Origin of the sequence: Streptomyces sp. IBSBF 3136 (assembly GCF_036815105.1) — a bacterium.
Taxonomy (GTDB): domain Bacteria; phylum Actinomycetota; class Actinomycetes; order Streptomycetales; family Streptomycetaceae; genus Streptomyces.
In genome coordinates this window covers 1-56,181 of record NZ_JAJSZC010000010.1, presented here as the reverse complement: position 1 = coordinate 56,181, position 56,181 = coordinate 1, and the positions used below count along the sequence as shown (strand labels likewise).

The 56,181-nt window shown below is 73.6% G+C and carries 49 protein-coding genes and 4 pseudogenes (1 of these 53 only partly in view); 30 read left to right on the top strand and 23 right to left on the bottom strand.

Annotation, left to right across the window (positions count from 1 at the left end; genetic code table 11):
* Positions 1-512, bottom strand: the 5' portion of a protein-coding gene (locus V7E45_RS03965; RefSeq protein ID WP_333772647.1) for an SDR family oxidoreductase. Its footprint begins 244 nt before the window's first position; only the first 512 of its 756 coding nucleotides appear in the window; the start codon lies at positions 510-512; its stop codon lies beyond the left edge, outside the window.
* A 38-nt stretch (positions 513-550) separates the two neighbouring features.
* Positions 551-1,948 (bottom strand): DUF6421 family protein, encoded by a 1,398-nt coding sequence (locus V7E45_RS03960; RefSeq protein WP_333772646.1) that lies wholly within the window; start codon positions 1,946-1,948, stop codon positions 551-553.
* A 404-nt stretch (positions 1,949-2,352) separates the two neighbouring features.
* Here V7E45_RS03960 and V7E45_RS03955 point away from each other — a divergent pair, with 404 nt between their 5' ends.
* Positions 2,353-3,036 carry a glycerophosphodiester phosphodiesterase gene (locus tag V7E45_RS03955; RefSeq protein WP_333772645.1) on the top strand — a complete coding sequence of 228 codons (684 nt, stop codon included), beginning with the start codon at positions 2,353-2,355 and terminating at the stop codon, positions 3,034-3,036.
* 36 nt (positions 3,037-3,072) lie between these two features.
* On the opposite strand, the gene V7E45_RS03950 is transcribed toward V7E45_RS03955, so the two are convergent.
* Positions 3,073-3,609, bottom strand: a complete 537-nt coding sequence (locus tag V7E45_RS03950) for a GNAT family N-acetyltransferase (protein WP_333772644.1) — start codon at positions 3,607-3,609, stop codon at positions 3,073-3,075.
* Positions 3,610-3,680: 71 nt separating this feature from the next.
* Between V7E45_RS03950 and V7E45_RS03945 the strand changes: the two genes are divergently transcribed.
* Positions 3,681-4,073, top strand: coding sequence for a VOC family protein (locus tag V7E45_RS03945; RefSeq protein ID WP_333772643.1), 393 nt, complete (start codon positions 3,681-3,683; stop codon positions 4,071-4,073).
* A 131-nt stretch (positions 4,074-4,204) separates the two neighbouring features.
* Positions 4,205-4,969: a VOC family protein gene (locus V7E45_RS03940; protein ID WP_333772642.1), complete on the top strand. Its 765-nt coding sequence runs from the start codon at positions 4,205-4,207 to the stop codon at positions 4,967-4,969.
* A gap of 278 nt (positions 4,970-5,247) precedes the next feature.
* Here the strand turns inward: V7E45_RS03940 and V7E45_RS03935 are convergent, their stop codons facing one another.
* A complete protein-coding gene (locus V7E45_RS03935; protein WP_333772641.1) occupies positions 5,248-5,850 on the bottom strand; it encodes a MarR family winged helix-turn-helix transcriptional regulator in 603 nt (200 codons plus the stop codon).
* On the bottom strand, positions 5,847-7,511 hold the full coding sequence (locus V7E45_RS03930) for an FUSC family protein (protein ID WP_333772640.1): 1,665 nt from the start codon (positions 7,509-7,511) through the stop codon (positions 5,847-5,849). The genes V7E45_RS03935 and V7E45_RS03930 overlap by 4 nt, the downstream gene beginning before the upstream one ends.
* 162 nt (positions 7,512-7,673) lie before the next feature.
* Between V7E45_RS03930 and V7E45_RS03925 the strand changes: the two genes are divergently transcribed.
* The 3 genes from V7E45_RS03925 (at position 7,674) to V7E45_RS03915 (ending at position 10,246) form a co-directional block, all read left to right on the top strand.
* The gene (locus V7E45_RS03925) at positions 7,674-8,276 is read left to right on the top strand and encodes a DUF5134 domain-containing protein (protein ID WP_333772639.1); all 603 of its coding nucleotides are present in this window, start codon (positions 7,674-7,676) and stop codon (positions 8,274-8,276) included.
* 127 nt (positions 8,277-8,403) lie between these two features.
* Complete coding sequence (locus tag V7E45_RS03920; RefSeq protein ID WP_333772638.1) at positions 8,404-9,339, top strand: M56 family metallopeptidase; 936 nt, start codon at positions 8,404-8,406, stop codon at positions 9,337-9,339.
* 217 nt (positions 9,340-9,556) lie between these two features.
* Complete coding sequence (locus tag V7E45_RS03915) at positions 9,557-10,246, top strand: HAD family hydrolase (RefSeq protein ID WP_333772637.1); 690 nt, start codon at positions 9,557-9,559, stop codon at positions 10,244-10,246.
* Positions 10,247-10,334: 88 nt separating this feature from the next.
* On the opposite strand, the pseudogene V7E45_RS03910 reads toward V7E45_RS03915, so the two are convergent.
* Positions 10,335-10,526, bottom strand: a pseudogene (locus tag V7E45_RS03910) (DUF2630 family protein); the annotation flags it as partial.
* 185 nt (positions 10,527-10,711) lie between these two features.
* Between V7E45_RS03910 and V7E45_RS03905 the strand changes: the two are divergent.
* Together V7E45_RS03905 and V7E45_RS03900 are read left to right on the top strand one after the other, a co-directional pair.
* Positions 10,712-11,377, top strand: a complete 666-nt coding sequence (locus tag V7E45_RS03905) for a TetR/AcrR family transcriptional regulator (RefSeq protein ID WP_333772635.1) — start codon at positions 10,712-10,714, stop codon at positions 11,375-11,377.
* A 212-nt stretch (positions 11,378-11,589) separates the two neighbouring features.
* Positions 11,590-12,930: an FAD-dependent oxidoreductase gene (locus tag V7E45_RS03900; RefSeq protein WP_333772634.1), complete on the top strand. Its 1,341-nt coding sequence runs from the start codon at positions 11,590-11,592 to the stop codon at positions 12,928-12,930.
* 231 nt (positions 12,931-13,161) lie between these two features.
* Here the strand turns inward: V7E45_RS03900 and V7E45_RS03895 are convergent, their stop codons facing one another.
* Positions 13,162-13,920 (bottom strand): PaaX family transcriptional regulator C-terminal domain-containing protein, encoded by a 759-nt coding sequence (locus V7E45_RS03895; protein ID WP_333772633.1) that lies wholly within the window; start codon positions 13,918-13,920, stop codon positions 13,162-13,164.
* A 99-nt stretch (positions 13,921-14,019) separates the two neighbouring features.
* Here V7E45_RS03895 and V7E45_RS03890 point away from each other — a divergent pair, with 99 nt between their 5' ends.
* Complete coding sequence (locus V7E45_RS03890; RefSeq protein ID WP_333772632.1) at positions 14,020-15,687, top strand: acyl-CoA dehydrogenase family protein; 1,668 nt, start codon at positions 14,020-14,022, stop codon at positions 15,685-15,687.
* A gap of 145 nt (positions 15,688-15,832) precedes the next feature.
* The gene (locus V7E45_RS03885) at positions 15,833-17,806 is read left to right on the top strand and encodes a HEAT repeat domain-containing protein (RefSeq protein WP_333772631.1); all 1,974 of its coding nucleotides are present in this window, start codon (positions 15,833-15,835) and stop codon (positions 17,804-17,806) included.
* A 24-nt stretch (positions 17,807-17,830) separates the two neighbouring features.
* On the opposite strand, the gene V7E45_RS03880 is transcribed toward V7E45_RS03885, so the two are convergent.
* Positions 17,831-18,418, bottom strand: coding sequence for an Rv1733c family protein (locus tag V7E45_RS03880; RefSeq protein ID WP_333772630.1), 588 nt, complete (start codon positions 18,416-18,418; stop codon positions 17,831-17,833).
* A 272-nt stretch (positions 18,419-18,690) separates the two neighbouring features.
* On the opposite strand from V7E45_RS03880, the gene V7E45_RS03875 reads away from it, so the two are divergent.
* The 4 genes from V7E45_RS03875 to V7E45_RS03860 all read left to right on the top strand — a co-directional run bounded on the left by V7E45_RS03875 (position 18,691) and on the right by V7E45_RS03860 (position 22,561).
* Positions 18,691-19,776, top strand: a complete 1,086-nt coding sequence (locus V7E45_RS03875; protein ID WP_333772629.1) for a WD40/YVTN/BNR-like repeat-containing protein — start codon at positions 18,691-18,693, stop codon at positions 19,774-19,776.
* A 73-nt stretch (positions 19,777-19,849) separates the two neighbouring features.
* Positions 19,850-20,527 carry a uracil-DNA glycosylase gene (locus tag V7E45_RS03870; protein WP_333772627.1) on the top strand — a complete coding sequence of 226 codons (678 nt, stop codon included), beginning with the start codon at positions 19,850-19,852 and terminating at the stop codon, positions 20,525-20,527.
* Positions 20,524-21,498 carry an N-acetylglucosamine kinase gene (locus V7E45_RS03865; RefSeq protein WP_333772626.1) on the top strand — a complete coding sequence of 325 codons (975 nt, stop codon included), beginning with the start codon at positions 20,524-20,526 and terminating at the stop codon, positions 21,496-21,498. The genes V7E45_RS03870 and V7E45_RS03865 overlap by 4 nt, the downstream gene beginning before the upstream one ends.
* Positions 21,499-21,640: 142 nt before the next feature.
* Entirely contained in the window at positions 21,641-22,561 is a 921-nt protein-coding gene (locus V7E45_RS03860) for a sirohydrochlorin chelatase (protein WP_333772625.1), read from the top strand.
* A gap of 120 nt (positions 22,562-22,681) precedes the next feature.
* Here the strand turns inward: V7E45_RS03860 and V7E45_RS03855 are convergent, their stop codons facing one another.
* Together V7E45_RS03855 and V7E45_RS03850 are read right to left on the bottom strand one after the other, a co-directional pair.
* Complete coding sequence (locus V7E45_RS03855; RefSeq protein WP_333772624.1) at positions 22,682-23,713, bottom strand: lactonase family protein; 1,032 nt, start codon at positions 23,711-23,713, stop codon at positions 22,682-22,684.
* Positions 23,714-23,805: 92 nt separating this feature from the next.
* Positions 23,806-25,296, bottom strand: coding sequence for an FUSC family protein (locus tag V7E45_RS03850; protein ID WP_333772623.1), 1,491 nt, complete (start codon positions 25,294-25,296; stop codon positions 23,806-23,808).
* A 232-nt stretch (positions 25,297-25,528) separates the two neighbouring features.
* Between V7E45_RS03850 and V7E45_RS03845 the strand changes: the two genes are divergently transcribed.
* A complete protein-coding gene (locus tag V7E45_RS03845) occupies positions 25,529-26,005 on the top strand; it encodes an Lrp/AsnC family transcriptional regulator (protein ID WP_333772622.1) in 477 nt (158 codons plus the stop codon).
* Positions 26,006-26,057: 52 nt separating this feature from the next.
* Entirely contained in the window at positions 26,058-27,560 is a 1,503-nt protein-coding gene (locus V7E45_RS03840; RefSeq protein ID WP_333772621.1) for an MFS transporter, read from the top strand.
* Between the two features lie 94 nt (positions 27,561-27,654).
* Here the strand turns inward: V7E45_RS03840 and V7E45_RS03835 are convergent, their stop codons facing one another.
* Positions 27,655-28,458 carry a LysR family substrate-binding domain-containing protein gene (locus V7E45_RS03835; RefSeq protein WP_333772620.1) on the bottom strand — a complete coding sequence of 268 codons (804 nt, stop codon included), beginning with the start codon at positions 28,456-28,458 and terminating at the stop codon, positions 27,655-27,657.
* A gap of 58 nt (positions 28,459-28,516) precedes the next feature.
* On the opposite strand from V7E45_RS03835, the gene V7E45_RS03830 reads away from it, so the two are divergent.
* From V7E45_RS03830 to V7E45_RS03810, 5 genes and pseudogenes are all read left to right on the top strand, one after another.
* On the top strand, positions 28,517-28,900 hold the full coding sequence (locus V7E45_RS03830) for a DUF5997 family protein (RefSeq protein WP_333772619.1): 384 nt from the start codon (positions 28,517-28,519) through the stop codon (positions 28,898-28,900).
* Between the two features lie 179 nt (positions 28,901-29,079).
* Positions 29,080-29,334, top strand: a pseudogene (locus tag V7E45_RS03825) (DUF4132 domain-containing protein); the annotation flags it as partial.
* 1 nt (position 29,335) lies between these two features.
* Positions 29,336-29,767: pseudogene (locus V7E45_RS03820) on the top strand (VWA domain-containing protein); the annotation flags it as partial.
* Positions 29,764-31,746 (top strand): annotated as a pseudogene (locus V7E45_RS03815) (hypothetical protein). The pseudogenes V7E45_RS03820 and V7E45_RS03815, both read left to right, overlap by 4 nt.
* 186 nt (positions 31,747-31,932) lie before the next feature.
* A complete protein-coding gene (locus tag V7E45_RS03810; protein ID WP_333772618.1) occupies positions 31,933-32,748 on the top strand; it encodes a helix-turn-helix transcriptional regulator in 816 nt (271 codons plus the stop codon).
* A 133-nt stretch (positions 32,749-32,881) separates the two neighbouring features.
* Here V7E45_RS03810 and V7E45_RS03805 read toward each other — a convergent pair whose 3' ends face one another.
* On the bottom strand, positions 32,882-33,304 hold the full coding sequence (locus V7E45_RS03805) for a secondary thiamine-phosphate synthase enzyme YjbQ (protein ID WP_333772617.1): 423 nt from the start codon (positions 33,302-33,304) through the stop codon (positions 32,882-32,884).
* A gap of 117 nt (positions 33,305-33,421) precedes the next feature.
* Between V7E45_RS03805 and V7E45_RS03800 the strand changes: the two genes are divergently transcribed.
* Positions 33,422-34,516 carry an NAD(P)-binding domain-containing protein gene (locus V7E45_RS03800; RefSeq protein WP_333772616.1) on the top strand — a complete coding sequence of 365 codons (1,095 nt, stop codon included), beginning with the start codon at positions 33,422-33,424 and terminating at the stop codon, positions 34,514-34,516.
* Positions 34,517-34,528: 12 nt separating this feature from the next.
* Here the strand turns inward: V7E45_RS03800 and mltG are convergent, their stop codons facing one another.
* Both mltG and V7E45_RS03790 read right to left on the bottom strand, forming a co-directional pair.
* Positions 34,529-35,440 carry an endolytic transglycosylase MltG gene (gene mltG / locus V7E45_RS03795; RefSeq protein ID WP_333772615.1) on the bottom strand — a complete coding sequence of 304 codons (912 nt, stop codon included), beginning with the start codon at positions 35,438-35,440 and terminating at the stop codon, positions 34,529-34,531.
* A 68-nt stretch (positions 35,441-35,508) separates the two neighbouring features.
* Positions 35,509-37,314 (bottom strand): ABC transporter ATP-binding protein, encoded by a 1,806-nt coding sequence (locus V7E45_RS03790; protein WP_333772614.1) that lies wholly within the window; start codon positions 37,312-37,314, stop codon positions 35,509-35,511.
* A gap of 113 nt (positions 37,315-37,427) precedes the next feature.
* Between V7E45_RS03790 and V7E45_RS03785 the strand changes: the two genes are divergently transcribed.
* Positions 37,428-37,877 carry a MarR family winged helix-turn-helix transcriptional regulator gene (locus tag V7E45_RS03785; RefSeq protein ID WP_333772613.1) on the top strand — a complete coding sequence of 150 codons (450 nt, stop codon included), beginning with the start codon at positions 37,428-37,430 and terminating at the stop codon, positions 37,875-37,877.
* A gap of 94 nt (positions 37,878-37,971) precedes the next feature.
* Here the strand turns inward: V7E45_RS03785 and V7E45_RS03780 are convergent, their stop codons facing one another.
* Positions 37,972-39,594 (bottom strand): peptide-N4-asparagine amidase, encoded by a 1,623-nt coding sequence (locus tag V7E45_RS03780; RefSeq protein WP_333772612.1) that lies wholly within the window; start codon positions 39,592-39,594, stop codon positions 37,972-37,974.
* A 57-nt stretch (positions 39,595-39,651) separates the two neighbouring features.
* Positions 39,652-40,386 carry a L,D-transpeptidase family protein gene (locus V7E45_RS03775; RefSeq protein ID WP_333772611.1) on the bottom strand — a complete coding sequence of 245 codons (735 nt, stop codon included), beginning with the start codon at positions 40,384-40,386 and terminating at the stop codon, positions 39,652-39,654.
* Between the two features lie 223 nt (positions 40,387-40,609).
* Here V7E45_RS03775 and V7E45_RS03770 point away from each other — a divergent pair, with 223 nt between their 5' ends.
* From V7E45_RS03770 to V7E45_RS03755, 4 genes are all read left to right on the top strand, one after another.
* Entirely contained in the window at positions 40,610-42,436 is a 1,827-nt protein-coding gene (locus tag V7E45_RS03770; protein ID WP_333772610.1) for an ABC transporter ATP-binding protein, read from the top strand.
* Positions 42,433-44,214, top strand: coding sequence for an ABC transporter ATP-binding protein (locus tag V7E45_RS03765; RefSeq protein ID WP_333772609.1), 1,782 nt, complete (start codon positions 42,433-42,435; stop codon positions 44,212-44,214). Before V7E45_RS03770 ends, V7E45_RS03765 begins: the two co-directional genes overlap by 4 nt.
* A 462-nt stretch (positions 44,215-44,676) precedes the next feature.
* On the top strand, positions 44,677-45,147 hold the full coding sequence (locus tag V7E45_RS03760) for a DUF5709 domain-containing protein (protein WP_333772608.1): 471 nt from the start codon (positions 44,677-44,679) through the stop codon (positions 45,145-45,147).
* Between the two features lie 51 nt (positions 45,148-45,198).
* Entirely contained in the window at positions 45,199-45,462 is a 264-nt protein-coding gene (locus V7E45_RS03755) for a type B 50S ribosomal protein L31 (RefSeq protein ID WP_317441933.1), read from the top strand.
* Between the two features lie 14 nt (positions 45,463-45,476).
* Here V7E45_RS03755 and V7E45_RS03750 read toward each other — a convergent pair whose 3' ends face one another.
* On the bottom strand, positions 45,477-46,271 hold the full coding sequence (locus tag V7E45_RS03750) for a metal-dependent hydrolase (RefSeq protein ID WP_333772607.1): 795 nt from the start codon (positions 46,269-46,271) through the stop codon (positions 45,477-45,479).
* A 145-nt stretch (positions 46,272-46,416) separates the two neighbouring features.
* Here V7E45_RS03750 and V7E45_RS03745 point away from each other — a divergent pair, with 145 nt between their 5' ends.
* Together V7E45_RS03745 and V7E45_RS03740 are read left to right on the top strand one after the other, a co-directional pair.
* Positions 46,417-48,930, top strand: a complete 2,514-nt coding sequence (locus V7E45_RS03745) for a DEAD/DEAH box helicase (protein WP_333772606.1) — start codon at positions 46,417-46,419, stop codon at positions 48,928-48,930.
* Positions 48,931-48,949: 19 nt separating this feature from the next.
* The gene (locus V7E45_RS03740) at positions 48,950-49,816 is read left to right on the top strand and encodes an acyl-CoA thioesterase (protein ID WP_333772605.1); all 867 of its coding nucleotides are present in this window, start codon (positions 48,950-48,952) and stop codon (positions 49,814-49,816) included.
* Positions 49,817-49,824: 8 nt separating this feature from the next.
* Here V7E45_RS03740 and V7E45_RS03735 read toward each other — a convergent pair whose 3' ends face one another.
* Together V7E45_RS03735 and V7E45_RS03730 are read right to left on the bottom strand one after the other, a co-directional pair.
* Positions 49,825-50,862 carry a DUF6397 family protein gene (locus tag V7E45_RS03735; protein WP_333772604.1) on the bottom strand — a complete coding sequence of 346 codons (1,038 nt, stop codon included), beginning with the start codon at positions 50,860-50,862 and terminating at the stop codon, positions 49,825-49,827.
* A 126-nt stretch (positions 50,863-50,988) separates the two neighbouring features.
* Positions 50,989-51,402, bottom strand: coding sequence for a roadblock/LC7 domain-containing protein (locus V7E45_RS03730; RefSeq protein ID WP_333772603.1), 414 nt, complete (start codon positions 51,400-51,402; stop codon positions 50,989-50,991).
* Positions 51,403-51,494: 92 nt separating this feature from the next.
* On the opposite strand from V7E45_RS03730, the gene V7E45_RS03725 reads away from it, so the two are divergent.
* Positions 51,495-51,923 (top strand): PPOX class F420-dependent oxidoreductase, encoded by a 429-nt coding sequence (locus tag V7E45_RS03725; RefSeq protein ID WP_333772602.1) that lies wholly within the window; start codon positions 51,495-51,497, stop codon positions 51,921-51,923.
* Between the two features lie 3 nt (positions 51,924-51,926).
* On the opposite strand, the gene V7E45_RS03720 is transcribed toward V7E45_RS03725, so the two are convergent.
* The 4 genes from V7E45_RS03720 to V7E45_RS03705 all read right to left on the bottom strand — a co-directional run.
* A complete protein-coding gene (locus V7E45_RS03720) occupies positions 51,927-52,529 on the bottom strand; it encodes a GTP-binding protein (protein WP_333772662.1) in 603 nt (200 codons plus the stop codon).
* Between the two features lie 196 nt (positions 52,530-52,725).
* Complete coding sequence (locus V7E45_RS03715; protein WP_333772601.1) at positions 52,726-53,139, bottom strand: DUF742 domain-containing protein; 414 nt, start codon at positions 53,137-53,139, stop codon at positions 52,726-52,728.
* A gap of 18 nt (positions 53,140-53,157) precedes the next feature.
* Positions 53,158-53,595 carry a roadblock/LC7 domain-containing protein gene (locus tag V7E45_RS03710; protein ID WP_333772600.1) on the bottom strand — a complete coding sequence of 146 codons (438 nt, stop codon included), beginning with the start codon at positions 53,593-53,595 and terminating at the stop codon, positions 53,158-53,160.
* A partial coding sequence (locus tag V7E45_RS03705; protein ID WP_333772599.1) for a sensor histidine kinase occupies positions 53,592-56,181 on the bottom strand: 2,590 nt, incomplete at its 5' end. The genes V7E45_RS03705 and V7E45_RS03710, both read right to left, overlap by 4 nt.

The following is a 56,181-nucleotide window of genomic DNA, read 5'->3' as shown; positions in this document are numbered from 1 at the left end:
TCGGCGGCCGCCTTGGCCGCGGAGTACGCGGCGTTCCCGGCGGTGGGCCTGGAGGCGCCGGACGCGCTGATCAGGACGTAACGGCCCCGGTCGCTGCGCTGGAGCGCCTCGTGGAAGGCGAGGGAGGTGTGCTGCACGGTCTTCACCAGCAGCATCTCCAGGAAGTCCCAGTCGTCGAGGCTGGTCTTCGTGAAGGTCTCGCTGCCGCGCCAGCCGCCGACGAGGTGCACCAGGCCGTCGACCCGGCCGAAGTCCTTCTCGATGTGCGTGGCCCAGTCACGGGTGGACTGCAGGTCGAGCAGGTCGACGGTGTCACCGGTGACGGTGGCTCCGCCGGCGGCGTACCGGGCGGCGTCCACCGCCTCCGAGAGCCGCTGCGGGTCGTTGTCCGCCCCGACTACGGTCGCGCCGGCCTCGGCCAGGCGCAGCAGTGCCGCGCGGCCCGCGGGGCCGCCCGCGCCGGCCACCGCGATCACCGCACCACTGAGAGCCCCGTTCGCCCCGTTCCCCATGGTCTTCCCCTCTGCAGCAGTGTTCTGTACGCGGTCGCTCACGCGGCGATCCGCTCGGCGCTGTCCGCGGTGATGCCCTTGGTGGAGGCGATCACGTTCTTCAGTTTCTTGGACAGTGCCTCAAAGAACATGCTCAGCGGAAACTCGTCCGGAAGCACGTCGTCCACGAGCTTGCGCGGCGGCAGGGTCAGGTCCAGCGCGTCGGGGCCCTTCGCCCACTTCGAGCCCGGGTGCGGGGCGAGGTAGGTGGAGACCAGCTCGTAGCCGGCGAACCAGTGCACCAGCTTGGGACGGTCGATGCCGTCGCGGTAGAGCTTCTCGATCTCGGCGCAGAGCTGGTTGGTGACCTGCGGGGCACGCTCCCAGTCGATCGTGAGCTTGTTGTCGGTCCAGCGGACGACGTCGTGCTTGTGCAGGTAGGCGAAGAGCAGCTGGCCGCCGACGCCGTCGTAGTTGCGGTTGCGGTCGCCGCTGACCGGGAAGCGGAACATGCGGTCGAAGAGCACCGCGTACTGCACGTCACGGGCCTGCGGGACACCGTCGGCGTCCAGCTTCACGGCCTCCTTGAAGGCGGTGAGGTCGCAGCGCAGCTCCTCCAGGCCGTACATCCAGAACGGCTGGCGCTGCTTGATCATGAACGGGTCGAACGGCAGGTCGCCGTGGCTGTGGGTGCGGTCGTGGACCATGTCCCACAGCACGAAGGCCTCTTCGCAGCGCTTCTGGTCGTGGATCATCGCGGCGATGTCCTCGGGCAGTTCGAGGCCCAGGATGTCCACGGCCGCGTCGGTGACCCGGCGGAAGCGCGCGGCCTCGCGGTCGCAGAAGATGCCGCCCCAGGTGAATCGTTCCGGCGCCTCGCGCACGGCGATGGTCTCCGGGAAGAGGACCGCGGAGTGGGTGTCGTACCCGGCCGTGAAGTCCTCGAACTTGATGCCGCAGAACAGCGGGTTGTCGTACCGGGTGCGCTCCAGCTCGGCCAGCCACTCGGGCCAGACCATGCGCAGCACGACCGCCTCCAGGTTGCGGTCCAGGTTGCCGTTCTGCGTGTACATCGGGAAGACGACCAGGTGCTGGAGGCCGTCGGCGCGGCCCGCGGCGGGCTGGAAGGCCAGCAGGGAGTCCAGGAAGTCCGGCACCTCGAAGCCGCCCTCGGCCCAGCGGCGCAGGTCCTTGACGAGGGCCTCGTGGTACACCGCGTCGTGCGGGAGGAGCGGGGAGAGCTGCTCGACCGCCTCGGCGACACGGGACACGGCGGCCTCGGCCGCGGCGCGCTCCGGAGCACCCTCGGCCTCGAAGTCGATCGATCCGTCCTTGGACTGCCATGGCCGGATCTGCTCCACGGCATCCTTGAGCACGGGCCAGGCCGGGTGCTCAACCACCCTGGTCAGCGAAGGAACCTGCTCCTCCGAACCCACCTGCACAAGAATTTCCGTCATGTCCCATCCTTCACGGGAGAACCTCGCGTATGGACACCGTATGCATACCCGGTTTCTCTCAGCAAGAGCCTGCCCCGGAAATTCTTCTGCCGATCCACATGGTCACCGCTGTTTTTCCTGCGGCAAACCGTGACGACGCTCACTTTCGCCTCACTGGGGGGAGCGTCGGGATGCTCGGCGGCGGGATCCGGATCCGGCCGGTCAACACCGGGGGAACTCGCCCACCTCCGGGTGACCGAAGGCCGGGCACGGGCCAGGTTTCGCGCGCGCCGCGCCCCGATGCCTCGCGCAGGTGCGGGTCCATCGTGGGACCAGGCCATTAGGCTGCGAGCCTGCCGCGCGGACGACGACGTCCCGTCTGGTCCGCCGGCGCCGAGCCGCCGTCGACGGAAGCGAGTTGAACCTTGAACTTCCTTACCATCGGTCATCGCGGGGTCATGGGTGTCGAGCCCGAGAACACCCTCCGTTCCTTCGCCGCCGCGCAGCAGGCCGGCCTCGACCTGATCGAACTCGATCTCCATCTGAGCAAGGACGGCGCCCTGGTCGTCATGCACGACGCGGACGTGGACCGGACGACCGACGGCACCGGCCCGATCGCCGAGAAGACCCTCGCGGAGCTGCGCGCCCTCGACGCGGGACGCGGCGAGCGGGTGCCGCTGTTCGAGGAGGTCCTGGACGCGGTGAAGACGCCCTTGCAGGCGGAGATCAAGGACGTGGCGGCCGCCCGTGCGCTGGCGGACGTCATGCGGCGGCGGGACCTGGTCTCCCGGGTGGAGGTCTCCTCGTTCCACGACGAGGCGGTCGCGGAGATCGCCCGGCTGGTGCCGGGCGTGCGCACCGCGCTGATCGCGAGCCGCTACGGCACCGACGTGGTGGAGCGCGCCAAGGCGGTGGGGGCCGCCACCGTCTGCCTCAACATCCGACGGCTGACCCTGGAGGTCGTCGAGCACGCGCGCGCGGCCGACCTGAAGATCATCGGCTGGGTGGTCAACACCCAGGACCACCTGCGGCTCGTCCGCGCGCTCCAACTGGACGGCGCGACCACCGACTACCCGGAGATCAAACGCACCGGCCGCTTCACGGCCTGAGCCGCGCGGGCCGGCGCGCGATCTTCCGCATGAACGTCACACCAGGGACTTGACCAGCAGCTCGAACTGGAGGTCGGCGCGCCGCGGGATGCCGAACCGCTCGTCGCCGTACGGGAAGGGAGTCATCTTTCCCGTACGGCGGTAGCCGCGGCGCTCGTACCAGGCGATCAGGTCGTCCCGCACCGAGATCACCGTCATGTGCATCTCGGTGACGCCCCAGGTCTCACGGGCCCGCCGCTCCGCCTCGGCCATGACGACCTTGCCCAGGCCCGCTCCCTGCAGGGCGGGGCTGACCGCGAACATGCCGAAGTAGGCGTGCTCGCCCCGGTGCTCTATCTGGCAGCAGGCGACGATCATGCCGTCCCGCTCGACGGTCAGCAGCCGGCCGCCGGGCGACTTCACGACCTCGAGGACGCCCTCCGGGTCGGTCCGCTGCCCCTCCAGGATGTCCGCCTCGGTGGTCCACCCGGCCCGGCTCGCTTCGCCCCGGTACGCCGACTCGACCAGCGCGACCAGCGCGTCCACGTCGGCCTCGGTGGCGTCTCGGAAGGTCGGTTGGGTCGTGGTGTCCATGAGGTGCTTCTCCGATCTCGGGCGCGGCTGAGCAAGGGACGAGGGTAACTGTGCCACTAGGCTCCGGATGCATGGTGCACGTACTCAGCAGCCGGACACTTCTGCGTCCCACCGACCCCGAACGCTCCCGCGCCTTCTACGGGGAGCGGCTCGGCCTTCCCGTCTACCGGGAGTTCGGCACGGGTCCCGAGCGCGGGACCGTCTACTTCCTCGGCGGCGGCTTCCTGGAGGTCTCCGGCCGCTCGGACACCCCGCCGTCCCCCGCGGTGAGCCTGTGGCTCCAGGTGCCGGACATGGCCGCCGCCCACGAGGAACTGCTGGACCAGGAGGTCGACATCGTCCGGCCACCGGTCCGGGAGCCGTGGGGCCTGATCGAGATGTGGATCGCCGACCCTGACGGCACCCGGATCGTCCTGGTGGAGATCCCGTCGGACCATCCGCTGCGCTACCGGCCCGGAATCTAGGCCCGGGCGGCGCGGCGGGCTCCGATGGCCGGTGGCCGCGGGCGCGACTAGCGTGCCTGGAGGGGGTCGAGGGGCGCCGTACGGGCGGGTGGTGCGCCGCGGGCGCCTCGGCCGCGCCGGAAGGAGGCCTCATGAAGTTGGACAAGCCGGTGACCGGCGGACCCTGCTGGACCGAGTTGGGGACGGACGACCTGGAGGGGGCGAAGCGCTTCTACGCGGACCTGTTCGGCTGGCGACCGGAGACGGACGAGCGGCCGGAGGCCGGCGGCTACACGGTGGCGCACCTGGGGGACGCGGCGGTCGCCGCACTCAGCCCGCTGTACCAGGAGTCCCAGCCCGTCGCCTGGAACGTGTCCTTCGCCGTGCCGGACGCGGACGACGCCGCACGGCGCGTGACGGAGGCCGGGGGGACGATCGTCGTCGGCCCGTTGGACGTCTTCGACGCGGGCCGGTTCGTCGTCGGCTTCGACCCGACGGGTGCGGCGTTCCAGATGTGGCAGGCGCGGGCGTTCCCGGGCGCCGGGATGTTCAACGCCCCCGGCACGCTCGGCTGGGTGGAGCTGGCCACCCGGGCGACCGAGCGGGCCCGGGACTTCTACACCACGGTCTTCGGCTGGAGCGTCAACGCCTCGCAGTGGTACACGCAATGGGGCATCGAGGGGGCCGACTTCGGCGGTATGGCCGACATGGCCGACCGGTTCCCGCATGAGGTGCCGCCGCACTGGCTGCCCTACTTCGCGGCGGACGACGTGGACGCGGCGGCGGAGGTCGCCCAGCGGGCGGGCGGATCCGTCGTCGTGCCACCCGCGTCCGTCCCGGACGGACCGCGCATCGCGGTACTGCGCGACCCGCAGGGAGCGTCGTTCGGCGTCTACCGGGCCGGCGAGGAGGGCTGAACGGGGCGGTGCGGGGAGGATCCTGTCGGGCGGGTGGACCGTTCAGTCGAGGATCGCGGCGGCAGGCGTCCTGCCCCGTCGGTGCGGCTCGGCGCCGGGCCCCAGGGCCTGTTGCGAAAGTGGCCTCGTCGCCCGGAGGGCGGCCGCGCGGCGTCCGGTGCGTGCTCTCGGCGTGCCGCCCGGAAGTCCTCGTACTGGGCGTACTCGGGCTTTCGGGCGGTGCGGCGAGAGCGCGTGCCGGGCGTCGCACGGCAGAGGACCACTTTCGCGACGGGCCCTTAGGCGCGCAGGGCGCCCATCCGGCCCTCCAGGCGGCTGAGCAGGTCGGCCAGCAGGGTGGCCAGTTCGCCTTGGCCCTCGGGGGCGAGGACGGACAGCACGGCGGTCTCGTAGGAGAGTTGCTCGGGCAGGATGCCGTCGACGAGGTCGCGGCCGGCGTCGGTGAGGCGGACGTGGGCCACACGGCGGTCACGGGTGTCACCACGCCGCTCGACCAGTCCGCGTTCGGTCAGCTGCTTGATCCGCTTGGTGACGGCGGCGCCGGAGGAGAACGTCTCCCTGGCCAGCTCCCCCGGTGTCAGCTCGTGCCCGGTCCGGCGCAGCGCGCCGAGCAGGTCGAACTCCGCGCGGCTGAGCCCGGCCCGGCGCAGCGGGGCGTCCTCGGCCTGCTGGAGGAGGGCGGCACAGCGGTTGATCCGGCCGATGACCTCCATGGGCCCGGTGTCCAGCTCCGGGTGCACGGCCCGCCACTGCCGGACCACGGACGCGACGGTGTCGTGCTGCGCCGCGTCGCTCCCGGCCCCGGCCTCGGGCCGCTCGTCGCGCGCGGCTCCGCCGGTCCCTGTGTCGGTGGCCGTCGGTCGTGCGTTCGTCGCCGTCATGGCCGTGCGTCCTCCGTCGTCCTGCCCGCGTCCTGGTCCCGGGGCGCGAGCCCCTGGCGTCGTACCGTCGCCGCGAGCGTACGGTGTCCGGACTGTTCGGCGAGCACGACCCGCTCCTCGGGCAGCGCACGCTGCCACCACTCGCCGGACGCGGCGTCGGCCGTGGCGCGCAGGTCGGCCAGGGCGGCCGCGAGGGCGCGGCGGGATACCGCGAGGGCCCGGGGCCCCGGGTGCGGCTCGGCGAGCAGGCGGGCGGCGCTCTCCCGGGCGCTCTCCACCGTGGTGAGCGCGTGCTCGATGCGGTCGCCGGCCCGCCGGTTGGTGACGGCCACGGCCGCGACGAAGCCGACCAGCGCGCCGACGAGGGTGTCGGCGACCCGCTCGGTGATCAGCTGCCCGGGGTCCTGGGTGCGCGCGAACTCGGTGATGAGCAGGGCCATGGGCGTCACGCACACGCTGCCGAGCCAGTAGTTGCGGCCGATCAGCGCCTCGGCGCCGAAGTTGAAGGCGAGGCAGCTCAGTACCAGGGCCGCCGGGTGGAGGTGGGTCAGCGGCGCGATCGCGGCGAAGACCAGGACGCCGAGCAGGTTGCCGACGACGCGCTGGACGCCCCGCCGCCAGGTGAGGGTGACGTTGGCCTGGTAGAGGGAGGCCGCGGTGACCAGGGCCCAGTACGGGCGCCCGACGCCGAGGAGCAGGGAGGCGTAGCCGGCGAGGGCGCAGCCGAGCGCGGTGCGCGCGGCGAGGGGCGCGAGCGGGGCGAGCCGCTGCCGGAGCGGGCGGCGCGGGGCGGCCAGTTCGGTGTCCACGCCGAGCAGTTCGTCGGCCGACTCGCGCGCGGAGCCGGCGCTCGGGACGGGACCGGTGCCGCGCAGGTCGCGCGCCCAGGCGCGCAGCCGGTCGGGGTCGGTGTCGGCGGGGGCGGCGAGGGCGACCTCGGCGCGGACCAGGAGTCGTTCGAGGGCGCGCCGGGTGCCGTCGGGGCGGGCGCCGGCGGCCAGCAGGGTTTGCCAGGCGGCGTGGACGGCGGCGGCGCTCGCGGCCCGGGCCCGGGCGTGGCCGTCGGCGGTGCCACGGGTGGCGGCGTAGGCGGCAGCCGTGTTCAGGGCCTGCGCGGTGGCCCGGCGCTCGGGGCCGTGCGGGCGGAGCAGCCCGGGTGCCATGCCGACGAGCCAGGCCCAGACGCCCGCCGCCAGGGCGAGTCCGACGTGGCCGGGGACCTGGCCGAGGCTCTGCGGTGCGAACAGTGCGGCGGAGCTGATGAAGGTGAGGACGACGTTGCCGGGCGGACCGATGCGGGTGGCGTCGCAGGCCGCCTTCTGCGCGGCCGCCATCAGGGCGCCGACGGTGACCAGCACGACCGCGGCGCCGGTGAGCGAGGCGGTGACGAGGGAGACGGCGAGACCGGCGACCATCCCGAGCACCACCCAGGCGAGCGCCCGGGCCCGTGCGACGTAGGGCCGGTTGTGCCCGTAGAGCGCGCACAGCGAGCCCGCCATCGTGTACATGGCCAGGTCGAGCCGGCCGAGCGCCAGCAGGGCGAGGTTGGGCGGAGCGACCGCGGCCACCACGCTGCAGGCGGGCTTGAACCAGATGTCGGAGGGCCGCCCGAGGCGGAGCACACCGGCGAGGGGGAGTCGGAGACGGGTCGCACTGCTCATTCCATCAATTTAGCATATGTTTTATCCGTAAAAGATCTCGCCGCCTCTCGCTCACCTGCTGTGCTCCCTGGAATGCTCCCCGTGTACACCCTTGCGCTCGCGTATGCCCCGCTCCCCCTGGGCATCGCATCCTCGACCGTCCGTCGGGAGGGGGTGGCACGCGTGCACGGTCCGGCCTGGCCGGCCTGGCTGCTGGTCGCGCTGTGCGCGGCGACCGGGGCCTACTGCCTGCTGCGCATGCGCAGCGGGGTGGAGGAACAGCGCAGCGCCGCGGGCGGCGAGGCGCTCATGGGCTTCGGGATGGCCGCGATGGCCGTACCCGCCACGGTGTTCAGCCCCCCGGGGTGGGCGTGGCCCCTGTACGCGGCCGTGTTCGCCGCTGCGGCGCTGCGCGCCGTATGGGCCGCGCGCGCCGGCCCGCACCATCTGCACCACCTGGTGGGGACGGGGGCGATGGTCTACATGTCCCTGACCATGGAGCTCTCCCCCACCGCTCACCACCACGCGCACGCGGCCACGGGAGTGCCGCTCGTGACCGGCGTGCTCCTGATCTACTTCACCGGCTACGTGCTGCTCTCCGGCGCCCGCCTGGTGCCCTGCGCGGTGGCGGCGGGCGGCACGGGGACGGCGGCGGGCGGCACCGGTACGGGCGGCACGGCCGCGGGCGGCACAGCGGCGGTGCGCTGGGGCGACCGACCGGAACTGGCGCGGGCGTGCCGGCTGTCGATGGGGATCGGGATGGTGGCCATGCTGCTGGCCCTGTGAGCCGCCCGGCCGGCCGACCAGGCGCCCGGGGAAAGCGGCAGACAGCAGGCGGCGGCAGCGTTGCCTGCGTCACTTCGGAGCGGGTGACCGTACCCGTGAGCGGTCCGTCGCTCATAGGGTGCTGACCATGATGGTCCCCGTGGCACTGCTGCTGCTCGGCGCCCTGACCGCCGTCGTCGCCCCGCGGCTGCTCGCCCGGGCCGACTGGCCGGACCGGGAACCGGTGGTCGCCCTGTGGGTGTGGCAGTGCGTGGTGGCGGCCGTACTGCTGTGCTGCGCGCTGTCGATGGCACTGAGCGCGGCGGCGGCCTGGCAGGCGGTGCGCGGGCACGTTTTCGGCACCGCTCCGCGCCCGGTGGTGGACGCCTACGCCCTCGGCGCGGCCGGACCCTGGGCGGCGATGACCGCGGTGGCGCTCGCCTGCGGCGGACTGTGGAGCCTGACGATGCTGGTCCGCGAGGTCGTACGAGCCCGGGCACGACGGAATGTGCGGCGCGCCGAACTCCTGGTCCGCGCCCCGCTGCTGCCGGGCGAGCAGCCGACCGGACGGCGGCTGACGGTGCTGGAGGGCGAGCGTTCCGACGCGTGGTGGCTGCCCGGTACGACGCCCCGGCTCGTCATCACGACAGCGGCTCTGCGCCGCCTCAAGGGACGTCAGGTGGACGCGCTGCTCGCCCACGAGCAGGAGCACGACCGGGCACGCCACGACTGGCTGCTGCACTGCTCGGCCGCGCTGGCCGGCGGCTTCCCGCAGGTACGGGTGTTCGCCGCCTTCCGCGACGAGATGCACCGGCTGGTCGAGTTGGCCGCCGACGACACGGCGTCCCGGCACTTCGGCCGGCTGACCACGGCACTGGCACTAGTCGAACTCAATGAGGACCGGGGCGTGTTCGGCCCCTGTCCCGCCCCCGAGGCGCATGTCCCGCGACGCGTGCACCGGTTGCTCACGCCCCCGCACCGCCTCCCGGCCCTGCACCGACTGCGCCTGACGGCCATGGCCACGCTGGTGCCGGTGCTCCCGGTCCTGGTGGCTCTCGTACCGGGCCTCCGCGCCCTGGGCTGACCGCACAGACACCGCCCTGGACCGGCACACGCTGCCCGGCTCGGATGCCTCTCCGACCTGTCATGAAGGGTTTCGCAGCGCTTTCCGGGGTCTGCCCGTGGCTCCGGCTGTCGGCGATCCCGAAACGGCCCTCGCGTGCGGCGGCCGGGTGCGGGCCGATCGCCGGAGGGCCGCAGGTCGGCGGCGCCCACACCCGGGCCCCGGGTAGAGTCCCCGCATGGCTGCCGTGCTCTTCGATTTCTCGGGGACCCTGTTTCGTGTCGAGTCCACCGAATCCTGGCTGCGCGCCGTGCTGGAGGCGGCCGGCCTTACGCTGCCGGAGGATGAACTGGCCGAGAAAGCGCGGGCGTTGGAGGCGGCGGGGGCGCTGGCCGGTGGGGCGGACCCGGTCGAGCTGCCGGAGGACCTCGCCGGGGCGTGGGCGGTGCGGGACAGGAGCGCGGCACTGCACCGGGCCGCCTACACCGCCCTGTCGCGGCGCGTGGCGTTGCCCGACCCGGCGCTGCACGACGCGCTGTACGAGCGCCACATGACCCCCGCCGCCTGGGCGCCGTACCCGGACGCCGCCGACGTGCTGCGCACGCTGCGCGAGCGCGGTACCGGCGTGGGCGTGGTCAGCAACATCGGCTGGGACCTGCGCCCGGTCTTCCGCGAGCACGGTCTCGACGCCTACGTCGACGTCTACACGCTCTCCTACGAACACGGCGTGCAGAAGCCGGACCCACGGCTGTTCTCGGCCGCCTGCGCGGAACTGGGCGCCGATCCGCGGGACGTGGTGATGGTCGGCGACAGCAGGCCCGCGGACGGCGGCGCCGCCGCGCTGGGCTGCCGTGTGCACTTCGTGGACCACCTCCCGGTGGCACAGCGGCCGGACGCGCTGCTGCCGGTGCTGGACATGGTGGCCTGACCGGCGCGGTGGTCCCCGGCCGACCGACGGTGGCTCCGACTCGGCCCCGGCAGTCCTCGGCCTGGCCCCGGCTGCCCCGGTGGTCCTCGACCTGGCCGGACGGCCGCACCCGCGCCTCGTCCGGGTTCTTCCCGAACTCGGCCTTGGCGCGGCGCTGACGCAACAGGTCCCCGCACCGGTCGAGTTCGCGTTCCAACTGCCCGGGCCGCCGTTGTCCGGTGTCGCTGTCGATCTCCCCCGAGGCGACCGCCGCACGAGGCCTGCGCTCGTCCTCGATCATCTCCACTCGAAGGAGGCTGGGACGGGTGTGCGACAGCGGCGGCGCGGCCGCTCCCGAAGCCGCCCGTCTGAGACGATCCCCCGCGTCGCCCCAGACGGACGGCAGCTCTGAGCGGGCCCCGCACATGGCGGTGCCCCCGCGTTGAGTATAGTTGGCTGGCAGCCAGTCAACGCAGGAGTTACAGGATGTCCCCGCGCAGCGCCTCGGTCAATGAAGAGTTGCGCCGACGTTCCCGGGAGCGGCTGCTGCAGGCCGCGGTGGAGCTGGTCGACGAGCACGGCTTCGAGGCCACCACACTGGCCGACATCGCCGACCGGGCGGGTTCCGCGCGCGGCCTGGTGTCGTACTACTTCCCCGGCAAGCGCCAGTTGGTCCAGTCCGCCGTGCACCGGCTGATGCACCGCACGCTGGAGGAGGCGCTGGAGCGGGAGCCGCGCGCCGAGGACGGCCGGGAGCGGCTGGCCCGGGCCATCGACGCGATCCTGGGCCTCGCCCGCGACCGGCCGGTGCTCATGCGGCAGCACATGGCGGGGCTGCTCCAGGCCGAGGGCTTCGTGCAGTGCCCCGAGCAACGGCGGCTCTCGGAGCTGCTGAGCGACACGGTCTCCCGGTACGGCTCAGCGGACGTGACGGCCGACTACCCCCTGCTGCGCGCCCTGCTGATGGGAGCTGTGTACTCGGCGCTGGTGCCGGGGGTGCCGATGCCCGTCCCGGTGCTGCGCGCCGAACTCTTCAAGCGCTACGGGCTCGACTGGGAGCTGGGCGCGCCGCCGGGCAGCGACGCGGACGCCGAGGGCTGCCGCGAGCACGACCTCTCCCGGTTCTTCGCGACGGAGGAGCGGGGCGAGTAGCCGAGTCGCCACGGCGGGTGGCCGAGCGGCTCCCCCGGCGGCCCCTGCGACAGCCACGAGGGCCCCACCTGTATGAGCCGGGTGGCGAGGAATCCGGCCGCGACATCCGTATGCGCGGCCGCGTCACCCCGCCGGCCCCTGCCGCCGGCGGCTTCGCGGTGCCATGCTGGAAGCGTCCGCACACCCTCCTCCTTCGGGCAAGGAGTACCGCCGTGCTGCGTGTCGCCGTCGTCGGATCCGGGCCGAGCGGGTGTTACATCGCCCAGACCCTGGTCCAGCTGGACCCCGAGGTGCGGGTGGACGTGCTGGACCGGCTGCCGTGCCCGTACGGCCTGGTGCGCTACGGCGTCGCCCCGGACCACGAGAAGATCAAATCCCTCCAGGGGACCTTGCGGACGGTGCTGGAGCACGAGCGCGTGCGCTTCCTCGGCGGCGTCCGGGTGGCCGTGCCCGGCGGGCTGTCCGTGGCGCGGCTGCGCACCCTGTACCACGCGGTGGTGTACTGCGTCGGTGCCGCGGCGGACCGGCACCTCGGCATCCCCGGCGAGGAGTTGCCGGGCAGCTGGTCGGCGACCGAGTTCGTGTCCTGGTACAGCGCGCACCCGGACGCCGTCGACGCCGGCTTCGTGCGCGGTGTCCGATCTGCGGTGGTGATCGGCGTGGGCAACGTGGCCGTGGACGTGACCCGGATGCTGGTGCGGGGCGCCGGGGAGCTGCGCCCGACGGACATGCCGCAGGCGGCGCTGGACACGCTGGCGGCGAGCGGCGTCGCCGAGGTCCACATGGTCGGCCGGCGCGGTCCTTCGCAGGCGCGGTTCACCACCAAGGAGCTGCGCGAGCTGGGCTGCCTGCCCGACACCGAAGTCGTCGTGGATCCTGCCGAGTTGGCACTGGACCCGGCTTGCGCCGACGTTGCGGCGCTGCCCGCCGTGCAGCGCCGCAACGTGGAGGCCATGCGCGGCTGGACCGCCGCCGAGCCAGGGCGATCGGGGCGCCGGATCCGGCTGCGGTTCTTCCTGCGACCCGTGGAAGTGCTCGCGGACGGCGGCCGGGTGGGAGGCGTGCGCTTCGAGCGGACGGCACCGGACGGGCGCGGCGGAGTGACGGGCACCGGACGGTACGAGGACGTGCCGGCGCAGCTGGTGCTGCGCTCGGTGGGCTATCGCGGAGTGCCCCTGGAGGGACTGCCGTTCGACGCGCGGAACGGGACCGTGCCGCACCGGGAGGGCCGGGTGCTGCGCGACGGCGTCACCTCGCCGGGCGAGTACGTCGCCGGATGGATCAAGCGCGGCCCCACGGGTGTCATCGGCACCAACCGGCCGTGCGCCAAGGAGACGGCGACCTCCCTGCTCGCGGACGCGTCCGCGCTCGCGCGCACCGAGGTGCCGCAGGACGCGCTCCCCGCGCTGCGGGCGGCGGGTCTCGAACCGGTGCCGTGGGCGGGCTGGCAGGCGATCGAGCGCGCCGAGGCCGAACTGGGCGCCCGGCTGGGCCGGGGCGTGGTCAAACTGGCCGACTGGGACACCCTGATGGGGGCGGCGCGGACGGCCTAGCCGACTGCGACTCGTCAGCGCCGGCGGGAGGCTTCGACGCCTTCCGCCGCGGCCTGCGTCGGCCCGGCCCCCCGCCCCCCTGCTGTCACCGACCGAAAACCGTACTGCGCGAAGCAGTGACTAGAAAGCGCTTTCACTCCGCAGGTACGCGTCCTCGGACATCACCTACAAGTGGGCGGTGTGGCGGGCCGCCGTCCCCCGCCGCGGCGGCCCACCGGCGTCCGCGGCCGCTCACGCCTCCCGCCCCCGGGCCTCCAGGGAGGCCGCCAGCTCCCGCTGGTAGCCGGCGTACGCCGCGCGCAGCTCCTCCCCGGGCCAGTCGGCGGGCCGCAGCCCGGGCGGCAGCACCGGATCGGTGAGCAGGTGGCGCACGACCGCGGCGAAGGCGGCGAGACGGTCGGCCGGCCGGTCCGCGCCCTCCGCCGCGGCCAGCAGGGCCCGGGCGGTGGCCGCCCACGCGTCCAGCGGCCACAGCCGGGCGACCTGCTCGTGCGCGGAGCCGCCGGGCCGGGCGGTGTAGGACAGGGCCACGTGCGCGAGGCCGGCCGGCAGCGGCCGGACCAGGTTGGCCGGGCGCAGCCAGACACCCTCGCGCAGTTCGGCCAGGCGCAGGGTGGTCAACCGGGCGCGCAGCTCGGCGCGTTCGGCGGGGCCGCGGCCGGTCGCCGTGATCACCACCATGTCCCAGTCGCCGTCCCACGCGCGCGTGCGGGGCCGCAGCCCCTCGTCCTGGCGGAGCTGCCGGGCCAGCAGCCGGTCGCTGAGCCCATAGACGGCGTCCGTACGGCGCAGGTCCCCCGCGGCCGTCATCCGGCTCAGTGCGGCCCGCAGGGTGGAGCCGCCGACACCGAACGGCTCCACCAGCCGGACCAGGTCCTTCACCGGCAGCTCGGGCGGGTGCACGCCCAGCAGGAGGCTGAGCACGACCGACCGCGCGGACAGGGGCCGCAGGGCCGTCCGGTCCGGCTCCACCGGCACGTTCATGCGCATGGGCACCCACTCTACGTGCGCCCCGGAACCGTTCGGCGTCGCATGATCCGCATGTGTTGCATCATTGCTACAGCCGCAGAATGAGTGCAACATGGCCGCATGGTCTCGACACCCGCGCAGTCGGCGCCCCAGCCGCAGTACGCCACCCACGACGTCACCAACCAGGCCCCGCCCCTGGCCCCGTACGACGCCTCCGACGACCGGGCCCTGCTGGAGGGGCTGCGCCGGGAGGGTGCCGGATGGGCCGAGGACGACATCCGGCGGCTCGGGCTGCGGGCCGGCAGCGAGGAGGCCCAGGAGTGGGGCGAGCTGGCCAACCGGCACGAGCCGGAGCTGCGCAGCCACGACCGCTACGGGCACCGGATCGACGAAGTCGAGTTCCATCCCAGCTGGCACCACCTGATGCGGACCGCGGTCGCCGAGGGCCTGGCCGGCGCCCCGTGGGCGGACGACAGGACCGGTGCCCACGTGGCACGCACGGCGGGCGGGCTCGTCTGGGGGCACACCGAGTCCGGGCACGGCTGCCCGACGTCCATGACGTACGCCGCCGTCCCCGCGCTGCGCGCCCAGCCGGATCTCGCCAAGCTCTACGAACCGCTGCTGACCAGCCGCGAGTACGAACCCGGGCTGCGGGTGCCCACCGAGAAGCCGGGCCTCCTCGCCGGCATGGGCATGACGGAGAAGCAGGGCGGCTCCGACGTCCGGACGAACACCACCACGGCGACGCCCACCGGCGAGCCCGGTGTGTACACGCTGCGCGGGCACAAGTGGTTCACGTCGGCGCCGATGTGCGACGTCTTCCTGGTACTGGCGCAGGCCCCGGGCGGCCTCTCGTGCTTCCTCGTGCCCCGGATCCTGCCCGACGGCAGCCGCAACACCTTCCGCGTCCAGCGGCTGAAGGACAAACTCGGCAACCGCTCCAACGCCTCCTCCGAGCCCGAGTTCGACCGGACGGTGGCCTGGCTGGTCGGACGGGAGGGCCGGGGCGTGAAGACCATCATCGAGATGGTCAACTGCACCCGTCTCGACTGCGTGATGTCCTCGGCGACCCTGATGCGCAAGACGCTCGTCGAGGCGGGCCATCACGCGCGGCACCGCAGCGCGTTCGGCGCGCGGCTGGTCGACCAGCCGCTGATGCGCAACGTACTGGCCGACCTGGCGCTGGAGTCGGAGGCGGCCACGACGCTCACGCTGCGACTGGCCGGGGCGGCGGACCGGGCCGTGCGCGGCGACGCCGGTGAGCGGGCCTTCCGGCGGATCGCCACGGCCGTCGGCAAGTACTGGGTCACCAAACGGGGCCCGGCGTTCACCGCGGAGGCCCTGGAATGCCTGGGTGGCAACGGGTACGTGGAGGACTCGGGCATGCCCCGCCACTACCGGGAGGCACCCCTGCTCTCCATCTGGGAGGGCTCGGGCAACGTCAACGCCCTGGACGTGCTGCGCGCCCTGAGCCGGGAACCGGACACCGCCGAGGCCCTCTTCGCCGAACTGGCCCTCGCGCGCGGGGCGGACGCCCGCCTGGACACGGCCGTGGCCGGACTGAAGGACCAGTTGGCCGGAACCGACCAGACCGGCGCCCGGCGGCTCGTCGAGCGGATGGCCCTCGCCCTCCAGGCCTCACTGCTGGTCCGGCACGCCCCGCACCCGGTCGCGGACGCCTTCTGCGCGAGTCGGATCGCGGGCGACTGGGGGCACGCGTTCGGCACCCTGTCTTCCGGAACCGACCTCGACGCCATCCTGGAGCGGGCCCTCCCCGGCCGGAACTGACCCCTCTCCCGGGCCACCGGGCCGGACCACGCCCGGTGGCCGGTGACAGCCGACGGATCGCACACAGTCAGCGCGCGGTTCCGTTTCGTTGTCAGTGCCGTGGTGCAGACTCGCGATCAGGTGGCACTCGTCTGGGGAGGACAACGTGTTCACGGGGATCGACGAGGTGGACTGGGCCTCGCTGCGGCACGCGCACGGCAGCGCGGAGGACGTGCCCGCGTGGTTGCGGCAGCTGGCCTCCGGCGACGCGGCCGAGCGGCACAGCGCGCTGGACGGCATGTACGGCGCGGTGCACCACCAGGGGAACGTGTACGACTCGACGCTGGCCTGCGTTCCCTTCCTGTACTCGATCGCGGTCCGCGAGGCGGTGCCGGACCGCGGCTGCATCGTCGAACTGCTGGTCAGACTCGGCTCGGAGAGCGGCGACACACGCGCGCGTGAGGCCGTGGGCGCCCAGGCCGAGGTCTTCGTGTCCCTGCTCGCGGACCCGGACCCCGGGGTGCGCCGGGCGGCGGCCGGCGCGGTCGTACGGTTCCTCCACGGCCCGGCCCGGGTCCTGGAGCTGCTGCGCCGGCGGCTCCCGGTCGAGCGGGACGACCGGGTCCGGCTCGCGCTCACCGAGGCACTCGGCCTCTTCGCCCGCAGGCACCCGGCGCACACGGCCGCGGTCGAGCTGCTGACCGCGCAGAGCGCCCCGCCGCACGACCCTGGGCAGCGGCTGGCGGCGCTCGGACAGCTCGCGCTGGTCGCCCCCGAGCGGCTCCCGGCCGACCTGGTGCCGACGGCCGTACGGCTGCTGCGGGACAGGTCGGGCCGCCGCGACCGGTCCCCGCACCGGACCCGCCCCGACAGCCTGGTGGGACGGATACGGCGGCTGCGCCCCTCGGACGAGGAGGGCGCCCGGCTGCTGCGCACCCTGCACACCGCGCTCGGCGACCGCACCGGGGACCGCGCCGCCCTGCTCGACGGGCAGTTGCGCAGCCCGGACCCGGTGGACCGGAGCAATGCCGTGTGCATGGCGGCCGGGCTGTTCCGCGGCTGGCGGGGCGACCACCGCGGGTCGGTGGCGCTGATCGGCGCCCAACTGGGCACCGACCAGGACCGATTACGCGACGTGGCGGTCTCGGCCCTGGCGGAGCTGTTCGCCCTGGCCGCGCCCGCCGCGGACGACCTCCACGCCCTGGTGACCGCACGGCCCGACCTGTGGACCCGCCGCTGGGAACGCGGTTCACCGACCCTCGGCACCCCGCTGAAGGCCCTCTGCAGGAGCGGCGACCCGCGGGCGCTCCCGATCCTGTCCCATCTGCTCGCCGGGCCGCTCCCGCCGGCCGGCCTGGCATACGAGATCGCGCACCTGGGGCCCGCCGCGGCACCGCTCGCCTCCGCGCTGCGCCACCGGCTCGGCCGCATCCCTCTGGCCTCCCCCGACGCAGGCACCCGCGCCGCCCCGCTGCTGTCGGCGCTCCGGGCCATCGGTGACCCGGACGCCGCGCCGGAGGTGCTGCGCCTGTTGTCCGGTGCCCCGGCCGGCCAGGGACCCCGGGGCACCGTCGCCGGACCGGCCATCGAGACCCTGGACGCCCTCGGGGCGACCGCGCAGGCGGCACCGGTGCTGCGGGCGCTGCTGCGCTCCCGGCACGCGGCCGCCGCCGCGGGCGCGCTGTGGTCGGCGGAAGGCGACGCCGGCGCCGTCCTGCCCGTCCTGCTACGGGAGCTGACGGAGGGTGAGCCGCTGAACCGCGGCCAGGCCGCCCGGCAGCTCGGCAGGCTCGGTCCGGCCGCCCGCCCCGCCCTGCCGGAGCTGAGCCGGGCGGCGCGTTCGGGACCGGTGGGGCTGCGGCTTTCGGCCGCGTGCGCGCTGTGGCACGTCGGCCGGGACCCGAAACCCGTGCTGCCGGTGCTCCGGGCCGCCTGGTCGCGGCACCCCCGGGGGCGCGTCCCCGTCGCCCGGTGCCTCGCCGCCATGGGCCCGGCGGCCGCGCCGCTGCGCGACCTCGTGGCCGCGGAACTCGCAGACCCCCGGCGCCTCCTGGCACGCGAGGGCGGGTACGGCGGCCATGACATCCCCGAGGACGAGGCGCTGCTCAGAGCCTGCCGGGAGGTCCTGGAGGGGCTGTAGCGGCCGCCGGGTCCGCCGGGCGGCTCACCCGGCCGTCCGGCCCCACTGCGGCCCGAGCCTGGCCCACTCGGCGTCCCAGCGGTCCATGCGGCGACGCTCCAGGCGGCCGCGCAGGACGAGCCCGCCGACGAACGGCACGGCGGCGGCGCTCAGCCCGACCAGGCCGCCCGTCAGGGTGGCCCGGAGGGTGGCCTCGGCGGCGGTGGTGGGCCGGGTGACCAGGTGACCCCGCTGATCCGTCCAGACGGTGACCGGGGTCCCGGCCTTGCTGCCCGGCGCCACCCGGGCCTGGCCGGAGTGGGCGGCGCCGTCCGCACCGGCCCAGCGCACCTCGGCCCAGACCCGCTCGGCGCCGGCGTCCTCGGCGGTGCGCCCGCCGGGTGCCTTCGCGACGACGCGGGCGGCGGTGGGATGCCAGGCGGCGCGCTCGCGGGCCAGTCCGTGCTCCACCGAGCGGGCCGCCACGAGGCCCGCCAGCACACCGGCCACCACGGTCAGCAGCCAGGCAGCGAGCACCACCCATGCCTCGACCACGTCGGCCCGGCGCCTGAGCGGATTGCGCCGCCAGCGCCACACCCACACCTTGGGACCACGGAACGCCGACAAAGGCATCCTCCTCACGAGCGCACCGACAGGTCGGACCGACCTCCCATACGGGCGGGGTCGGCCCGTTGCTCACGACGAGCCGTCCCACCGACGGTCGCACGTGGCACCCCTTTCGCGCAGGCACATGCCGCAACGGACCTTGCCGATCTCTACGACAGGCCGTCCACACCGCGCCGACCTGCGGCGACGCGTTTCCTCGGGCCGACTGTCAGTGGCGGGGTGCAGACTGGCCGATATCTGACGACTACCTGGACGAAGACGTCCCGGAGGTGATCGGCATGACCGAGGTCCTGCTCGCCGTGGGCACCCGGAAAGGTTTGTTCATCGGGCGGCGCCGGGGCGGCGCCTGGGAGTTCGACGACCGCCCTTGCTTCAACGCCCAGGCGATCTACTCGGTCGCCGTCGACACCCGCGGCGGCACGCCCCGGCTGCTGGCAGGCGGGGACAGCGCCCACTGGGGCCCGTCGGTGTTCCACTCCGACGACCTGGGCCGCACCTGGACCGAGCCCGCCCGGCCGGCCGTCAAGTTCCCCAAGGACACCGGGGCTTCCCTGGAACGGGTCTGGCAGCTGCACCCGGCCGCCGCCGAGCCGGACGTGGTGTACGCGGGCACGGAACCTGCCGCGCTGTACCGCTCGGAGGACCGCGGGGAGAGCTTCGAGCTGGTGCGTCCCCTGTGGGAGCACCCGACCCGCTCCCGCTGGGTGCCGGGCGGCGGCGGTGAGGGCCTGCACACCGTGCTCACCGACGCGCGCGACCCCCGCTCGGTGACGGTGGCCGTCTCCACCGCCGGGGTGTTCCGCACGGTGGACGGCGGCGCGAGCTGGTCGCCCTCCAACTCCGGGGTCTCCGCGGTGTTCCTGCCGGACCCGAGCCCGGAGTTCGGTCAGTGCGTGCACAAGGTCGCCCGGGACGCGGCCGACCCGGACCGGCTGTACCTGCAGAACCACTGGGGCGTGTACCGCAGCGACGACGCGGGCGCGCAGTGGACCGACATCGGCGCGGGCCTGCCGTCGACCTTCGGCTTCGCGGTGGCCGCCCATCCGCACCGCGGCGACACCGCGTACGTCTTCCCGATCAACGCCGACGCCGACCGGGTGCCCGCCGACCACCGCTGCCGGGTCTTCCGCACCCAGGACGCGGGCAAGAGCTGGGAGCCGCTGGCGGCGGGGCTGCCGGAGGAGGACCACTACGGCACGGTGCTGCGGGACGCCCTGTGCACCGACGACGCCGACCCGGCGGGCGTGTACTTCGGCAACCGCAACGGCGAGGTCTTCGCGTCGGCCGACGACGGCGACACCTGGCGGCAGTTGGCCTCGCACCTGCCGGACGTGCTGTGCGTGCGGGCCGCGGTGATCGGATGAGCCCGACGGGGGGACCTGACGGCGTTGGCCACCGGTTGATCTCCGCTGCCCGTACGGCAGTAGGGTGACGCCCGTGGCACCACGACCCTTGCATGAGATCGTCGAACCGGGCTGGGCGAAGGCCCTGGAACCCGTCGCCGGGCGGATCGCCGAGATGGGCGACTTCCTGCGCGCGGAGATCGCCGCGGGACGCACCTACCTGCCCGCCGGAGCGCATGTGCTGCGCGCCTTCCAGCAGCCCTTCGACGAGGTGCGGGTCCTGATCGTCGGTCAGGACCCGTATCCGACCCCGGGGCACGCGGTGGGACTGTCCTTCTCGGTGGCGCCCGAGGTGCGCCCGCTGCCGCCGAGCCTGATCAACATCTACCGGGAACTGCACGCCGACCTGGGGCTGCCCCAGCCTTCCACCGGCGACCTCACCCCGTGGACCGAGCAGGGCGTGCTGCTGCTCAACAGGGCGCTGACCACGGCACCGCGCAGTCCCGCCGCCCACCGCGGCAAGGGCTGGGAGGAGGTCACGGAGCAGGCGATCCGGGCGCTGGCCGGGCGCGGCAAGCCCTTGGTGTCCATCCTGTGGGGCCGCGACGCCCGTAATCTGCGCCCGCTGCTGGGCCGGTTGCCCGCCGTGGAGTCCGCGCATCCCTCGCCGATGTCGGCCGACCGCGGCTTCTTCGGGTCGCGGCCGTTCAGCCGGGCCAACGACCTGCTGATCCAGCAGGGCGGACAGCCGGTGGACTGGCGTCTGCCGTGACCGTCCCCGGCTATCTGGCCGTGGACTCCGGCGGCTCCGGCCTGCGGGTCGCGGTCGGGGTTCCCGGCCGGCCGCCGGCGGCCGTCGGGGAGACGCGGGAGCCGGTCCGTACCGGCGCCCGGGGCATCGACCCCGCCCACCTGATGGCGCAACTGCTGCCCCTGGCCCGGGCGCTGGCCGAGCGGGCGGGAGTGGACGAGCCGGCCACGGCCGTCGTCGGCACCGCCGGGTTCGCCAGCCTGGGCGACGCCCTGCGTGCCGAACTGCCGGGCGCGCTCGCCCGGGAGCTGGGTGCGCGTTCGGTGGCGCTCGCGGCCGACGCCGTGACGGCCTACGTGGGCGCCCTGGGGCCGCGTCCGGGCGCCGTCGTCGCCGCGGGCACCGGACTCATCGCCCTCGGCACCGATCTGACCGGCTGGCGCCGGGCGGACGGCTGGGGCCATCTGCTGGGCGACTGCGGTGGCGGCGCCTGGATCGGGCGGGCCGGTCTCGAGGCGGCGCTGCGCGCCCACGACGGCCGCGACGGCGGCTCGACGGCCCTGCTGGCGGCCGCCGAGGAGCAGTTCGGGCCGGTTCGGGAGCTGCCCGGCCTGCTCTACCCGCGTACCGACCGCCCCGCGATGCTGGCCTCCTTCGCGCCCCGGGTGGCCGACCGCGCCCCGCACGACCCGGTCGCGGCCGGGATCCTGCGCGCGGCCGCGCGGAACATGGCCGAGTCCGCGGCGGCGGTGTGCCCGGCGTCCGGTGCGCCGGACGTGGCGTTCACCGGCGGTCTCCTCCGGCTGGGCGCTGCGCTCCTCGTGCCGTTGCGCGAGGAGGTGGCCGAGCGGCTGCCGCACGCCCGGGCGGTGCCGGCCGAGGGCGATCCGCTGCACGGATGTGTCCGGATCGCGACCGAGCTGGCGGCCGGACGGCTCGCTCTGCCGGGTGAGACGGCGCTGCTCTACGTGGTCCGCGCAAAAGGGGATTGACCCCCTTCATCGCGCATGTGCCCGGCAAATGCCCAGAACATGTGACAAGCGGGCGTAACTCATCAGACAAAACCGGACGGATACCGCTCACCTGCACCCTCCCCGAACAGGGGAGCCCAGGAAACAAGTAACATGCGGCGCCATGAGCTCCCCCACTGGGCCCGCGTCCGGCCTGCCAGTACGAATGCCGCGACCCCGCCAGCCCGGACGGCACCGCCGACCGGAACCACTGGTGGCTCCCGAGGGCGCGCCCGCGCTCGTCCTCGCGGTTCCCGGCGCGCCCAGCGCCGCCACGCGCAGCCTCGCCGAGGAGGTCGTGAGCATCGCCCGCTCCGAGCTGCCCGGTCTGGATGCCCGGATCGGGTTCGTCGACGGGGACGACGCCGAGTTCCCCACCCTGCGGGCCGTGCTGACCCGCGCCGCCGAGGAGCGCACCGCCCGCTTCGAGCGGGCCGTCGCCGCCGGTCTCGAGGTCAAGGAGCCGGACGGCCCGGTCGCGGTCGTCGTCCCGCTGCTGGCCGGCCCGGACAGCGCGCTGCTGCGCCAGGTCCGCCAGTCGGTGATGGACAGCAGGGTCGCCGCCGACCTCACGGACGTCCTCGGCCCGCACCCGCTGCTCGCCGAGGCGCTGCACGTGCGCCTGTCCGAGGCGGGCCTGGCCCGCGCCGACCGCGCCCGGCTGTTCACGGTGGCCACCGCCGCCGACGGCATCATCCTGGCCTCCGTGGGCGGCGAGGAGGCCGTGCAGGCGGCCGGGATCACGGGCATGCTGCTCGCCGCGCGGCTGGCCGTGCCGGTGATGGCGGCGGCCCTCGACCAGGAGGGTTCGATCTCCTCGGTCGCCGAGCAGCTGCGCGCCTCGGGCTCGCAGCAGCTGGCCCTCGCCCCGTACCTGGTCGGCCCGGAGATCGACCCGGCGCTGCCGGCGGCGGCCGCCGAGGAGGCGGGCTGCGCGATGGCCGAGCCGCTGGGCGCCTACCCGGCGATCGGCAAGCTCGCCCTCGCCAAGTACACGACCGCCCTGGGCATCGCCCCGCAGCCGCAGGGGACCCCGGTCCGCTGACGCCGACGGCACCCGCACCACACAGGGCCCGCTCCAGCAACTGGAGCGGGCCCTCGGCCGTTCGGGGGGCGAGCGCAGCCGAGGAGTCCGTGGGGGCGGGCTCGGCCGAAGGCGGAGCGCTCAGCCGAAGACGACGCAGGAGGCCGCCGCGACCTCGACGGAGCCGTCGTAGCGGGGGATCCCGGTGCGCTCCTCGACGGCGAACCAGGCCACGTCGCCGGAGCGCTCGTTGGCCGCGTAGAGGAAGCCGCCGTGCTCGGCCAGCGCGCGCGGCCAGTGCCCGCCGCACGGCACCGTGCCGGTCAGCCGGAGTCCGTCGCCCTCGACCGCGAGGACGGACAGGACGTCCTCGCCGCGGGTCGCGGTCCACACGAAGCGGCCGTCGGGCGAGACCACGATGCCCGAGGGGTGGGCGTCGCCGGCCGGTGCGCCGGGCAGGACCGGTACCTCGGTCAGCGGCTTCAGGGAGCCGCCGGCGGCGTCCCAGCGGCAGACGGTGACGGTCGGGGTGAGCTCGTTGACGACGTAGGCGTGCTCGCCGTCCGGATGGAAGGCCAGGTGACGGGGTCCGGAGCCGGGGCGCAGCGCGATCTCGCGGTGCAGGACCGGCGTGCCGCCGTCGAGGGTGCACACGCGTACCGAGTCGGTGCCGAGGTCGACGCTGACCGCCCAGCGGCCGGTCGGGTCCGGCAGTACCTGGTGGGCGTGCGGGCCTCGCTGGCGGCGCTCGTGCGGCCCTGAGCCGGTGTGCAGCAGCTGCCCGGAGGGTGCCGGTGCGAGGGTGCCGTCCGGGCGCACCGGCACGGCGCTGACGCTGCCGGAGCCGTAGTTGGCGGTCAGGACGTGCCCGGCGTGCAGGCTGAGGTGCGTGGGCCCGCTGCCGTCGACCGGCACGGGCGGCCCGGCGGGCTCCGGCTTGTCGCCGCCCACGCGGAACGCGGCGACCGCACCGTCGGCGGTCTCGCTGACCGCGTAGAGCATGCTCGCGTCCGGCGACAGCGCCAGGTAGGAGGGGTCGGGCAGGGTGCCGAGGCCCCCGCTGAGGCTCAGCGCGCCGCCTGCCGGGTGGACGTCCGCGATCACGAGGCCGGGCCCGCCGGCCGCCGTGAACGAGCCGATGAACGCTCTGTGCCGCCTGCCGCCTTCTGCCACCGCTGTCCCCTCATCGTCGGAGCCAGTGCCGACGGTAGCAGTCGATCACGTTCGGTCTAGACCAACGGAGGGGGTGTCCGTCCGGCCGTCCCTCAGGCGCCGACCAACGGCGACCCGGACGGCGCCCGCAGCGGCTCGGCCAGGTCGGCCAACGCGCGCTCCAGGCCGTGCAGGTGGGCGAGGGCCGGCTCGGCGGGGGCCTCCGCCGGCCGGTGGACGTGGTCGGAGCCGCCCTCGGTGAGCGCCTCGACCGCGGCCTCCACGCGCCAGCAGGCGGCGGCGAGCCGGGCGTCGTGGGACGCCTCGGGGTCGGCGGCGACGGCCACCAGGCCCCGGATCTCGCGGGCGCAGTCGTCGAGGAGCGCGAGGACCCGGCGGGCGCGCCGCTTGCGGCCGAGCATCGGGTTCAGCGGGTGGACCAGCGGGGCGACCGAGAGCCGGACCCGGCCCAGCAGCCGCTCCAGTTCGGCCACGCGGGGCGCCGGGTCGGCCGTGGCCGAGCCCGCGAGCCGGGCGGCGGCCTCGGCGGTGCAGGCGTGCACGCAGCGCAGGGCGCGCTGGATCCAGGCGTCGGTGGTGGCGTGGGTGGTGACCGGCAGGACGAACAGCACGGCGAGCATCGCGCCCAGCGCGCCGACCGCGGTCTCGGTCAGGCGCAGGGCGAGGAGGCCGGGGCCGAGGACGCCGAGCAGGCCGTAGAGCAGCTCGGCGAGCAGGGTCACCCAGAGCATCATCCAGGTGTAGGAGACGGCGGCCGTGTAGAAGATCCCGAAGACGGCGACGGCGACGAGGGCGGCGGTGGGGAGGGGCGCGCCGTGCACGGGCAGGGCGACGAGCAGGCCGAGGCCGATGCCGATGACGGTGCCGAGGACCCGCCGGAAGCCGCGTACCAGGGTCTCGCCGCGCGAGGCGGTGTTGACGAAGACCCACCAGGTGGCACCCACGGCCCAGTACCAGCGCTGGCCGGACACCAGCTGGCCGACGACCAGCGCGAACCCGGCGCCCGCGACCGCCTGGACCGCCTGCCGGGTGGTCACGCGGGCCAGCCCCGTGCCGGCGAGTGGCGCGGGCGCGACGGCGGCGGGCAGCCCTCGCTCGTAGCACCACAGGCCGAAGCGCACCGCGGCCGCGCTGAGCACGGACAGCACGACGGCGGCGTACAGCTCGGGCAGCTGTCCCGGCGTGGCGTGCAGGAACTGGGCCACGAAGAAGGTCATGAACGCGAACACGCCGAGGCTGTGGCCTCGCGGGCCCCAGCGGCGGGCGTACACGCCGGCGCCGACCACGGCCAGGAAGGCCAGGTCCCGCGCCACCGGGAGGCCGTGCAGTTCGGCGGCGGCGGCGAGCACGGGCAGGCCGACGGCGGGCAGCAGCGCGGTGGTGACCGCCTGTCCCCGCACGGTGGGGTCGGCGACGGTGAACAGGGCGAGCAGCGCGGCGAGCCCGCCGGTGACCGCTCCCGGCAGCGAGTGGCCCATGGCCCCGCACACCACGACCGCCAGGCCGATGCCGAGCACCGCCCGCGCGGCGAAACGCAGTCGCGTACGCCCCGGGTCCGGTGCCACGAACACCCTCTTCAGCACTGCTGTCCGCCCCCTTGTGGCCATCCCGCACGAAAAAGGCGCCGCGGGATCCGCAGCGCCATCGACGTGTCCATGAGAGCATCCCGGAGGTCACTGGCTCAAGTGAGCCGTGGATCACTGGACCAATGGACCAGTCCGCAGTGGTTTCGACAACCCGCCGGAATGCCAACGGACCAGGTCGGACGGTAGACGGGGTCCGGGTGAGTGTGAGCCATTGGTACAGTCGGCGTTCATGAGCGTGGACGAACTCGACACCCGCATCCTGCGGCTGCTGCTGGAACAGCCGCGTACCAGCGTGCGCGAGTACGCCCGGCTCCTCGGTGTGGCCCGTGGCACGCTCCAGGCCCGCCTCGACCGCATGGAGCGGGACGGCGTGATCACCGGTACCGGACCCGCGCTCTCCCCGCCGGCACTGGGCCACCCGGTCCTGGCGTTCGTGCACATCGAGGTCACCCAGGGCCATCTGGACGACGTGGGGGACGCGCTGGCCGCCGTCCCGGAGATCGTCGAGGCGTTCTCCATCACGGGCGGCGGGGATCTGCTGGCCCGCGTGGTCGGGCGGGACAACGCCCATCTGGAGGACGTGATCCAGAAGCTGATCAGTCTGCCCGGCGTGGTGCGCACCCGTACCGAGGTGGCGCTGCGCGAGCGCGTGCCGTACCGGCTGCTGCCGCTCGTGGAGTCGGTCGGGCGGGCGGCCCGGGCCTGACGGCGGCGCTCCTCGCGTGGCGGTGGGCGGGGTGGCTGCTTAGCGTGACCACATGACCACAGTCCAGGCCCGGCCCGCCCCCGACGACCGGAGGTGGAAGGCGCTCGCGGTCTGTCTCACGGCGGGCTTCATCTCGCTGCTCGACACCTCGATCGTGAACGTGGCGCTCCCCTCGATGGAGCGCGGTCTCGGCGCCTCCGAAGCCGCCCAGGCCTGGGTCGTCTCCGGATACGCCCTGACCTTCGGGCTCGCGCTCGTCCCCGCGGGCCGGCTGGGCGACATGCACGGAAGACGCCGGGCCTTCCTCTTCGGGCTCGCCCTGTTCACGCTGGCCTCGGCGGCGTGCGGGCTCGCGCCCGGCCCGTCCTGGCTGGTGGTGTTCCGGCTGATCCAGGGCACGGCGGCGGGCATGGTCGCACCGCAGACCTCGGGGCTGATCCAGCAGATGTTCCAGGGCGCCGAGCGGGCCAAGGCCTTCGGCCTGCTGGGCAGTGTCATCGGGATCTCCACGGCGGTGGGTCCGCTGGCGGGAGGTGTGCTGATCGACGCCGTCGGGACCGACGACGGCTGGCGCTGGGTGTTCTTCGTCAACCTGCCCATCGGTGTGGCCGCCTTCGCCGCGGGCCTGCGGCTGCTGCCGCACTTCCCGGTGCCGACGGCGAAACGGGAGACGTTCGACCTGTTCGGGGTGCTCCTGCTCGGCTCCGGGGTGCTGGCGCTGATGCTGCCGCTGGTGCAGGAACAGCAGTGGACCGGCCGGGAGAAGTGGGCGCTGTTCCCCCTGGCCGCGCTGCTGCTGGCCGCGTTCTGGGGCTGGGAGCGGCGGCAGGGGCGGCTCGGGCGGGCCCCGCTGGTCGACCTCGGCCTGTTCTCCCTGCGGTCGTTCACGCTCGGTGCCCTGATCAGCCTGACCTACTTCGCGGGCTTCACCACGGTCTTCTTCGTCTACACGCTGTTCCTGCAGAACACGGTCGGCTACAGCGCGCTGGCGGCGGGGCTCACCGTGCTGCCGTTCGCGGCCGCCTCGGCGGTGGGCGCCGCGGCCGGGGGCCGGCTGGTGGTGCGCTACGGCCGCAAGCTCGTCGTCATCGGCCTGAGCGGGGTGGCGCTGGGGCTGCTCGGGGTCGTCCTGGCGGTGGAACTGGTGCCCGGGCGCGGCGTGGGCTGGGCCACGGCGCTGCCGATGCTCATCGGGGGGATCGGCTCCGGTCTGACGGTCTCCCCGAACACGACGCTCACCCTCACCCGGGTGCCCGTCCGCCGCGCCGGAGCGGCCGGCGGGGTCCTCCAGACGGGTCAGCGCGTCGGCTCGGCGGCCGGCATCGCGGTCGTGGGCGCGGTGTACTTCGCGCATCTCACCGGCCACGGCCGCTCCACCACGGCCATTCAGCTCGGTCTGCTCACCGCCGTGGGGCTCATCATGATCGCGCTGGTGCTGGCCGTCGCGGACCTGCGCGAACGGCACGTGCACCCGGAGCGGGAGCGGGCCGGGGAGCGGGTGCCGTCGGGCGTGGAGGAGGGTGGCGCCGGGGAGACGGTCCGGCCCGGCTCATGACGGGCGCGGCCGGTCCTGGACGGTCGTGCGGCCGGCCCAGGATGCGGTACCGCGTCGCACGCGGGCCCGACCGGTCGGGTCGGGTCGGGTGAGGTCAGGACTTCCGGCGCGGCTTCCCCCGCTTGGCCGGGCGGCCGGAGTTCGAGGCGGTGCGGCCCCGGGCGGTGCGGCCCGCGGACTTGCCGCCGGTGGGCTTGCCGCTCGTGGACCTCGCGCCGGCCGCCGGCTTCTGCCGGGCCTTCCCCGGCTCCTGCTTGCGCTGCGGCTCGGTCTCCGGCTTGGCCGCCGCACGGCCCCGGGTGCTGTTGACCGTGCGGCCGCGCACGATGCCGATGAAGTCCTCCACCAGGTCGGTGGTGGCCTCCTCCGGCCAGGACAGCGCGACGCTGGACCGGGGCGCGTCGACGACCGGGCGGTAGGTGAGGTCCTTGCGGTGGTGCAGCCGGGCCAGCGACTGCGGAACGATCAGGAGTCCGACGTTCGCCGCCACCAGCTCGACGGCGTCCTCCGTCGTCGCCGGGCGTTCGAAGGCGGGCTCGCCGGGCGGGCGGTCCCAGTCGAAGACGTCGTCGAGGGGGTGGAAGACCACCTCGTCGGCCAGGTCCGCCAAGGTCACCTCCTCCGCTGCCGTGATCAGGTGGTCCTTGGGGACGACGACGACCGTGGCCTCGGTGTAGAGCGGGATCGCGCTGAAGAAGGCGCGGTCGACGGGCAGCCGTACGAGCCCGGCGTCGGCGTCGCCCGCCCGCAGCACGTCCGAGGCCTCGGTGGAGGGGACCTGGAGGAGGGTGAGCGGGACGCCGGGCAGGCGCTCGTTCCAGATCCGCACCCATTTGGCGGGCGTCGCTCCGGGGACGTACGCGAGCCGGAACGACGGAGTTTCCTGCGTGCCTGTCACCAGGCCAGGCTACCGGCCGTGGTCGGCCGCGCGGCACGCGGCCGATACCCTTGACCTCATGAGTTCGCAGCAGAGCACCCAGACGATGAAGCCCGCGACCGCGGCCAAGAAGCTGGGTGTGTACCTCCCCGCCACCCCCGCCGAGTTCCAGGAGGGTGTGGTCACGCGCGCCGAACTGAACGAGCTCCAGGCCGATCCGCCCGAGTGGCTGCTCGAGCTGCGGCGCAGCGGCCCGCACCCGCGCCCGGTGGTCGCCGCGAAGCTCGGTGTCTCCATCTCCGGCCTCACGCGCGGCGGTGTCACCGAACCGCTCACCACCGACCAGATCGAGGCGCTCAAGGACGAGCGGCCCGAGTGGCTGGAGAAGGAGCGGGCCATCCAGGCCGAGGTCCGCAAGGAGTCCGTGCGGATCAAGAACCTGAAGAAGGAGAAGGACGCCTGAGGAAGCCGGCGCCTCTCCCCCCGTTCAGCCGTCCGACGGCACCCTCGGCCGGTCCCCGCTGACTGCTCGCGTCACGCGGCGGATCCCGTCGCCCGCACCACGGCAGATGCCGAACGGCGTTGTCAGTGCCCTGCCCTACAGTTCCCGTCACTTGATCATTGCGGTGCGGGGAGGCACGTATGGGGTGGGTGTCGGCCGGCGACTACGAGGTCGCCCTCGACAGCGGGAAGGTGGTGTGCCGCAACGCGGCCGGACGACGGCTGAAGTCGGTGCCGGCCAAACTCACCGACGACCCGGCGGTCGTGGGCCTGCGGCAGCTCGCCGAGTGGCTGGAGCGGCACGAGCGGCAGTGCCTGGACGCCGTGGAGCGGTGGATGGTCCGCTCGCTGCCGGTGCCGCTCCGCGTCGTCGCCCGCGTCTGGCCGGACCCCTCCGGCGATCACGGCGGCGGTCCTGGCCGGGGTGCCCACCCTGTCGACGCACTTCCTGGCGTTCTCCACCGAGGTCGTCGACCTGACCGATCATGTCGAGGACCCGCTGTCGCTGCTGCTGGAGGTCGGCGTGGGCGGCGGCACCCACATAGCCGCCGGGCTGCGGCACGCGCGTGAGCTGGTCACGGTGCCCTCGCGGACGCTCGTCGTGGTCGTCAGCGACTTCGAGGAGGGCTACCCCGTCGGCGGTCTGCTCGCCGAGGTCCGCGCCCTGGCCGGCGCCGGCTGCCGGCTCCTCGGGTGCGCGAGCCTGGACGACTCCGGACGTCCCCGGTACTCGACGGGGGTCGCGGCGCAACTGGTCGCCGCGGGCATGCCGGTGGCGGCCCTCAGCCCACTCGAACTCGCCCGCTGGGTAGGGGAGAAGATCGCATGAGCAGCCCGAGCCAGGACCGGCCGGGTGGGGACCTCCCGCCGGTCGACCCGTCCGTGACCGCCGAACTGGTCGCGGCCCTCTCGCCCCGGCTGCGCAAGCGGCTCGACGCGGGCATCGCCAAACTGGCGGACCGCCCGGCCGTCCGCGACGGCGACACGGTGCGCATCGCCGTCGACGACACCATCGACGTCGAACTGCACGCGCCCGGCGGCCGGGTGAGCAGCGCGGACGCAATCCGCTGCGGCTGTCTGCTGGCCCCCGACTGCCTGCACCGCGCCGCGGCCGCTTCGTCGGCACCGGTCGCGGACCCGGACGCCGACGCGGACCTGGACCTCGACGCGGACCCGGACTTCGACGCGGACGCGGCTCCGGCCGCGGACCTCGACTCCGACGCCGGTGCGGCTCGGGTCGCCGACTCGGCCACGGACGCGAACTCCGCCACCGACGCGAACTCGGCCACCGACGCAACGACCGGCCCGGCCACCTCACCCGACCCGGCCACCTCGCCTGCCCCGGCCACGTCCCCTGGCCCGGCCGCCTCGGGTCGGAAGGCGTCCGGATCGGGTGAAGCGGAGACCACCGGACCGACCGCCGGGAAGGCGGAGCCCGAGCGGGCCACCGCCGAACAGCGCGCCGCCGCCCGCGCCGTGCACGCGGCAGCGACCGCCGTCCTCGAAGCCGGTGCGGACGGTTCCGGCGCCGTGCTCCAGGCGGAGTTGCTGCGCGCCGCGCACACCGCCCGGCTCGCGGGACTTCCCCGACCCGCCGCCACGGCCGTCTCCGTGGTCACCGCGCTCCGCGCGGCCCGCAGCGCCGACCCCGCGTATCGACTCGCCGATCTCGTCACCGCGCTGCGCGACGTCCTGTCGGCGGCCCACCGCGTCCCGCACGCCGTGGACGCCGAGCTGGCCGAACTGCGCGGCACCGTACGGCAGTCGTACCGCCCGGACGGCTCCCTGCGGCTGTACGGCCTCTTCTCCGAGCCGGTGCTGACGGCGAGCGGGTACGCGGGCGCGGTCACCTGGACGGCCGATACCAAGGGCCGTCTGTTCCAGGTGTCGGACGTGGCGCCGGGCGGGGTCGGGCGCGCGGTGGGCGCGGCCGACCGGGCCGTGCGCGTGGGCGACACGGCGCTGACACACCGGGAACTGTCGCGTGCGGGCCTGGCGGTGTCGGGGGCGACGGTGTCCCCGGCGGGCCGGCTCGGCGCGGGGGTACGGGCGGTCCGCGCGTCCGGTGCCGACTGGCGCGAAGAGCCCCTGGACCGGCTCTGGGCACCGCCGCCCGCCGAGCAGGTGACCCGCGCCCTGACCGGCGGCCACGACCTGCTCTTCCTGGAGGTCACCCTCGGGGGCGCGGTCCGGGAAGCGGCGGGCGACTGCCTGCTCGCGGACTGCGAAGGCGTGCCACTGCGGCTGGTCGGCGCCCACGACCATCCGGCGCTCCCCCACCGACAACCTCCGCCTGCTGGCCGCCGCCCGGGGCGGCAGGCTGCGGATCGTGGCCCGGCTGGTCCCGGCCCCGTACCCCCGGGCGCTCCTGCTGGCGGCCGAGCACCCCAGCGTTCCCGGCACCCGCGTCGACATCGGCCTCGACCGGCTGCAGCACGCCCACCTGCCCGCCGTGCCCGTCACACCGGCCGCTCCGGCCGCCGTGCCCACGGCCGAAGAGGCCCCGGTGCACCTGCTGCGCCGGCGGGTGCACCAGGCGGTGTCGGGCGGCCGGCTGGTGCTGTCCTTTCCCGGGAACCCGCGGCCGACGCCCGGCGGCTGGGCCGGCATGGTCTGGCGACGGCGGGTGACCTCCTGGGCGAGCTCCACGCGGCCGCGGCGGAGCGCGCCCGCGACGTGTTCGGCAGGCTGCTCCCGGCAGATTCCGACCGGTTCGCGCGGGCCTGGCTGGCCGCGGCCCGCTACACCGACGAACTGGACCGCGCGCTGTGCGCCGCGGCCTGGGGGTCGGGGGCGGCGAGCGGGTGAGGGGTGGCGGCCACGCCGGGCGGGCCGCCGTTCCCCCGTGTCGGCGGCGCACCCGGCGTGCGTCCCAGCAGGCCGGTGCCGCCGGGTTGAAGTGTGCGACAACCGCGGAGGGCGAGGGTATGCGTACAACTGCGTAGGGGATCCGGACGGAAGCCCGCCGGCGAGCAGGCGGGCGGAGGGGAAGACGTGGCACAGGGGCTGGACCGGGCCTACGAACGCCTGACGGCGGTCGCCGTGGCGGCGCTGCACGAACGGGAGCCGGGGCGTCTGTGGCCGCTGCTCGGCGCCGCCCTGACGGGCCTGTGCGGCGGGGAGGCGGTCGTCCACAAACTGGACGACTGGACCGAGCGCAGCGGCACGGTCGGCGCCGCACCGGACGGCGCCGCCGCCGAACTGGGCCGGCTCGCGGACGCGGACCTGGGTCTGCTGCGCGCCGGCTATCCGTTCGCCCGCCACTACGCGGCGAGCACGGACCGTACCCCGGTCAGCGCGCACCGGGCGGCGGGCACCGACTGGCCGGGCAGCCGGACGGCCCAGCTGCTCGGTGACGTCCTCGACGTCGACCACGTGCTCGGCGTGCCGCTGCCCGGCAGTGCCGCACCGATCACCGGCTGTCTCGTCTACCGCTCGGGGACCGACTTCACCGACGACCACCTGACGATGGCCGAGCGCGCCCAGCCGCTGCTGGCCGGCGTGGAGCGGCAGCGACGGCTGCTGCTGGAATGGCGACGGTCCGCCCCGGTCGGCACACCGGACGAGCGTGCCGCGGAATGCGCCCTGACGCCCCGTGAGACGACCGTCCTGCTCCTGCTCGCCGACGCCCTGACCGCCGACACGATCGGCCGCCGCCTGGGCGTCTCGCCCCGCACGGTCCACAAACACATCGAGAACATCTACCGCAAACTGGGCACCCGCGACCGGATCAGCACGGTACTCCACGCCCAGCGCCTGGGACTGCTCGCGCCGCCCGCCGGCAGAGGACCCTTCACGGGCCCTTGTTGACCGCTGCGACCGGCGGCGCCTGGTCAACCGGCTGCTGGAACCGATGGAGGTGAAGCGCTTCGAGGATTCCGAAGTGCGCAACCTCATCACCTCGCCGAGCGACGGGGCGAGATTCCTCCAGGCGCCGACCGTCTCAGCCCAGGAAGCTCAGCCGCACCTTGCGGTCGGGGTTGTCCCGGTTGGTGTCCACCAGGCACACGGACTGCCAGGTGCCCAGCTCCAGGCTGCCGCCGACGACCGGGAGGGTCGCGTGCGGCGGGACGATGGCGGGGAGGACGTGGTCGCGGCCATGCCCCTGACTGCCGTGCCGGTGCTGCCAGCGGTCGTCCGCCGGGAGCAGGGTGTGCAGGGCGGCCAGGAGGTCGTCGTCACTGCCGGCGCCCGTCTCGATGACGGCGATGCCGGCGGTCGCGTGGGGCACGAAGATGTTCAGCAGGCCGTCGCGGCCGGCCGCCACCTCGCGGAGGAAGTCCTCGCAGTCCGAGGTCAGGTCGACGACCCGCTCCCGGGAGCCGGTGGCGACGTTCAGCATCCGAGTGGTGAAGGCATCTGACATGCCCCCATCCTGACCCATGTGCCGGGCTTCACACCTCGTGGCGCGACTGTCGCCGTCGAGCGTGGGGGGGGGGGAGCCCGGGGGAAGATCCCGCATCGCCTCACTGTTCGTAGAAGCGTGAACGAATTGCGCGAGGTCGAGGTGGTCGTCATCGGTGCCGGCCAGGCCGGTCTGTCCAGCGCCCACCACCTGCGGCGCGCCGGTTTCGAACCGGACCGCGACTTCGTGGTCCTGGACCATTCCCCCGGGCCGGGCGGCGCCTGGCAGTTCCGCTGGCCCTCGCTGACGTACGGCAAGGTGCACGGGATGCACGCGCTGCCCGGCATGGAACTGACGGACGCGGACCCGCGACGGCCCTCGGCGGAGGTCATCGGCGCGTACTTCGACCGCTACGAGCGAACCTTCGATCTGCGAGTGCGGCGGCCCGTCGACGTACGGGCCGTGCGCGAGGGGGAGGACGGGCGGCTGCTCGTGCGGACCTCGGAGGGCGACTGGTCCACACGCGCGCTGATCAACGCGACCGGAACCTGGGACCGCCCGTTCTGGCCGCGCTATCCCGGTCAGGAGAGCTTCCGGGGACGGCAGCTGCACACCGCGCGGTACGCCGGGCCGGAGGAGTTCGCCGGGCAGCGGGTCGTGGTGGTCGGCGGCGGGGCGTCCGGCACCCAGCACCTGCTGGAGATCGCCCCGTACGCGGCCGCGACCACCTGGGTCACCCGGCGGCCCCCGGTCTTCCGCGAGGGTCCGTTCGACCAGGAGGCCGGCCGGGCGGCGGTGGCGCTGGTGGAGGAACGGGTGCGCCTGGGCCTGCCGCCGAGGAGTGTGGTGGCGGTCACCGGTCTGCCGCTCAACGACGCGATCAGGCAGGGGCTCGCCGACGGAGTCCTGCACCGGCAGCCGATGTTCGACCGCATCACTCCGGACGGGGTGCAGTGGGGCGACGGCCCGGGCGCCCGGCGCGTCGGCGCCGACGTCATCCTCTGGGCCACCGGCTTCCGGGCCGCCCTCGACCACCTCACACCGCTGCGGCTGCGCGAGCCGGGCGGCGGGATCCGGGTGGAGGTGACCCGCTCGGTCGCCGACCCGCGCGTCCACCTCGTCGGTTACGGCCCCTCGGCCAGCACGATCGGCGCCAACCGGGCCGGGCGCGCGGCGGTACGGGACATCAGGCGGCTGCTGGCGGAGGAGTCCGCCGAGCCGGCCGTCGCGTGACGGCCGGCCGGTTCAGCGGGGCGGCTGGGTGAGCGGGGGCCGTGAGCCGCCGCCGGTCTGCTGCGGCTGTGGCTGCGGCTGCGGCTGAGCGGTCGGCGCCTGGTGACGGGCGTTGAAGTCCGCCACGTTGCGCAGGTGCTCGGAGTAGTCGGCGGTGAAGCGGGTGTCGCCGGGCTTGACGGTGACGAAGTACAGCCAGTCACCGGGCGGCGGGTTGAGCGCGGCCCGCATCGCCTGGTCGCCGGGATTGTCGATGGGCGTCGGCGGCAGACCCATGCGCTGGTAGGAGTTGTACGGGCTCTCCATGCGGGTGTCGGCCTCGGTGGTGTGCACGGTGTTGCGGTTGAGCGCGTAGTTGATCGTGGAGTCCATCTGGAGCGGCATGCCCCGCTGCAGCCGGTTGAGGACGACTCGGGCGACCTTCCCCATGTCGGCGCTGGTGGCGGCCTCCGCCTGGACGATGCTGGCGATGGTGACGGCCTGGTACACGTCGGTCGTCCCGCGCTGCGATCCGGCGGCGACCGGCGCGGCGTTGTACCGCCGGTTGGCGGTGTCGACCATGGTCCGCAGCAGCGACTCGGGGGTCGAGCCCTTCGGGACGGTGTAGGTCGCCGGGAAGAGGTACCCCTCGGGGTTCCCGCCGGCCTCGTTCGGCAGTTTCAGGGCGGCCTTGCCGAGGGACTTGCGGGTACTGCCGGGCGGCAGCCCGAGGGCCTTGTCGACGGCGTCGTACACCTGGCTCGCCCGCCAGCCTTCGGGGATGAGCAGCGTGGGCGGCTTCGCCTCCACGTGGTGCCCGCCGCGCAGGGTCAGCAGTGGCACCGCCACGGCGGTGCCGGCCAGGGCGGCGCCGGTCACGAGGAGAAGGAGCCTGCCCCGGCGCGTCAGTCGCATCGTGCTCCGTCGCGGAGTGTTCATCTGCATGCGGGCACGGTAATACGCGTATGGTCACAATCCCGACATATCGTCAGTTTGTCAGTCGTGGTCGCGCGTCAGCCGGCCGCCGGTTCCAGTCGGGCGTCCCGGCGCACCAGGGCGGCATACCGTCCGTCGAGCTCCAGCAGTTCGTCGTGCGTGCCCCGCTCGGCGACCCGGCCGGAGTCCAGCACCACGATCTGGTCGGCACCACGGACGGTGGACAGGCGATGGGCGATGGTGAGGGTCGTCCGGTCGGCCGACAGATTGTCGATGGCCTGCTGGACCGCCGCCTCGGTGCGGTTGTCCAGGGCGCTGGTCGCCTCGTCCAGGATGAGGACCGGCGGGTCCCGCAGAATGGTGCGGGCTATGGCCAGGCGCTGCTTCTCGCCGCCGGAGAAGCGGTGGCCGCGCTCGCCGACCACGGTGTCGTAACCGTCCGGGAGCGCGGCTATGTGGTCGTGGATCTGGGCGGCCCGGGCCGCCGCGTGCAGTTCCTCGTCGGTGGCGTCCGGCTTGGCGAAGCGGAGATTGTCGGCGACCGAGGCGTGGAAGAGGTACGTCTCCTGGGAGACGACGCCGACCGCGCGGGCGAGCGAGTCGAAGTCGAGGTCGCGCACGTCGACGCCGTCGATGGTGACGCGGCCGCCGGTGACGTCGTAGAGCCGGGGCACCAGGTAGCCGAGCGTGGACTTGCCCGCACCGGTCGGGCCCACCACGGCCAGGCTGCCGCCGGCCGGAACGGTGACGTCGATGCCGTCGAGGACGGGCGCACCCTTGCCGTCGTAGCGGAACTGGACGTCTTCGAAGCGGACCTCGCCCTTGATCGAGTCGAGGTGGACGGGCCGGGCGCGCTCGGTGATGTCGATGGGCAGGTCCAGGTACTCGAAGATGCGCTGGAAGAGCGCGAGGGAGGTCTGGATCTGGACGCCGGTGGCCAGCAGGCTCACGGCCGGGCGGAACAGGCCCTGCTGGAGCGAGACGAACGCGACGATGGTGCCGAGCGAGGCTTCCGGGCCGCCGACCTGGAGGGCGAGTCCCGCGGTCCAGTAGATGACGGCGGGCATGGCGGCCATGACGATCGTGATCACCGCCATGCGCCAGCGGCCCGCCATGTTCGACCTCACCTCCAGGTCGACCAGGCGCTCGGACTCCTCGGAGAAGGACGCCGTGAGCGAGTCGGAGCGGCCCATGGTGCGACCGAGCAGGATGCCGCTGACCGACAGCGACTCGGTGACCGTGGCGGCCATCGCGGCCATCTGCTTCTGCCGCTTCGTGGTGATCTTCTTGCGTTCGTTGCCGACACGGCGGCTGATCCACACGAAGACCGGGAGCAGGAGCAGCGAGACGACCGTCAGGCGCCAGTCGAGGGCGATCATCGCGACGATCGTGGCGACCACGCTGGTGGCGTTGGAGACCAGCGAGGTGGCGGTGGAGGTGACGGTGGCCTGCATGCCGCCGATGTCGTTGGCTATGCGGGACTGCACCTCGCCGGTGCGGGTGCGGGTGAAGAAGGCGAGCGACATGCGCTGCAGCCGGCCGTAGACGGCGGTGCGCAGGTCGTGCATGACGCGCTGGCCGACGGTGGTGGAGATCAGCGTCTGCAGCACGCCGAAGACGCTGGAGAGGACGGCGCTGAGGATCATGCCGAGCGCGAGGAGGCTCAGCAGACCCGTGCGGCCGTCGGGGATCGCGACATCGAGGGTCTCCTTGAGCAGGAACGGTGTGGCCACCGAGACCAGCGAGGAGGCGCCGACCAGGACGCCGACGATCGCGAGCCGCCCGCGGTAGGGGCGGAAGAGTTTCAGGATGCGGCGCACCTGCCGGGGCTGTTCGCCCGCGTCGGCGGGTGGGGTCCAGGAGGGTTCACGGTCGGGATGCATGGGCTCCTACGGAGGTGAGCGGGCGCCGGCCCGGACGGGCCGGCGGCGACTGGCGGATCGTAGCTCATTGTTACCTATACTCACAATGAACCGCATCCTGATATTGTTCCCGCATGACCAGCCCCGATCCCGACGGCCTGCTCGCCGAGCAGTTGCTGCGGCTCACCCGCCGGGTGCACCGCATCCAGAAGCGCCACCTGGAGCGGCGCGACGTGGGCGTCACCCCGGCTCAGTCCCGGCTGCTGCGCACCCTCGCGCACTACGGCTCACCCCCGCGCATGGCCGACCTCGCCGAGCGCCTGGAGGTGGTGCCGCGCGCGGTGACGACGCTGGTCGACGGGCTGGAGGCGAGCGGCAAGGTGCGACGGGTCGCGGACCCGACCAACCGGCGGGTGACCCGCATCGAACTGACGGAGGACGGCCGGGCGACCCTGAGCGAGCTGCGCGGGGCACGCCGGTCCGCGGCCGAGGAGATCCTCGCTCCGCTGACGCAGAAGGAACGCGAGGTGCTCGGCGTCCTGCTCGACAACCTGATCGACGGCGAGACCGCCCACCGCTGCTGAACGGCCACGGCCCCCGTTCCCGGAATGGAGCGGGGGCCGTTCACCGCATCCGCGAGGAGCGTCCGGCGAGGGACGTGCTTCCCCGGCGCCGGGATCAGCAGCGGCTGCGGTCCTCGGTCAGCGCCCCCTGCGCCGTGGCGAGTTCCCGGTCGTAGCAGCCGGCGGAACCGTGCACGCGGTAGCGCTCGCGGGAGGTGCCGACCGCGTGCCGCTGGTCGCGCGGGACGTTGACCGTGTACGCGGCGTCCCCGGCGTAGGTGTCGTCGAGCCGCGACCAGGCGGTGCGCCGGCCGTCCCGCCGCTGCACGACGGCCGCCCGGTCCCCGAGGGTGAGCACGGTGCGCAGCCGGTCGTCCGTGCCGAGGGTCGTGGTGCCGTTCATCGTGTACGTCCGGCGGGTGTGCGTCGACCGCTCGGGCCCCTGTCCCCGCACCGCGACGCTCTGGTCGTCCGTCCAGGTCGCGTCCAGGCCGTCCGTGTTCTCGCCGTCGGTCCAGCGGTGCGCCGAGGTGTTGGCGAGGGTGCGGGTGACGGTGGTGGTCACCCGGCCGTGCGAGGTGTCCAGGTAGCCGGAGACGGTGAGCCGGTGCCCGGCCCGCGTGTCCACACGGTTCTCCGGACCGGGCGTGTAGGTGGAGGAGTTGGCGACGTCGCTCGCCGTGTCCTCGGTGAGCCCGCCGGTGACCCGGGCGCGGTGCGCGTCCTGCCAGACCAGGACGTTGACGGGGACGCTCCAGCCGGACTGACCCGCGGGCACGCCCACGACCGAGACCTCGACGCGATGCGGGCGGCCGTCGTTCAGCAACCCGGCGAAGGGGGTGAGGTCGTACTCGACGGGCCGGACGTCGAAGGCGCCCGGCGCGGGCACGACGTACCAGAGGAAGGGGTTGGACCAGCCCCCGGTCCACACGTTGGGGAACGGCGCGGCGATCCCGGCGAGGCGGCCGTCGACCTTGATCTGCACCTCGCGGTACGGCCCGTGGTCGGCCTTGCAGGAGTACGACGCCGGGTCGGCCACCGTCAGGTACCAGAACTCCTCGCAGCCGCCACCCGATCCGGTGGCGTACACCTCGGCGACGACACGCTCACTGTTGCGGGGGGTGGTGAGCGTCGTGCCGTCCGGCGTGTCGGTGAGGGTGAGGACACGGTCGGGGGCGGGGGTCCCGGGACGGCCCGCGTAGAAGGTGAGGGTCGCCCTGACGTCGATGACACCGGTGTAGGTGTCGTCCACGACGTTCCCGATGAGCATCTCGACGTCACGCGGCGAGCGGAAGGTGTCGCTGTACCGGGTGACGTCCTTCTCCACGTGCCACTCGATGCCGTCCGGTGACGGCTCGGGCGTCGAGGTGCGCAAGATCTCGACGCCACCGAGGTGCAGGTAGCCGAGGCGGTCGTACTGCCGGCCCTTCACCTTCCCGTCGAGACGCAGCACGACCTTGCTCCAGCGGTCGCCGCAGCCGCGGGGCGGTGTGTACGCGCCCCGGTAGGGGGTGAAGTCCCGGAACTGCGTGTCGGCCAGAGTGACCTGGCAGGACTTGGTGTGCGGCCGGCCGACGGGCGGGACGGCCGTCACCGGGTCGTGCCAGTCGGTGCCGAACTCGGCGGGGGCGTCCGCGGCCCGGGCGCCGGTGTGCGCCGCGACCGTCCCGGTACCGAGGATCGTGCTCGCCAGAAGGGTCGCCCCGGCGAGCATGGACATGACCATCCGTCTTCTCATGGCCGGTGTTCTACGGGGAGTCGGGCCCACCCCGCAATGAGGCGTCCCGCCATACCGCTAACCCGCCAGATCCGCCTTGTCCCCCATCACCACCACGGGATGCCGCTCCGGATCGAGGGTGCGCAGCAGGTACTCCATGGCCTGCTTCGACGTGCTGACGCAGGCCGACGTGCCGCTGCCGTGGTCCATGTGCAGCCAGATGCTCCCGCCCTTCGCCTGCCCCTGGGGGCGGGTCGGATCGTTCGGCGGGGTCCCCTTGACGCGGTTGTAGTCGATGGCGATCACGTAGTCGAAGTCGTGCCAGTGCGACCTGGCCCACCAATGGGGTGCCGCGATGGACGGGTCCTGCGTGTACGGCAGTGCGGCGCCGGGATCCTTGAGCACTCCGCCCGCGTCGGTGAGGGAGAACACACCGACGGGGCTGCGCCGGTCGCCCTCGTGGTGGTCGAGGGTCCAGCCCTTCTTGCCGTTGTGCGCCGGCCAACTGCGCACCCGCTGCCATACCGTGCCCTGCTTGGCGTAGAGCACGACCGTGGAGTCCGCCGAGTCCTTGCCTTCGCCGTAGACGGCCACGACCTGTCGGGAGTTCGCCGGGATGCGCTCGCGCAGCCGGGCGCCGACCCCCGGGACGACGTGCGAGTCGCGACCGCCCGCACCGGACCGCGCCGCCTGCCCGCCCGGTTGCGGGTCGCTGTGTCCGCGTCCTCCCGCGCCGCACGCGGTCAGGGCCGCCACAAAGGTTCCGAAAGCCGCCACCGCTGCTGTCACTCGCCGCACACTGTCGATCTGCACGCGCCCATGGTGACATCCCGTCGGCCGATCATGCGATCTTCCGGACATTCACCCCACCGGGCGGCCGCCCCGGCGGACGGAGCTCCGGCTCGTCCACGGCACCTGGCCGGAACCCGGCGGATTTCATGGACCGTCCGGGAAAATCGATTGAAATCCACCGCTCTGCGACGCGACCCTGTCACGGCTTGCCGCCGCCCTCCCCGCCACGAGCCACTGGGACGTCATGCAGATTCAAGACCTTCCGTACTCCAACCCTGGCGTACCAGACGCGCGTTCGGGCCCACGCCTGCTGTGGTGGCTCTGGCGCAACCAACTGGGCGGCCAGCTCAAGGCGCTGGCCTGGGGGCTGCTGCACTTCGTGTCGGTCTCCGCCATGCCCTTCTGCGTCGGACTCGCCGTGCAAGCGGTCATCGACCGCTCCGGCACCCGGCTCGCCCTGGCCGGCGGCCTGTTGGCGCTGTGCGGCACGGGCACCGCCGTCGGCGACACCTTCCTGCACCGGACCGCCGTCACCAACTGGATCACCGCCGCGGCCCGGGTCCAGCAGTTGCTCGCGCGCAAGGCGGCCCAGTTGGGGTCCGCGCTGACCCGGCGGGTCGCGGCCGGCGAGGTGGTGGCGGTGTCCACCGGTGACGTGGAGAGGATCGGCTGGTTCGTCGAGGGCGTCTCCCGCTTCACCGCGGCCGCCCTCACGGTCCTCGTGGTCTGCGTGGGACTGGCCGTCTACCAGCCCGCTCTCGGACTCGTCGTCGCCGTGGGCCTGCCGGTCGTGGCGCTCGCCGTGCTGCCCCTGCTGCCCCGGGCCACCCGCCGGGCCGACGTCCAGCGCGCGAAGGCGGGCCGGGCGACCGAACTCGCCTCGGACACGGTCGCGGGCCTGCGCGTGCTGCGCGGGATCGGCGGCGAGGAACTGTTCCTCGACCGCTACCGCCGCGCCTCACAGGAAGTGCGCCACGCGGCCGTGCGCAGCGCCCGCATGTGGTCGCTGATCTCCGCGATCCAGGTGCTCCTGCCCGGCCTGCTGCTGGTCGCCGTCGTCTGGCACGGGGTCGGCCTGGCCCGGCAGGGACGGATCACGGTCGGCGAACTCGTCACCGTCTACAGCGCGGTCATGATTCTCAACTACCCGCTGCGGCACTTCGAGGAGATCGCCATGGCGTACTCCTTCTCCCGGCCCGCGGCGAAACGGGCCGCGGGCGTGCTGTCCCTGGAGCGGTCCACCTCGGCCGACGGCTCCCGCGGGGCTGAGGTGCCCGGCGGCGACCTGTACGACCCGGGCACCGGTCTGCTCGCCGCCTCGGGCCGGCTCACCGCGGTGGTGTGCGGCGACCCGGACGCGGCCGGCCGGCTCGCGGAACGGCTGGGCGGCCACCCCACCGAACCGGGCCCCTCGGTCCTGCTCGGTGGAGTCGCCCTGGACGAACTCCCGCTGGACAGCGCCCGCACCGCCGTCCTCGTCCAGGACAAGGACCCGGTACTGCTGTCCGGGTCGCTGCGCGACCTGCTCGACGTCCCCGCCTCCGGCGCCGTGGCGGCGGCGGACGCGCTGGCGGCCGCCCAGTGCGAGGACGTGCTGGACGCCCTGGTGCAGGGCTCGCTGGAGACCGCCGACCCGATGGACGCCCGCATCACCGAGCGCGGCCGCTCCCTGTCGGGCGGCCAGCGCCAGCGGCTCGCGCTCGCCCGCTCTCTCGTCACCGACCCCGAGGTGCTGGTGCTGGACGAACCGACCTCCGCCGTCGACTCGCACACCGAGGCCCGCATCGCGGACGGCCTGCGACGGCTGCGCGCGGGGCGGACGACGGTCGTGTTCACCTCCTCACCGCTGTTGCTGGACCGCGCGGACCGGGTGGCCCTCGTCCACGAGGGCTCGGTCGCCGCGGTGGGCGCACACCGCGAACTGCTGGACACCGAGCCGCGGTACCGGGCCGTGGTGACACGCGAGACCGACGACGAGGCGGCCGTAGCCGGCGCCGAGGCAGATCTGGCCGGGGACAGCGCCCTGCTGGCCGCCCTGGAGAACCTGGAAGAGATCGAGGAGAGCGCATGATCGGCGTCGCGCCACCGGCGTACGACCCGGCGGCCCCGACGACCGCCACCACCCTGCCCGTCGGCGCCGCCGCGACCGTGCGCGCCTACGTGGCCGAGCTGTTCCGCAGGCACCGCCGGGCCTTCCTGCTGCTGATCGCCGTCAACACCGTCGCCGTCGTCGCCTCCATGGTGGGCCCCTACCTGCTCGGTGGCCTCGTCGAGCGGGTGTCGGACGGGGCCCGGGAAACACATCTCGGCCTGACCGCCGGTCTGTTCCTGCTCGCCCTCGTCGTCCAGGCCGGTTTCGTACGGCAGGTGCGGCTGCGGGGCGCCGTGCTCGGCGAGCGAATGCTGGCCGATCTGCGCGAGGACTTCCTGGTCCGCTCGGTGGGACTGCCGCCGGGCGTACTGGAGCGGGCGGGCACGGGCGACCTGCTCTCCCGCATCACCACCGACATCGACCGCCTCGGCAACGCCATGCGCGAGGCCGTGCCGCAGCTGGCGATCGGCTTCGTGTGGGCCCTGCTGCTGCTCGGCGGTCTCGTCGTGACGGCCCCGCCGCTCGCGGCCGCCGTGCTCCTCGCGGTACCGGTTCTGGTCGCGGGGTGCCGCTGGTACTTCAAGCGGGCGCCCGCCGGCTACCGCTCCGAGGCCGCCGGGTACGCCGCCGTCGCCGCCGCGCTCGCCGAGACGGTGGACGCTGGCCACACCGTCGAGGCGCACCGCCTCGGGGCCCGACGCATCGCCCTGTCGGAGCGGCGGATCAAGGAGTGGACCGCCTGGGAGCGTTACACCCTGTGGCTGCGGTCCGTGCTCTTCCCGGTGATCAACGCCGTCCACGTCATCGTGCTCGGCTCGGTCCTCATGGTCGGCGGCGCCTTCGTGCTCAAGGGCTGGATCGGGGTCGGGCAGCTGACGACGGGCGCGCTGATCGCCCAGATGCTCGTCGACCCGGTGAACCTCATCCTGCGCTGGTACGACGAGGTGCAGGTCGCACAGGTGTCGCTGGCCCGTCTGGTCGGGGTGCGGGACATCGAGCCGGACGCCGGGGACACCTCGGTCGCTCCCGGTGGGCGGGACGTGCACGCCGACCGGGTGCTCTTCGGTTACCGCGAGGGCGTCGACGTGCTGCGCGAGGTGTCCCTCCAGGTCGCCCCGGGCACCCGGCTGGCTCTGGTCGGACCCTCGGGCGCGGGCAAGTCCACGCTGGGCAGGCTGCTCGCCGGCATCTACGCGCCCCGGCACGGCCGCGTCACCCTCGGCGGCGCGGAGCTGTCCCGGATGCCGGCCGAGCGGGTCCGCTCGCACGTGGCCCTCGTCAACCAGGAGCACCATGTCTTCGTCGGCTCCCTGCGCGACAACCTGCTGCTGGCCCGCACCGGCGCGACCGACGCCGAGCTGTGGGTGGCGCTGGGTGCGGTCGACGCGGACGCCTGGGCGCGAGCGCTGGACGACGGGCTGGACACCGAGGTGGGCTCCGGCGGGCTGGCGCTGACCCCGGCACAGGCCCAGCAGATCGCGCTGGCCAGGCTGGTCCTGGCCGATCCGCACACCCTGGTCCTGGACGAGGCGACCTCGCTGCTCGACCCGCGCGCGGCCCGCCACCTGGAGCGGTCCCTGGCCCGCGTCCTCGACGGCCGCACCGTGGTCGCCATCGCCCACCGCCTGCACACCGCGCATGACGCGGACGTGATCGCCGTCGTGGAGAACGGCCGCATCAGCGAGCTGGGCAGCCACGACGAGCTGGTCGCGGCGCAGGGCGCGTACGCGGCGCTCTGGCGCTCGTGGCACGGGTGAGGCCGCACCGGGTCGAGCGGGGCCCGGGTACGAGGGGTCGCCTGTGCGTCGCGGTGCGTGGTGCGGTGGGCGGTGACGCGCCCACTCCGCCTCCCTGATCCGGCCCGGCACGGCATCCGCCCCGGGCCCGGGCCCGGCCACAGGCGCGCGGACGGGGATCGGTGACGGCAGCCGGACCAGGCCGGATGGGCGCGCGCGGGCCCATCCGGGCGACGAGGCGCGCACCGGCCCAGGCACCAGGGGCGACTCCATGGGCGCGGCCGGGCCGCGGCGTGGGGCGGCGGTACGGGGCCCGTGCCGTTGCGGAGTGCCGAACAGGGGTGGAAGGCTGGATAGCGGCACAGGCTCGGGGAAGGACAGGGAGCCCTCCGGTTCCCGCCATGTGCGACCCGTGCCGAGCGTGCCGGCGGTGCGCCGCCCCTCACGGGGGGACGAGGCCGCTCTCACCACCAGGAGGTACCCGTGGACAGCGCCGACGGATGGGGGGACGACGTCTACCAGCCCGATCCCTCGGAGATCCCGGAGGACTCGGGCGTGCTCGACGTCGAGGACACACTGGACTTCGACGGCGTCGAGGACCCCCTGGACCGCGGCTGGTCCCCTCCCGAGCGGCCGTGGGCGGTGGAGCACACCGGGGTGACGGCACGCGAGCGCCTGACCGGGGAGACGCTCGACCAGCGGCTCGCGGAAGAGCTGCCCGATGCCGAGGCGCCGGACGGTGACGGCATCGGCGACTGCGACGGCGGCGACGGGGAACCGCTGGACAACGAGGTCGGCCATCTGCGCTCCGGCCGCCTGGTCGCCCCGGACGAGGGTGCGCACGAGGACGAGGAGAGCGCCCTCGTCGCCACCGACGTCGGCATCGACGGGGCCGCCGCCTCCGCCGAGGAGGCCGCGATGCACATCGTCGACGAGGACTCCGCGTCCGGCTGACACGTACGGGGCCGACGCCCCCTGGCCGACCTTCCCGCCCGAGGAGCCGCCATGCAGCAGGACAAGCACCCCGAGTACCGGCCCGTGGTCTTCCGCGACCGCGCCGCCGGTTACGCCTTCCTCACCCGCTCGACCGCGAACAGCGAGCAGACCATCGAGTGGGACGACGGCGAGACGTACCCGGTGATCGACGTGGAGATCTCCTCCGAGAGCCACCCCTTCTACACGGGCAAGGCCCGCACGGTGGACACCGAGGGACGCGTCGCCCGGTTCGAGCGCCGGTACGGCGGGGCGGGGCCCGACGGGACGACCTGAGGGAGCCCGGAGCCTCAGATCACGTTGAGCGCCGCCGCGCAGCCCACTCCCCCGAGCACCATGAACACGGGCATGAGCACCCTCAGCTCCACCCAGCTGCCCGCCCGGAACCGCAGCGGCTTCGGCAGGCCCAGCGGGTACCAGCGCTTGCGGCCCACCGGGATCGGCCACAGGATCGGGCAGCCGGACACCGTCAGCGCGTCCCCGATGTCGTGCACCAGGGCGCCCAGCACGATCGGCAGCCCCAGCCACAGGTACTGTTGGCCCGGCTCGGTGAACAGCCAGTCGGAGCCGTTGCCCGGCTTGTCCAGGATTCCGGCGAGGATCCAGGCGCTCGTCGCCGCGAGCAGCCAGACCAGGACGTCGCTGCTGGAGCCCCGGGCCGCCCGCCACAGCAGGCCCTCGATGGCCAGCACCATGTGCACGAACAGGATCGCCAGCACCGCCCAGCGCCCGCCGGCGATCGCCGTCGCCGAGCTGCCCGCGCCGCAGAGGACCGCCCACAGCCAGGTGTGCGTCAGCGTGCGGTGGCCTCCCGAGCGGCGCGCGTCGCCCTTCATCCGGGTCGCCTTGTAGACGGCGTAGGACAGCTTGTCCACGATCTCGCAGATCCACCGCGAGATCGGCCCGAAGGCCCGCGAGATGGTGGCCGCCTTGTGGTCCAGGTCCGGGGCGAGGGCGGCGCCGGCGCAGATCAGTGCGCCGACCAGCAGCACCGGCCAGGGCATCGGGTGCCCGGCAGCGGCGGCCGCCGCTCCGACGCCGAGCCAGGCCGCGGCCCCCGACAGTGAGTGTGCTGGTCCCATCATGGCCGCTTCCCGCCCCATTCCTCATGTGCCGCTGTCCAGTTGACCTGGTGCGCTGACCCTCGGTCGGCGACACAGCGTAGCGGCCATGATCGTCATCTCCGCAGCCGATTCCCCCCTGACGGGGAAGGCCAGGCAAGATGGGGGCGTGACCCTCATCGATCAGTTGCCGCCGACCGCCGACCCCGACGCCCTGTACGAAGCCTTCGAGTCGTGGGCCCAGGAGCGCGGTATCACCCTCTACTCCCACCAGGAGGAGGCGCTGATCGAGGCGGTCTCGGGGGCGAACGTGATCGTCTCGACCCCGACCGGTTCCGGCAAGAGCATGATCGCCGCGGGCGCCCACTTCGCCGCGCTGGCCCGCGACGAGGTCACCTTCTACACGGCCCCGATCAAGGCGCTGGTGTCGGAGAAGTTCTTCGAGCTGTGCAAACTCTTCGGCACCGAGAACGTCGGCATGCTCACCGGCGACGCATCCGTGAACGCCGACGCGCCCGTGATCTGCTGCACCGCCGAGGTGCTGGCGTCGATCGCGCTGCGCGACGGCAAGGGCGCGGACGTCGGCCAGGTGGTCATGGACGAGTTCCACTTCTACGCGGAGGGTGACCGCGGCTGGGCCTGGCAGATCCCGCTGCTGGAACTCCCGCAGGCCCAGTTCATCCTGATGTCGGCCACCTTGGGTGACGTGTCCTTCTTCGAGAAGGACCTCGCCCGTCGCACCGGCCGCCCCACCTCGGTGGTCCGCTCGGCCACCCGCCCGGTGCCGCTGTCCTACGAGTACGAGTTCACCCCGCTGACCGAGACGCTGACCGACCTGCTGCAGAGCAAGCAGGCGCCGGTGTACATCGTGCACTTCACCCAGGCGCAGGCCGTCGAGCGCGCCCAGGCGCTGATGAGCATCAACATGTGCTCGCGCGAGGAGAAGGAGCAGATCGCCGAGCTGATCGGCAACTTCCGCTTCACCACCAAGTTCGGCCGCAACCTCTCCCGTTACGTCCGCCACGGCATCGGCGTCCACCACGCCGGCATGCTGCCCAAGTACCGGCGCCTGGTGGAGAAGCTCGCCCAGGCCGGGCTGCTGAAGGTCATCTGCGGCACGGACACCCTCGGTGTGGGCGTCAACGTGCCCATCCGGACCGTTCTGTTCACCGCGCTGACCAAGTACGACGGCAGCCGGGTGCGCACGCTGCGTGCCCGCGAGTTCCACCAGATCGCGGGACGGGCCGGCCGGGCCGGTTTCGACACCGCCGGGCTGGTCGTGGCACAGGCGCCCGAGCACGTCATCGAGAACGAGAAGGCCCTCGCCAAGGCGGGCGACGATCCGAAGAAGCGCCGCAAGGTGGTGCGCAAGAAGGCGCCGGAGGGCTTCGTCGGCTGGACGGAGAACACCTTCGAGAAACTGATCACCTCCGAGCCCGAGCCGCTGACCTCGCGCTTCAGGGTGACCCACACGATGCTGCTGTCGGTGATCGCCCGTCCCGGCAACGCCTTCGACGCGATGCGCCACCTCCTGGAGGACAACCACGAGCCGCGCAGGCAGCAGCTCCGGCACATCCGGCGGGCCATCGCCATCTACCGCTCGCTGCTGGACGGCGGGATCGTGGAGAAGCTCGACAAGCCGGACGCCGAGGGCCGTATCGTCCGGCTCACCGTCGACCTCCAGCAGGACTTCGCCCTCAACCAGCCGCTGTCCACGTTCGCGCTCGCCGCGTTCGAACTGCTCGACCCGGACTCGCCCTCCTACGCCCTCGACATGGTGTCCGTGGTCGAATCCACCCTGGACGACCCGCGGCAGATCCTCGTCGCCCAGCAGAACAAGGCGCGCGGTGAGGCCGTGGCCGCGATGAAGGCCGACGGCGTCGAGTACGAGGAGCGCATGGAGCGCCTCCAGGACGTCACGTACCCGAAGCCGCTGGAGGAGCTGCTCTTCCACGCCTACAACACCTACCGCAAGAGCCACCCCTGGGTCGGTGACCACCCGCTGTCGCCGAAGTCGGTCATCCGGGACATGTACGAACGGGCGCTGTCCTTCACGGAACTGGTGTCCTTCTACGAGCTGGCCCGCACGGAGGGCATCGTGCTGCGCTACCTGGCCAGCGCCTACAAGACCCTCGACCACACCATCCCGGACGACCTGAAGTCCGAGGACCTGCAGGATCTGATCGAGTGGCTGGGCGAGATGGTCCGCCAGGTCGACTCCAGCCTGCTGGACGAGTGGGAGCAGCTGGCCAACCCCGCGGAGATGACCGCCGAGGAGGCCCAGGAGAAGGCCGACGAGGTCAAGCCGGTCACCGCCAACGCGCGCGCCTTCCGGGTCCTGGTCCGCAACGCCATGTTCCGCCGGGTGGAGCTGGCCGCCCTTGACCAGGTCGGGGAACTGGGCGAGCTGGACGGCGAGGCCGGCTGGGATGCCGAGGCGTGGGGCGAGGCGATGGACAAGTACTGGGACGAGTACGACGATCTCGGCACCGGCCCCGACGCCCGCGGCCCCAAGCTGCTCATCATCAAGGAGGAGCCGGAGAACGGCCTCTGGCGGGTCCGCCAGATCTTCGACGATCCCAGTGGCGACCACGACTGGGGCATCAGCGCGGAGATCGACCTCACGGCCTCGGACGCCGAGGGCCGTGCGATCGTGCGCGTCACCGATGTCGGTCAGCTGTGAGCACTGGAGAATCCCACCGATGACGAACCCGGCCGAGAGACTGGTCGACCTACTTGACCTGGAGCAGATCGAGGTCAACATCTTCCGTGGCCGAAGCCCGCAGGAATCACTGCAACGGGTCTTCGGCGGCCAGGTGGCGGGCCAGGCCCTGGTCGCCGCCGGGCGCACCACGGACGGCGACCGCCCGGTGCACTCGCTGCACGCGTACTTCCTGCGCCCGGGCCGGCCGGGCGTGCCGATCGTGTACCAGGTGGAGCGGGTCCGCGACGGACGGTCGTTCACGACGCGCCGGGTCACGGCCGTGCAGCAGGGACGCACGATCTTCAATCTGACCGCCTCCTTTCACAAGCCTGAGGAAGGACCGTTCGAGCACCAGCTGCCGCCGGCCCGCGAGGTGCCGGACCCGGAGTCGCTGCCGACGGTGACCGAGGAGATCCGCAAGCACCTGGGCGCGCTGCCGGAGCAGCTGGAGCGCATGGCGCGCCGTCAGCCCTTCGACATCCGTTACGTCGACCGGCTGCGCTGGAACGCCGGGGAGATCGAGGGGGCCGAGCCGCGGAGCGCCGTGTGGATGCGCGCGGTCGGACCGCTCGGTGACGACCCCCTCGTGCACACCTGCGCGCTGACCTACGCGAGCGACATGACGCTCCTGGACGCGGTCCGGATCCCGGTCGAACCCCTGTGGGGAACGCGGAACTTCGACATGGCCTCCCTGGACCACGCCATGTGGTTCCACCGTCCGTTCCGTGCGGACGAGTGGTTCCTGTACGACCAGGAGTCCCCGATCGCCACCGGCGGGCGCGGCCTTGCCCGGGGGCGCATCTACGACCTGCGCGGCCGGCTGCTGGTGTCGGTCGTCCAGGAAGGGCTGTTCCGGGCCCTCTAGCGCCGCGTTCAGACCCCCGCGGGCCTGGGGGTTCTGCGTCGCAGCCAGCCCCGCAGACCGCGGGCGGCCCGCGTCGCCGTCGGTCCGCGCCCGTCGCCCGGGACCGTCGGCGGCGCGGTGGGTGCGGCGTGCGGTGCCGCCGGGCCTCGGACGGCCCCGGCGTTCCCGCTGCCCCCGGGGTTCTCGCCGTGCGGTGCCGCATAGCGCACGGGCCGGGGGTGTCGTGCCGCCGGACGCATGGCGGGTTCGGTGCGCCGCGGGGTCGGGCGCGGCGCCGACGTGTGGGCGCGTGCCTCCTCCGCCACGCGCCCCAGTTCGCTGCGCAGCCAGCCGATCTCGTCCGCGTCCTGTGCCGTCATGAGTTCCTCGGCGAGGAGGGCGGAGGGAGAGCCCGGAGCCCCATGGTCCGGCGGGGCCGGGCGGTATCGGTTCAGGTGGGCGCGTTCGTACGGATCCTTGACGACGTCGTGGACGTCGACGAGCGGGAGCAGGGCGGCCAGGGCACCGGCTCGCGCCCACGGGTCGTCGGCCTTGCGCAGCAGGAACCCGAGATGCCGTCCGCGCCAGTTGCGGGCCCGCAGGTCCACTCCTGCCGCGAGCTGGCCTCGCAGGGTCTCGGGGGTGCGGCCCTTGAGCAGGCGGGCGTTCACGCCCTGTGCGGCGAAATGCCGCAGTTCTTCGGCCAGATAGAGCCAGACCACGGCTCGGTAGCGGTTCACGTAGAAGCGCACCGGCACCAGCAGACCCAGGCGTGCGAGCCGGGTGAAGCGGCCCGCCGGGATGTGCATGAGCGCGGCCCCTTCGGCCGTACCCACCACGTGTACGCGTTCGATGAGGGTGCCGGGGAAGCCTGGCTCGGCGCGCAGCCGATCGATCTCGGCCCGCTCCACCCGGCGGCCGCCGCCCCCGCTCTCGTCGGGCACCGTGCGGATACGGCCGAGGTGTACGGCGAGGTCGAAGTCGGCTCGCTTCAAGCCCAGTTCACGAGCTGCGCGGCCCGGCGAGCAGGTGGCGGGGCGGGATGGGACGAAGGTGCTGTCCGGCATGGTGGTACTCCCCCGTGGAGCGGATGGCTCACGCCCTGCGCGTTCGCCGTGCACTCACCGTAGCCATTCACGCACGTTCCGTGTCCGCCTGTGGACAACCCCGCCCGGGGCTGAAGAACGCGCAGGTCAGAGGTCGGTCGAGGAGGGCCACTCCGGGTGCCGGGCGTCCACGCCGAGGTGCTCGCCGACGCGGTTGACGAGCAGCGTCATCTCGTAGGCGATCTGACCGATGTCGGCTTCCGCGCCGCTGAGTACGCACAGGCAGCTGCCGGTACCGGCGGCGGTCACGAACAGCACGGCGTCGTCGTACTCGATCATCGTCTGGCGTACCGTGCCCGCCCCGAAGTGGCGTCCCGACCCCTTGGCCAGGCTGTGCAGTCCGGAGGCGACCGCGGCCAGATGCTCGGCGTCCTCGCGCCGAAGGCCCGTGCTCGCTCCCGTGACCAGCCCGTCGTTGGAGAGGACCAGTGCGTGCCGTACGTGGTCCACCCGTTGGGTCAGGTCGTCCAGGAGCCAGCCGAGTCCCTGGTTGTGCGCCATGTTCCGTCTCCCCGTGTGACGTCTCCCCCTGGCTGGAGGATCTGTGCGCCAGCCTTCCCCACGACCGGCGTCCGGGCAAGCAGGATGGGCGTATGGCACAGAAGATGACCGATGAGGAATGGCGGGCGTTCGTCTCGAACGGCACCCGAACCGGCAAGTTGTCCACCGTCAGTGCCGATGGGAGCCCACATGTGGCCCCGATCTGGTTCCTGCTGGACGGGGACGAACTGGTCTTCAACACCGGGAAGGAGACGGTGAAAGGGCGCAATCTCGCCCGTGACGGACGTGTCGCCCTGTGCGTGGACGACGACCGGCCCCCGTTCCACTTCGCCGTCCTGACCGGACGGGCCCGGCTGTCCGAGGAGCTGGACGAGGTGCGCCTATGGGCCACCAGGATCGCCACCCGGTACATGGGCGAGGAGCGCGCCGAGGAGTACGGCGCCCGCAACGGCGTTCCGGGCGAACTGCTGGTGCGGGTCGCCGTGGACAAGGTGGTGGCGGTCAAGGATCTGGCCGCCTGAGGCTCATCCCACGGAGTCGAGGAGCCGGGCGGTGTGCATCCGCCCGGCGTACTCGACGAGGCTGATCAGCACCTCCTTGCCGGAGTCCCGGTCGCGCGCGTCGCACAGGACCACCGGGGTGCCCTGGTCCAGGTCGAGGGCCCGGGAGACGTCGCGGGCACCGTAGCCGCGTGTTCCGGGGAAGCAGTTGACGGCCACCACGAAGGGGATGCGCCGGTGCTCGAAGTAGTCGACGGCCGGGAAGCAGTCCTCCAGCCGACGGGTGTCGGCGAGGACGACGGCGCCGAGGGCGCCCTGGGAGAGTTCGTCCCACAGGAACCAGAAGCGGTCCTGCCCCGGTGTGCCGAAGAGGTAGAGGGAGAGGCCGGAGCGGATGGTGATGCGCCCGAAGTCCATGGCGACGGTCGTGGTGACCTTCTGGTCCACGCCGTCGGTGTCGTCCACCAACTGGCCTGCCTCGCTCAGCAGTTCCTCCGTGCGCAGCGGGCGGATCTCGCTGACGGCCCCGACGAGGGTCGTCTTGCCGACTCCGAAGCCGCCGGCGACCAGTATCTTCAGGGCCAGGGCGGAGATGTCGCCGGCGGTGTCGGGGTGCTCGGAGACCATGATCACTTCTCTCGGATGGCAGCATCGGTCGGTGTCGAGGTGCTCGGAACGAGAAGTCAGCATCATGGCAACTCCGGCGCCTCTCCGGTGGGCTGGAGCGAAATACGCCTGATGTGACCGGGTCTCGCACGCTTGGTTACGGAACGCTTACTGAATCGGAGTGCGTCGGGGCGCTCGTCGGCTGGGAAACGTTCATCTACAGCGCCCGCAGTCCTTCGATCACTTCACGAAGGATGCGTTCGTCGGGCAGGTGGGCCGGGGGCACCGGGCGGCTGATCGTGACGCGGCCCAGTTCCAGGAGGTCGCCGAGGAGCACCCTGATCACGCCCACCGGGAGGTCGGCGTCGGCCGCGAGTTCGGCGACCGACTGGGTCTCGCTGCGGCACAGTTCGATCAGGGCCAGGTGTTCGGGGCCGAGCGCGGGTTCGTCGTCGGCCACCGGTGCCGTGGGATCGAGGGTGACGAGGGCGATCAGGTCGAAGTGCACACCGGTGGGGCCGGACTGGGTGCGGCCGCCGGTCATCGCGTAGGGACGGACCAGGGGCCCGGCCTCGCCGTCGTACCACTGGCTGCCCTGTTCCTGCGGGCCGCCGGTTCGGCTCTCGGTCATGGGTGCCGCCCTTCCGGCTCATCCGGCGGCGTGCGGCCGCGCGGAGAGGCGTGGGGCGGTGCGCAGATGCTCGCCCACGCGCTTGACCAGGCGTGCCATCTCGTAGGCGACCAGGCCGATGTCCGCCGTGACGGCGGTGAGCACGGCGAGGCAGGAGCCTTCGCCGGCCGCGGCGACGAACAGGAAGGCGTCGTCCATCTCGACCATGGTCTGGCGCACTCCGCCGGCCCCGAAGTGCCGGCCGGCGCCCTTGGCGAGGCTGTTGAAGCCGGAGGCCACGGCGGCCAGGTGTTCCGCGTCCTCCCGGGTGAGACCGGTGGAGGCGCCGACCGCCAGGCCGTCGTTGGAGAGCACGACGGCGTGCCGTACCTCGCCCACGCGCATCACCAGGTCGTCCAGCAGCCAGTCGAGTTCGCCGGACCGCTGGGCGGTTCTTGTGTTCGGGTCCTGGATCATGCCGGGTCTCCTTCGGTGGTGTCACGGCTCGTTCGGGGTGCGCGGGCGGCACCGCGACCGGGTTGCCTGCCACCACCGCGGGTCCAGCCGGCGCGGTAGGCCGTCATGCGGTCCCGCACGAGTTCGGGGGTGCGCGCGGCGTCGCCGTGCGGCTCGGGCTCCGGTTCGGGCGTTTCGGGGCGCTGGCGGCGGAGCTGGGGTGCGAGGCTCGCCTGCCGTACCCGGCGCGGGAGGTTGTCGGAGGATTCGGAGTCGTCGGGCGCACGGTGCAGCCTCAAGGTGGCGACTCCCGGGGGCGGTGGTTCGGGTGCTGTCGGCGGGGGCCGGTGCCGGGACGGCGGAGGTTCGTGTGCGGACCGACGGGGCTCGTCCGCGGGCGTCGGAGCGGCCGGGGCGGTGGCGGCGAGGGCGGGTCGGCCGTCCTGGGCGGTGACGGCGGTGGCCGGCGGTGGCGCGTCGGGCACGCGCGCGTGGGCGTGCGGCTGCTCCGCCCGGGCCGGTGCCTCCGCGTGGCGGGGGTGGTCCTGCCGGCCGGGGCGCTGCGCGGAGCCGGTGTGCAGCAGGGCGGTGGGCAGCAGCACGACGGCGGTGGTGCCGCCGTAGGGCGAGGTGCGCAGGAGCACTTTGATGTCGTGCCGTGAGGCGAGGCGGCTGACGACGAACAGTCCGAGGCGGTCGCTGTCGAACAGGTCCAGTGCCTCGGACTGCTCGATGCGCCGGTTGGCGTCCGCGAGGGTGTCGGCGCCCATGCCGAGGCCCCGGTCCTCGACCTCGAGGACGTAGCCGTTGCCGACGGGTTCGCCGGTGACGCGCACCCGCGTGTGGGGCGGGGAGAACTGTGCGGCGTTCTCGACGAGTTCGGCGAGAAGGTGGGTGAGGTCGGCCACCGCGGTGCCGTTGACGAACGCCTCGGGGAGCTGACGGACCTCCACGCGCGCGTAGTCCTCGATCTCGGAGACGGCCGCGCGGACCACGTTCGTCAGCGACACGGGCATGCGCCAGGCCCTGCCGGGTGCGGCTCCGGAGAGGATGATCAGGCTCTCCGCGTGGCGCCGCATCCGGGTGGTGAGGTGGTCGAGCCGGAAGAGATCGCTCAGCTCGTCGGGGTCGTCGGAGCGTCGCTCCATGCTGTCCAGGAGGCTGAGCTGGCGGTGGACCAGCACCTGGCTGCGCCGGGCCAGGTTGACGAAGACCCCGGAGATGCCGCTGGCGAGTTCGGCGCGCTCCACGGCCGCGCGCAGTGCGGCTCGGTGCACGGTGGTCAGGGCTTCGGCGACCTGGCCGGCCTCGTCCTCGGCGGGCGGCCCGGCGGGAGTCTCGGCCTGGATGTCGATCTCCTCCCCCGCGCGCAGTCTCCGCATCGCCTCGGGGAGTTTGCGGCGCGCGATCTCCAGGGCGTCGTTGCGCAGGCTCACCAGCTCGACCACCAGGGCGCGGCCGATGCGGACGGAGATGACGAGGGAGGCGGCGACGGCGGCCAGACCGAAGACCACAGCGGCGCCCGCAGGACTGAGCAGGCCGCGCGCGAACGGGTCGGCGCGGCCGGCGACGGCACGGCCCGTGTCCGTGGCGATGGCGCGCATGCCGTCCTGCACGCGCGCGTGGGCGATGTTCCATGTGCTCTCGGGTGCCGTGTCGACGTCCTTCGCACCGGGACCGGCGGCGAGCAGCCTGTCCTCGGTGGCGGCGAGCGAAGTGTAGGCGTGGCCGCCGGCCAGGTCGCGCCAGGCGTCGCGCTGCGTGCCGGGCAGGTCGGCGACGGCCGCGTCGGTGAGGGTGCGGCGGGTGGCGACGGCCGCGCCGAACAGCCGCAGCCGTTCGCCCTGGAGGCCGGCTGCCGGGCGTGCGCTGCCGAGGACGGCGTCCTCCTGGGCGAGCGCTTCGGCGGCCCGCGAGAACTCGAGCAGCACACGCGCGTCCGCGCCCACGTCGGCCTGCTGTACGCCGGTCAGGGCGCCGTCCACGGTGAAGGCCGTGGCGATGGTCGTCGTGTACCGGGCGTACACCTCGTTCCAGCGGGCCGTGCGGTCGTGTACGGCGGTGCGCACCACGCGCAGACGCTCGGCACCGCTGACGAAGGCCTCAAGGCGTGTGGCGACCCCGGCGGGCAGTTCCCGGCTGTCGGCGACCGTGCTGTCGTCGCCGAGCCGCAGCCTGGCCACGGCGCGGTCGGTGCGGGCGGCGAGGCCTTCGAGGTCGTCACCGCCGCTCCCGGTGGCGCCGGGGTCGGCCGCGTGGCGCACGGCGGCGGCCCGTTCGACCTGCAGCGCGGTGACGGCGGCGGCCACCGGCGCCCTCAGCTCGTCCTCGACCTGCTGGGACTGGCGCAGCCGGGCGACGTTCTGGGCGGTGCTGACGGTGGCGTACGCCCACAGGGCGAGCAGCGAGACGACGGGCACCATCAGCAGGCAGACGACCTTGGCCCGCACCGTGCGGGGGCGCATGTACCGGCGGCCCGCGCCCGGGGAAGTGATGACCGGCGGTATCTCGCCGGCGTGGCCGGCGCTCTCGTCGGCCGGTGGTCTTGCGTGGGCGCGGCGGCCGCGGGGCGCGGGCGGGTCTGTCCCGCTGGATCGGCGACGGCCG

Excerpts from the sequence above, each read along its gene's own strand:
- V7E45_RS03840 (WP_333772621.1), top strand. The coding sequence starts at position 26,058 with ATGACCACAGTCCAGGCCCGGCCCGCCCCCGACGACCGGAGGTGGAAG.
- V7E45_RS03875 (WP_333772629.1), top strand. The coding sequence starts at position 18,691 with ATGACCGAGGTCCTGCTCGCCGTGGGCACCCGGAAAGGTTTGTTCATC.
- V7E45_RS03860 (WP_333772625.1), top strand. The coding sequence starts at position 21,641 with ATGAGCTCCCCCACTGGGCCCGCGTCCGGCCTGCCAGTACGAATGCCG.
- V7E45_RS03915 (WP_333772637.1), top strand. The coding sequence starts at position 9,557 with ATGGCTGCCGTGCTCTTCGATTTCTCGGGGACCCTGTTTCGTGTCGAG.
- V7E45_RS03930 (WP_333772640.1), bottom strand. The coding sequence starts at position 7,511 with ATGAGCAGTGCGACCCGTCTCCGACTCCCCCTCGCCGGTGTGCTCCGC.
- V7E45_RS03730 (WP_333772603.1), bottom strand. The coding sequence starts at position 51,402 with ATGGCGCACAACCAGGGACTCGGCTGGCTCCTGGACGACCTGACCCAA.
- V7E45_RS03880 (WP_333772630.1), bottom strand. The coding sequence starts at position 18,418 with ATGCCTTTGTCGGCGTTCCGTGGTCCCAAGGTGTGGGTGTGGCGCTGG.
- V7E45_RS03805 (WP_333772617.1), bottom strand. The coding sequence starts at position 33,304 with ATGTCAGATGCCTTCACCACTCGGATGCTGAACGTCGCCACCGGCTCC.
- V7E45_RS03710 (WP_333772600.1), bottom strand. The coding sequence starts at position 53,595 with ATGATCCAGGACCCGAACACAAGAACCGCCCAGCGGTCCGGCGAACTC.
- V7E45_RS03905 (WP_333772635.1), top strand. The coding sequence starts at position 10,712 with ATGTCCCCGCGCAGCGCCTCGGTCAATGAAGAGTTGCGCCGACGTTCC.
- V7E45_RS03725 (WP_333772602.1), top strand. The coding sequence starts at position 51,495 with ATGGCACAGAAGATGACCGATGAGGAATGGCGGGCGTTCGTCTCGAAC.
- V7E45_RS03770 (WP_333772610.1), top strand. The coding sequence starts at position 40,610 with ATGCAGATTCAAGACCTTCCGTACTCCAACCCTGGCGTACCAGACGCG.
- V7E45_RS03960 (WP_333772646.1), bottom strand. The coding sequence starts at position 1,948 with ATGACGGAAATTCTTGTGCAGGTGGGTTCGGAGGAGCAGGTTCCTTCG.
- V7E45_RS03740 (WP_333772605.1), top strand. The coding sequence starts at position 48,950 with ATGACGAACCCGGCCGAGAGACTGGTCGACCTACTTGACCTGGAGCAG.
- V7E45_RS03845 (WP_333772622.1), top strand. The coding sequence starts at position 25,529 with ATGAGCGTGGACGAACTCGACACCCGCATCCTGCGGCTGCTGCTGGAA.
- V7E45_RS03940 (WP_333772642.1), top strand. The coding sequence starts at position 4,205 with ATGAAGTTGGACAAGCCGGTGACCGGCGGACCCTGCTGGACCGAGTTG.
- V7E45_RS03755 (WP_317441933.1), top strand. The coding sequence starts at position 45,199 with ATGCAGCAGGACAAGCACCCCGAGTACCGGCCCGTGGTCTTCCGCGAC.
- V7E45_RS03720 (WP_333772662.1), bottom strand. The coding sequence starts at position 52,529 with ATGGTCTCCGAGCACCCCGACACCGCCGGCGACATCTCCGCCCTGGCC.
- V7E45_RS03765 (WP_333772609.1), top strand. The coding sequence starts at position 42,433 with ATGATCGGCGTCGCGCCACCGGCGTACGACCCGGCGGCCCCGACGACC.
- V7E45_RS03715 (WP_333772601.1), bottom strand. The coding sequence starts at position 53,139 with ATGACCGAGAGCCGAACCGGCGGCCCGCAGGAACAGGGCAGCCAGTGG.
- V7E45_RS03735 (WP_333772604.1), bottom strand. The coding sequence starts at position 50,862 with ATGCCGGACAGCACCTTCGTCCCATCCCGCCCCGCCACCTGCTCGCCG.
- V7E45_RS03950 (WP_333772644.1), bottom strand. The coding sequence starts at position 3,609 with ATGGACACCACGACCCAACCGACCTTCCGAGACGCCACCGAGGCCGAC.
- V7E45_RS03785 (WP_333772613.1), top strand. The coding sequence starts at position 37,428 with ATGACCAGCCCCGATCCCGACGGCCTGCTCGCCGAGCAGTTGCTGCGG.
- V7E45_RS03750 (WP_333772607.1), bottom strand. The coding sequence starts at position 46,271 with ATGATGGGACCAGCACACTCACTGTCGGGGGCCGCGGCCTGGCTCGGC.
- mltG (WP_333772615.1), bottom strand. The coding sequence starts at position 35,440 with ATGCAGATGAACACTCCGCGACGGAGCACGATGCGACTGACGCGCCGG.
- V7E45_RS03945 (WP_333772643.1), top strand. The coding sequence starts at position 3,681 with ATGGTGCACGTACTCAGCAGCCGGACACTTCTGCGTCCCACCGACCCC.
- V7E45_RS03790 (WP_333772614.1), bottom strand. The coding sequence starts at position 37,314 with ATGCATCCCGACCGTGAACCCTCCTGGACCCCACCCGCCGACGCGGGC.
- V7E45_RS03890 (WP_333772632.1), top strand. The coding sequence starts at position 14,020 with ATGGTCTCGACACCCGCGCAGTCGGCGCCCCAGCCGCAGTACGCCACC.
- V7E45_RS03920 (WP_333772638.1), top strand. The coding sequence starts at position 8,404 with ATGATGGTCCCCGTGGCACTGCTGCTGCTCGGCGCCCTGACCGCCGTC.
- V7E45_RS03895 (WP_333772633.1), bottom strand. The coding sequence starts at position 13,920 with ATGCGCATGAACGTGCCGGTGGAGCCGGACCGGACGGCCCTGCGGCCC.
- V7E45_RS03935 (WP_333772641.1), bottom strand. The coding sequence starts at position 5,850 with ATGACGGCGACGAACGCACGACCGACGGCCACCGACACAGGGACCGGC.
- V7E45_RS03780 (WP_333772612.1), bottom strand. The coding sequence starts at position 39,594 with ATGAGAAGACGGATGGTCATGTCCATGCTCGCCGGGGCGACCCTTCTG.
- V7E45_RS03830 (WP_333772619.1), top strand. The coding sequence starts at position 28,517 with ATGAGTTCGCAGCAGAGCACCCAGACGATGAAGCCCGCGACCGCGGCC.